Raw genomic sequence first — 57,671 nt, 5'->3', positions numbered from 1 at the left:
CGCCAAGATGTCGCTGACGTATCTGCGGGGCGAGGCGAACATCAAAAAGCGCTACGAAGACTGCGCGAACGCCTACCAGGTTTTCATGATGTGAGGGTTGGCTTGATGCGGGCCCTGTCCAACGAAGGGAGCGAGCACGTGATTGTTCGGTGCGGATTGCTTAAGAAGAACGACAAGTTCACCCAGGAATCGTTCTCGCATCATTGGCTGCATATCCACGGGCCGATTGCTGCGGGAATGAAGAACCTGCGAGTTTGCAACCAGAATCTCGTCATTGACAACGAGCATCGTCACCCGATTATGGGAGGCGTCATCGATATCGACGGGTATTCGGAGCTTCATTTCGATACGTACAGCGAAATGCTCGAAGGGGTTCAGTCGTTGGATGCCGAAACCGGTAACGCCCTTCTCGACGACGCCGAGGTCCTTTTGCAGAAGCGCTTGTGCGACATCCTGGTGTTTTCCCGCAACGTGGTGCGCGAGGTTCCTCCGTATCTGCGGGGAAAGAACCTGGTTCATCGCGTGTCGTTCTTGAATCGAGCGGAGGGGGTGAGCGTGGCCGAATTCCGTCGAGAGTGGTGTTATGCTCACGCGAAGCTGGTGGAGGCTGCTCCCGGCCATGCGGGCTACAATCAAAACCTCGTGATCGACCGATTCGTAGACGGGGCGAGCGTTTCCAGCGAGAAGCTTCCCTGCGATGGCATGGCCGAGTTCTATTTCGAGGACATGGATGCCTTCGAGTGCTTCTACGATTCCAAAGAATTCCAACGATTGACGGCTCATGGATCCGAGTTCATCGGCTCGGTTGACACCTACCTCGTCGAGACCCATCCCGTTGTGGCCGGGTCGGCACGCGGAGGGTACTGCCTATAGGCTGATAATGCGAGACGGATTGACAGCCCGCTTCCTCGGAGGCGGGCTGTAGGCTTTTGAGGCGAAGCTAGGGGCTTGTCTCGCCTCGCTCCCGTTTCGACCGCTCCCTCGCTCCGAGTTGTCCCCGAATGGCAAGCTATGACAAAGTTCGTTTTGGAGAACTTGGTTTTTAGCGAGTGGTGGAATTCGTGACCTGGCTGTATGCGGAGGCGTTTTCCGCATTGCCAGCTTGAACCGCTTTAATCCCTCTGTCGAAATTGTCATAGGTGCCGTTTTGCGCCCACGCGCACAAGTAGGAACCCGGTTGCGGGTTGCGACGCTTCCCTCTATACTGTAGTACACGTAATACGTCGATGGGAGGCACAATGGAGTCGGTTATGACCGTGCGGTTGAACGGCGATATGAAGGAGCGCGCTGCCGCGATCATGCGGCGTGAAGGCTACACGCCGTCCTCGGCCGTCAGGCGCCTGTTCGAATACACCGTGAAACACGACGGCCTTCCTTTCGAGAAGAGCGAGAAGCCCGATAGGGATGAGTTGCGCCGTCGCATCGAGGCGTTCGATCAGGTGCACACGAAGCGTCCTTTGACGATGTCCGACGAAGAGCTGCGGGAAGCGCGTTTGAAGGATCGCTATGGATTTGATGCTTGATACCAACATCATTCTCGACCATATCGGTCGACGCGAACCGTTTTATGAGCTGTCGCGCCGCGTATGCCTGCTGGGAGTGGTCCAGGAAGCGTCCACCTACATTAGCGTGAATATGCTGACCGACATCTACTATCTGCTGCGCAAGGACCACGGCAGCGATGCTGCCCAGGAGATGATCGAGCATAATCTGTCGTTCCTTCAGATCGTAGGGGTATCGCCGGAGGATGCAAGGCGGGCCCTCGGCTTGCGCTGGGCGGATTTCGAGGATTGCCTTGTCGCCCAATGCGCCGCGAAAATCAAAGCGGACTACATCGTCACGCGCAACGTCAAGGACTTCAAAGCGTCTCCTGTCGAAGCCGTCACCCCTGAAGAGCTGTTCGCCCGTCTGCGCGAGCAGGGCTTGGACTACGAAGAAGTGGAGTGGTAGCGCGTTCGAAAAGAAGCCCCGCGCGGTGGGAGGGAACCGGCGGGGCTTGGGATTCGATGCTCGGGATGCGCAGGGCGTCCCGAGCATCGAAAGGGAGGGCTACTTCGCCGAGGCCGTCACGGTGTTGACGCGGTCTTCCTCGGGCATCATGCCGCTGACGATCTCGAGATCGGCTATCTCCTTGTCGGCATCTCCTCCGGCGGCGTTGATGCCGGCGATGCGACCGAACGTCAGGCAGCGACCATGGTTCGTGCCGGGGCAGATGGTGGGGTAGTCGTTCGAGAAGTATTCGCCGCCTGCGGCACCGCACACGTACAGGCCTTCGATGGGGTTGTTCTCCTCGTCGAGGACGTGGCATTCCGTATCCTGGCGCAGCCCACCCGACGCTGCCAGCAGCGTGGACACCAGTTGGCCTGCGAAGTAGGGCGGCGTATCGATGGGCCACAGGATTTCCGGGCGCTTGCCGAAGTCGTCGTCGTTGCCCTTCGCGGCCAGCTCGTTGTAGCGTGCGACGGTGGCCTTGAGCCCCTCGGCGTCGATCCCCGCTTTTTCAGCCAGCTCGTCCAGCGTGTCGGCTTGGAACAGCAGACCCTGGTCGATCTTCGCCTGGCGCAGCTTCAGCTCTACGTCCATGTCGAACGGCACACCGAAGCGGCGGTACTGCTGATCGGACGAGATGCCGCCCGAGATGCCGTCGTTGCACGACTGGGCGAACGATTCCAGCGAGTTCGCATCGTAGATGGTGAACGCCTTGCCCTCGGGTTGGTACGACTTCACGCACGACTTCGACTGCGTGTTCACGTCCTCGTTCATGAAACGCTGGCCGTTCTTGTTGACGTGCAGGAAGTTGTAGCTTTGCGCACCGGACTCCAGATGGATGGTGGCGCAGTGCGGCTCGGACTCCTGCATGGCCCCGCCAATCCACATGGCCTGCTTGTGCAGATCGCCCGTGGAAATGCCGAAGGGGATGTACAGGCGGCTGTCGGCATGCCAAGTGAAGGGCTGGTAGCGCGTGCGCATCTCGTCGTCGTCCAGGTAGTCGCCGGTGGCGATGATCACGGACTTCGCGTTTATCTGCTTGTACGACCCTTCCTCGCCCACGATGGCGCCCGTCACGGGCCCGTTGCCTTCGCGCAGCAGGCGAGCGCATGGCGTTTCGTAACGGTACTCGACGCCCAGCTTCTCGCCCTGCTCGATGACGGCGGGGATGAGCACGGCCATGCCCAGGCCCTTCGACACGCCGTCGAGGTACACGAAGTCGGTGGTGTCGTCGTAGAAGAAGTGCGTGATGGGCTCCTCGGTGTAGTCGGGGCCCTTGTAGTAGCCGGCCCACAGTGTGGGCTTCAAGCCCGATTCGGCCACGAGGTCGACCAGCCAGTCCATGCACGCGCCCGATTTCTTGGCGAATTGCCACAGCAGCGGTTCTTTCACGCGGCCGGTAGCCCACTCGATCAGGCGCCGCACGATGTGCGCGTAGTCGGCCTCTTTGAACCAACCCTCATTCACGTATTGCTTCACGAGCTTCGATCCGTAGGCCGTGATGTGTCCGCCGCGTCCGGAGTACGTGTTGCACTTGTCGATGCACAGCGTTTTCGCGCCCTCCTGCGCTGCGGCGACCGAGGCGATGGCGCCGGCGAATCCGCAGCCCACTACGAGCACGTCCACGTCCTCGGTTCCCGTGATCTGGTCGGCGGGGATGTCGGCCGGCGGCGTCATGAACGACCATTCGACGGCCGCGTTGGCTCCCAAGGGGTTGCCGGCGAGGCTCGCGGAGTCGATTGCGCCGCTTGCGGTAGCTGTTTCGTCGGCGGCTTGCGTGCTGGGGGCGCAGCCGGCGAGGCCGGCTCCTGCGGCGCCAAGGCTTGCAAGTCCTGCTCCAATGAGGAACTGGCGACGAGAAACCCCTGTTGAAGTGCGTGCGGCGCGTTCATTCTTCGACATAATGGAACTCCCTCTCTCCCTGATGGTCGTCGGTCGCTCAAGATGGAAGCGACCGAGCTCTTGGCGTAGACCATACTGAAATTCCAACGCGTCCCGCCATCCCCCTTGCGTGGTAAATCGCCGGAAACCGAATCTACCCCCGGAAGGGGTAGAGGCGAGACACTGACGCATGCTTGCTCTGTGCTACCATGCAACCACGGAATCAAGCAGCTCGGGGAGGGGCGATGTTGACCGTGCCGAATGTACAGGATGGCCGCGGCGGGGAGGCCGCATCGCGCTGCGCTTTAACGGGGTGGCAAGAGCGTCATGGCATGCTGCGCTCGTTTCGCCGCGAGATGCGCGCGCATCCGCGGCTGTCGATGGGCTTCGGCCTGTTCTGGACATGGGTGTGGCTTGTGTTCCAAACCACGTTTTTCAACCCGCCGTTTCTCGCGGCGCTCGACTTTCCGCTGCCTGGATGGGTCGTGCCGCTGTCGGCGTACGCCTGTACGTTTTTGGTGTTGGGCGTGCTGCTGAAGGCGAGGAGGATTGTGCCGCAAGGGCGATGGTACCGCATTGCCGTGCCGGCCTCCATGTCGATCGGCGTGACTACGTGCGGCATCCTTTCCTTCTCGCCTTTGACCGTGGAGCTGGTGAACGTCGCGGCGGTGTGCCTGGGCGGTCTTCTCATGGGCGCGGGCACGGCGTGCCTTCATGTGGAATGGGGTCGCATCTTGGGCGATCTGGGACCGCGCACCACCATTCTGCACGGCGTGGTGGGAACCGTGGTGGCTGCCCTTCTTACCGTGTGCATCACGTTGTTGCCTGAGGCGGCGGTGTGGGCAGCGGCGCTCGTCATCCCCGCCGCAAGCATGGCGTTGCTCATGCGCGACGCTCCGGTGACACCCGATCTGCTAGCGCACGGTTTGGACGCTCCTCTTCATGTGCCGCGCAAGTTTCTGGCCACGGCGTTCGTCCAAGGACTGTCGTTCGGCATCGTGCAGGCAGTGCTGCTCATGGGCGGACACGACGAGCCGGTGGTCGCCCTGTCGGCAGCCAGCTTCGCGGTGTCTGCCCTCGTGCTGTTTACGTGTGCGCTGTTCTTCCGCATGGACTTCAACCAGCTGATCTACCAGGTGGGATTTCTCATCATGTCGCTGGGCTTCTTGTTCCTGGCCTTGGCGGGGCCCGATGCGCTGCCGGGATTGTTCGTGCAAGCGATGGGGTACCGCTTCGTTGATATCATGATGTGGGCGCTGTGCGCGCTGCTCATCAGCAAGCGCGGACTGCCCGCCAACTGGGTGTTTGCCATTACGACGTGCTTTTTGCTGTTGGGCCAGATCGCCGGCGCCCTAGTAGCGAGCGCGACGCTCTGGGTGCTTCCGCTGTCGGTCGAGACGGCGAGCGATCTGGCTACGGTGATGGTGTTCGTGCTGCTGGCAAGCTCGCTGGTGATGTGCGACCGCAAGAACCTGCAAACCGGCTGGGGCATGGTGCGTCCCGGCGACATGGAGGAGCTTCCTGATAGCTTCGAGCGCGGATGCGAGCTGGTGTGCCATCGCAACGATCTGACCGCGCGCGAGCAGGAGGTGTTCGCGCTCCTTGCGCGCGGATCCAGCCGTGCGGCCATTTGCGACGAGCTTACGCTGTCGAAGGAGACGGTGAAAACGCATGTGCGCAACATCTACCGCAAGATGGGCATTCACTCTCAGCAGGATCTGCTGGCAGCTGTGGTGGCCGAACAACGTGCGCTCGGCATGCAGGAGGAGGGCGAGCTTGCCGAGGAGGCGCTGTAAACTGCCCTTCGGGTTCGAAAACTTCTTGAAACATTTCGCCGTTAGTTTGATTACGGCGTATTGATCATGCGGTTTGACCTGCGGCCGTGCTATCGTATGCGGGTGGTTCATCCGCGCGCGTCGCGGGAGGCCGCGCACCGCCTTGAACGCAACGAGTAAGGAGCTCATTCTCATGGCGAAGGTTTCGGAAATCTACGGCTCGATGGTATTCAACGAGCATACGATGCAGGAGCGTCTGCCGTCTGCCACGTACAAGAGCCTGATCAAAACCATGAAAGAGGGCAAGCCCCTCGAGATCGAGGTAGCGAACGTCGTGGCCCACGCCATGAAGGAATGGGCCATCGAGAAGGGCGCCACCCACTTCACGCATTGGTTCCAGCCCCTGACCGGCATCACGTCGGAGAAGCACGACAGCTTCCTCGACCCCTGCAGCGACGGCCGCGCCATCATGAGCTTCTCCGGAAAAGAGCTGATCCAGGGCGAGCCCGATGCCTCCAGCTTCCCGTCCGGCGGCCTGCGCGCCACCTTCGAGGCCCGCGGCTACACCGCCTGGGACCCCACCTCCTACGCCTTCATCAAGGACGAGGTGCTGTGCATCCCGACGGCATTCTGCTCCTACACCGGCGAGGCCCTCGACAAGAAGACGCCGCTTTTGCGCTCGATGAGCGCGGTGGAGGAGCAGGCCAACCGCGTGCTGGCCCTGTTCGGCGAGCCGCGTCAGCGCATCGTGCCCACGCTGGGCGCCGAGCAGGAATACTTCCTCGTGTCCGAGAAGGCCTATGCCAAGCGCCAGGATCTCATCATGACGGGCCGCACCCTGTTCGGTTACGCCCCCTGCAAGGGCCAAGAGCTCGACGAGCATTACTTCGGCGCCATCCGTCCCACCGTCAACGAGTTCATGAAGGAACTGGACAACGAGCTGTGGGCGCTCGGCGTGCCGGCTCGCACGAAGCACAACGAGGTGGCTCCGGCGCAGCACGAGCTGGCTCCCATCTTCACGAACGTGAATCGCGGCGTGGACGAGAACCTTCTCACCATGGAGAAGATGCGCCTGCTGGCCAGCCATCACGGTCTCGTGTGCCTGCAGCACGAGAAGCCGTTCGAGGGCATCAACGGCTCGGGCAAGCACAACAACTGGTCGCTGTCGGCCGGCAAGAAGAACCTGTTCGACCCCGGCGAGAGCCCCATGGACAACCTGCGCTTCCTCGTGTTCCTCGCGGGCGTCATCCAGGCGGTGGACGACTATCAGGAGCTGCTGCGCATGTCGGTGGCGTCCGCGGGCAACGACCATCGCCTCGGTGCCGACGAGGCGCCGCCGGCCATCATCTCCATCTTCCTGGGCGACGAGCTAGACGCTATCGTGGACGCGCTCATCGACGACCACGAGTACACGAACGCCGAGAAAGTGGCCATGGACCTGGGCGTGGCCGTGCTGCCGAACTTCCTCAAGGACAACACCGACCGCAACCGCACCTCGCCGTTCGCGTTCACCGGCAACAAGTTCGAGTTCCGCATGCCCGGCTCGGGCGTGAACCTGTCGGATTGCAACATGATCCTGAACACGGCCATGGCGAAGAGCCTCAAGGACTTCGCCGACGCGATGGAGGGCAAGGCCGGCGAGGAATTCGAAGCCGCCGCCATCGATTACATCCGCGACGTGCTGACGGCGCACCAGCGCATCATCTTCAACGGCAACGGCTATTCGGAAGAATGGACGCGGGAGGCGGAGCGCCGCGGCCTGGCGAACCATCCTACGACGGCCGACGCCCTGCCGTGCTTCGTCGAACCGAAGAGCATCGCGCTGTTCGAGGAGTTCGGCGTGCTCACGGAAACCGAAGTGCGCAGCCGCTACGAGGTGAAGCTGGAGAAGTACAACAAGCTGCTGAACATCGAGGCGCGCACGATGAAGCGCATGGTGCGCCGCGCCTACCTGCCCGCCATCAACAGCTACGCCGCCGAGGTGGCCGGCCACATCAACGCCATCCGGTCGGCTTGCGCCGGTGCCGACACCGACCAGCAGGAAGAGCTGCTGCGCCGTTTGCTGCTGGGCATCAAGGAGATCGACACGCAGCTGCGCGCCCTGGGCAAGCTGCACCACGAGACGCTGGAGATCGAGAGCGAGCAGGAGAAGGCGAACACCTACGCGCACGAGGTCATCCCCGTCATGGACAGGCTGCGCGCCGCCGTCGACGGGCTCGAAGTCCTCGTCGATCGCGACCACTGGCCCGTTCCCACGTACAACGACATCCTGTTCTACGTGTAAGCGAAACGCTTCCAGCGGCCCCGGCTATGCCGGGGCCGCTCGCGTTGTTGGGGGCGGTTGGAATCGAGGCCTGCCGGCAAAAGCGAGGTTTGACGGCAAAAACGAAGCCTGGTAACTTTGAAGGCGCTCTGCTTCGCGCAAATGTAGTCGAATGTAAGGCAGGTCCGTTATTTCCCCAGGTGGGAAAGTATCGCCTGATATTCTACCTTTGCCATAGGATTACCAAACCGCCTCGCTTTTACCGTGCGGAAGCGTTTTCGGCGTCACGGATCGGTGGAAGCAGTTCGCGAGGGTGTATACTCGTTTTCGTTGCGCCATACGAGTGCAAAGCCTGATGAATCCTTCGATGTCTGACGGAGGTTGTATTGATGAAAGCCGAGGGACGGCTTTTCGAAGAAGCCCTTGCCTCTCTGCGGAAGTGGCGTTTTCTGGTGATCGGTGGCGCGTTGTGGTGGTGCTGCCATTTTCTCACTCTGTACCAAAACGATATCGTCTCTTTGGATCCGATTGTCGGTTTTCCCGACATTATTTGGCTTTCGTGCGTGCTTGCAACTCTCGTGGTGTTCGTGGTGCTTATGTTCTCTCCTCGGCTTCGTCGGGCATACGGAGGGACTCGAACCTATATTGCGGCATTCTTCTGCGTTATCGGCGGTCTAGCGTGCTTTCCTCTCGCCGCCACAGAATCTGCTTTGGCGTTCGCTGGCTCGCTTCTTTCGGGGACGGGTATCGGCATCGTGTTCGCCTTGTACGGATGCCTTCATGCCCGCTGCAGGCATCGAGACATTCTTTTGCTTTGCGCCGTGGAGCAAGGTATCGCGCTGCTCCTTTTTGCGGCGGTGAACATTCTTGAGATTCCTGCGATTCCGGTTGCCATGGTGTTCGGCACGTTGTCTTTGCTGTTAATGCATGCTTCGAGCCGCGTGGGTGCAGACGAGAATCGCGAACCGTCCGTTGCGCTCGATGCGAATGTGGGGCAGCTTGCATTTTTGGCCTTCTTGATAGGGCTTCCTTACGGTCTTGTGCGCAACATGGTCTCGCAAGTCGGGGAAGGTTGGGCAAGCGCGGCGTTGCCGCTCGTGCTGGCGGGCACCTTCGTCGCCGCGGCGCTCTTGTTGGCGGTTTACTTCTCGCGACAGCGTTGGGGTTTGGTGAAGCAGTTCGCGGTTGTGGTGGCTCCGTTGACTGCGGCGAGCATGGCGTTGTTGCCCCTTGCATCGTTGAACCAGGTAGTTCCAGCGATTGTGGGGAATGCGGGCTTCGTGTCTTTTCTTATGCTGCAGTACTACTACGCGGCGGTGCTCAGCGCTCCATCCGAAAAGCCCCAGTCGAAGCTGTTGTTCATCTTGGGTGTGTTTACGCTGGCTGACAATTCGGGGCAGCTAGTAGGGGCCCTGCTTCCTTCTGAGTTTGCGAGCGCTGCTTCATCGGTGATGATCTACATTATATTAGTATGTTGCATATTCCTATTCTCGCGCAGACGAGACGCGCCCTCGAAGCTTCATGCTGAATCTATCGCCGACGATTCCGTCAGGCTTTCGGAGCTTTCGCTCGACGATGCGGCGTTCGAGCGGTACGACCTCACTATGAGAGAGCGAGAGGTCCTTCTATTGCTGCTCAATCGGCTGACGTACGAGGAAATAGCGGAGCGGCTCTTCATAAGCACGAATACCGTCAAAACGCATGTGGGGAACGTATACAAGAAGACGGGCGTGTCTTCGCGCAAGGAGCTTGTTTCGAAGTTTTAAGCGAAGGCGCAGGATGCGGGGCGTTGAGATGGCAGTAGTACTTTTCCGGTGATCTGTTTGACATGCATCCAGCTCAGCTCATCGATTGCGATGATCACCCGCTTCCTCCGATGTAAACCTTCCGTCGGATCCGTACCCTTGGTCCTGCTTGCAGTCGGGCAAGCGAACGACCAAGGAGGGACGTATGGAATCAACGATGGATCGACGCTCGTTTCTGAAGGGGTCTGTGCTTGCAGGAGCTGTCGCTTCTACGGGCATGCTTCTTGGAGGTTGCGCGCCGAAAAAGGAAAGCGAATCGGCCGTCGAAAAAAACGGCAAGAGCGCTGGCGATGGAGGGGCTGTCGATTGGCTTGGCGCTCCTCAGACGATCGACGAAGGCGATATCGCCGAAACGTTGGAGTGCGATGTGCTTGTAATCGGCGGCGGGCTTTCCGGGCTATGCGCCTTGAATGCGGCTGTTGAGGAAGGCGCGAATGCCATCCTTATCGAAAAGCACAGCTGCTCGCGTTACGGCGGCATCTTCCATTCTGCAATCGGTTACGAAAAGCAGGTGGAGGCTGGAGTGACCCTCGACCCGGAAGAGGTGCTCAACAACGAGCTTGTTAAATACGGGCCGCTGTGCGACACGTCGTTTTGGGCAACCTGGGCGCACGAAAGCGGTGCGATCATGGATTGGCTTTTGGAGAAAGCCGAAGCGAACGGGGTTGTTATAGGCATGCCCTTCACGCAGTACCCCGAAGGCGTCGATCCAAGCAAGGAGCCCTACATCACGATCCCCGGCAGCTTCACCACGGGATGGGATCACTTCATCGAAGAGGGGAAGGAACGCGAAAAGTATCTTCTCGATGCGCTGACTTCCGAAGCGGTGAAGTCTGGAGCGCAGGTCAAGTACAACACGCCTGGTTTGTACCTGGAGCAAACGGATAACGGCGCGGTGGGTGGAGCCGTCGCGCAGGCCGAAGACGGGTCGTATCTGCGGATCAAGGCGGCAAAGGGCGTTATCGTGTGTACGGGGGACTTTGCAGGTAACGAAGACATGTGCACGGCGTTGCTGCCTGAAACGATCGCCAAGGATATGTACGACTGCAACGCATACACCTCCTACATGGAATCAGACGAGCAGCCGAAGGGTCGTTTGGATACGGGAGACGGCCATAAGATGTGCATCTGGGCAGGCGGTGTCATGGAGGACAATCCCGTCGCTACGATGGGGTGGCCCAGCGTAGCGGAGGCTGGGCTGCTGCCGTACATGGGCGTGAACTCCATCGGCGAGCGGTTCGCCAACGAGGCTAATGCGTTCATGATAATCGGCCGTATCGCATACGATCAGCCGTGCGCCGCAGAGAAGGGCGCTCATTTTTGGAAGATCGTCGATGCGAACTATGCTCAGCAGACTGCGGACATGAAGCCGATATGCATGTTCGGCGTCATGGAGAGCGGGCTGGACGAGGAGACGATGTCGAAGAGCCCGAACGTAAAGGCGGACACGATCGAGGAGCTCGCTTCCGAGATGGAGGTCGATCCAGAGGTGCTGAAGGCCTCGATCGACCGGTACAACGAAATGGTCGCCCAAGGGTTCGATTCCGACTTCGCCAAGCCTAGTCGCTACTTGTATCCGATCGAGACCGCGCCGTTTTACGCGATCAGGGCGCAGCAGTCGTTCATTCATACGATGAGCGGCGTGCTCTGCTCGCCTGATCTGGAGGTTTGCGGTTCGAACGGGGCGATTCCCGGACTCTACGCTGCGGGCAACGTGGTTGGACGACGCTTCGGCAACCATTATGAAGCATCGTTGCCGGGCATGTCGAACGCTTTTGCGATCGTTCACGGTTACCTGGCTGGGAAGCATTGCGCGGCGCGCAGGTAAAAGGAATCGGTTCCCAGTAGATGCAGCTCCCTATGCGGCGCAAGCCTCTCCGGCTTGTGCCGCATTTGCCGCCTGCGCACGCCGTGCGTTCCCTTAGGCTTATGCTCCTCATCGGACTATGCCATTGTGAGGGAGCTCAGATAACCAAGCGTCTCGTTGGAGCAGGCCCCTCTTGCAAGGCGCAAGATCATGAAAGAAGATTAAAGCTGCATGAAGCGTGCGAAAGCCGCAGCTATCTAGCGCTCTTGCGGGGCAAGGTCGTTGTCGGAGGCAGCGGCGGGTTCGCTCCCTGCATCCTTGATGCCCCTGAGCGGCACGTTCGAGCGCAGCAGAGCCACCCAGCCGGCGATGGCGACGCCCATCGAACCGACGATGATGGCGCCCACGCCCACCACGTAGTTCGGCCACGGCAGTACGGCGGCAAGCATGCCGACGCAGCCGATGGCGGTGTGCGCGAAGTTGATCAGCGACGATGCGGCTCCGGTATCGCCTTCCTGCTGCGACAGCAGGACGTTGGTGCTGTACGGCCGAACGGCAGCCTCCGTCAGCGCGAACGCAAGGAACGTGATGCAGAACAGCTGCGGGCTCGCTTGGCCCACGGCCAGCATGGCCGCGCCGGACGCCAGCGCGATGCCCAGCAGGATGCTGGTGAACCGCCGCGCGGACATGAACCGCGAGGCCGCAAGCCAGATGAACGGCCCCGCAGCCGTCAGCAGCGCGGCGAACGCGAAGTACATGCTGTACTCCAGCTCGGTCAGCCCGAAGAACGTGATGTACACGTACGAACCGACGGCGATGTACGCCATGAACGGCAGGTTGTACAGCCCGACGATGCCCAGGAACGCCGAGAACCCCTTGTTGCGCGCCACCGCGCCCAGCTGCTTCACGCTTCCCAGCACGGTGCCCTCGTAGCGTTCGCTGACGGGAAGCGTCTCGTCGAACAGCAGCGCCAGCCCGGCGCACAGAAGGCCGATGCCCGCCAGTACCCAGAACGTCATGCGCCAGTCGGCGACCTGCAGGATGAGCGCGCCCGCCACCGGCGCCAGCACGGGCCCTACCACGAACATCACCTGCACGACGGACAGCAGAGCCTCGCGCCGTTCGGGAACGACGGCGTCCTTCACCACCGCCGTGGACACCGCGCTCACCGCCCCGGCGCCCAAGGCTTGCAGGATGCGCATGGCGATGAGCATGACGATGTCCACTGACAGCGCGCATAAAGCGCTGGCCAGCGCATACGTGAGAATGCCCGCCAGCAGCACGGGTTTGCGTCCGTAGCGGTCGCTTGCGGGCCCGAACGCCAGCAGCCCGACGGCGAAGAACAGGAAGTAGCCCACCAGCGTGAGGTTCACCATGGTCTCCGACGTGTTGAAATGCTCGGTCATGTGCGGGACGGCCGGTGTGTACATGTCCAGCGAAAGCGGCGTGACCAACGACGTGATGACCAGCAGCACGATGAGCCCCAGCGGTCCCAACCGCCGTTGAGGCCGTGCGAGCCACGAGTGTAGTGCCATGTGCGTAGATCTCCTTGCGAAGCAGATGCGTTCAGGTTGGGCTTCCAGTATAGAAGACTTCGCCAGCGTCGTCAGGCGGGCAAGGTGGGCAGCGTGAGGGTGAACGTGGTGCCGCGCTCGTCGTCGCTGGCGGCAGCGAGGTTGCCGCCGTGCTCCTCGGCGATGGCGTGCGCGATGGCCAGCCCCAGGCCGTAGCCGCTTTCGTCGCGCGTGCGCGCCTTGTCGGCGCGGTAGAAGCGGTCGAACACGTGGGGGAGATCCTCGGGCGCGATGGCGAAGCCGGTGTTGTGCACCGCCAGCTCGATGCGGCGCACGCTTTGGCGCAGCGATACGTTCACGCTGCCGCCGTCGTCGGCGTACTTGCATGCGTTGTCCAGCAGCGTGCCCACCAGCTTGCGCAGCCTCATCGCATTGCCGCGCACCATGACGCTCTCGTCCAGCTGCGATTGCAAATCGACGGCGCGCTCGAACGCCACGGACTCGAACTGCAGCAGCTCGCCTTCCACCAGGTCGGTGAGGTCGAGCCGCTCCATGGGCGGCGGCGCGGCGCCCTCGTCGACCTGCGCGAGCAGCAACAGGTCGCCTACCAGGCCCTGCATCTGCTGCGCTTCGTGCTGGGTGCTCTCGATCCACTGGCTCTGGCTGGCGATGCTGCGCTCGGGATGCTCAAGCAGGATGGACGTGTTCGCGAGGATCACGGTGAGGGGCGTCTTCAAATCGTGCGAAGCGTCGGCTACGAACCGGCGCTGCTGGCGCCATGCGCGATCCACTGGCGCCAGCGCCCACCGCGAGAAGAACATGCTGATCACGAAGAACGCAGCCAACGCCGCCGCGCCCACGCCCGCCAGTGTGACGGCCAGGGTCTGCCAGCTGCTTGCGGCGTTCATGTCCGCGAACGCGAGGTACGCGGCGTCTCCCACGGTGCGCTTCTCGTAGAACAGCCCTAGGCCGTCCAGGCTGCCGGAGCCGTCGGGCTGATCGGCCAGCGCGGCCGCGGCCTGCGCCAGCACGTCGTCGGCGATGGACGCCGTAGTGCGCGTTTGAACAGCTGCCAGCGAGCCGTCGGCCTCCACCGAGAACACCGCTACGGGAATGGCGGGATCCGATCCGCCGCGCTTGCCGCCGATCTCGGGGGGCATTCCGTTTGCACGGGCGGCGTCCGCTGGCACCTGGGCGCCGGGCTGGGTGCCGCTCGACGGGCCGCCGCCCGCGTCGCCTGCGTGGGCAAGAGCAGCGTCGAGCGTCTCGTGCACGCGCGCGACGCTCTGCTGGTAGTCGATGACGCAGATGGCGGTGAACACCACGGCCAACACCACGGCAACGGTGGCCATGTTGAGCGCGATGAACTTGACGCGCAGCTTCTTCAGCATGGAAGGCCCGCGCTTTCCGAGGCGTCGTCGGGCGCGGCATCGGCCACGAACCGGTAGCCCGCGCGCCGCAGCGTCTCGATGCGCGCCGTCGATCCCAGGAACTTCATCTTCTTGCGCAGAAACGACACGTAGGCCTCCACGTTGTTGTCTTCGGCGCTCGACTCCACGCCCCACACCTTCGCGATGAGCATGTCCTTCGACACCACCTGCCCGGCGTTCGCCATGAGCACCTTGGCCAGCGAGAACTCCTTGTAGCTGAGGTGTATGGACTTCGACCCGCACGCCAGGTCGTAGCTTTCCAGGTTCAGCACGAGGTCGCCGGCGGCCAGCTTCTCGAACAGCACTTCGCCCTGGCGGCGCGTGAGCGCGCGCAGGTGAGCCAGCAGCTCGGCGGGCGCGAACGGCTTGGTCATGTAGTCGTCGGCGCCGCTGTCGAGGCCGGTGATCTTGTCGGGCACGGCGTCGCGCGCGGTGAGCAGCAGCACCGGCACGCTGATGCTTTTGCGGCGCAGCTGGGCCACCACGGCGAAGCCGTCCATCTTCGGCAGCATCACGTCGAGGATGATCACGTCGTAGTCGCCGCATTCGGCGTAGGCGAGGCCGGAGGCGCCGTCGTGCACGACGTCCGTCTGGTAGCCGTTCTCGGCGAGTATGTGCGCCAGCGCCTGCGCCAGGCGCACGTCGTCTTCAACGATGAGGACTTGCATGGCGACCTGCTTTCTTTCGCGCATCCTGGCTTCCATTGTACCGTCAGACCTGAAAAGCGTCTGAAAGAAACAGGCGAAGGTCCTCTTCGCGAGCGCGTTGCTTCTGCGCGAGCGCTCAGGCGGAGGCAGGCCCTTTCAGGGAACTTTCAGGCAGCGCGGCTAGGATGCGGTGTCTGATGGAAAGGACCGGTATCCCATGACAACGTTCACCGACGTATTCGAACGCAAGGAAGTGAAGTACCGCCTGGATGCGCGCCAGCACCGCGCGATGGCAGCCGCGTTACGCGGTCGCATGGCGCCCGACGCGTTCGGCCGGACGCGCATCGTCAGCCGCTACTTCGACACGCCCGAGCGCGCGCTCATCGAGCGGTCGTTGGACAAGCCGCTGTACAAGGAGAAGCTGCGCTTGCGCAGCTACGGGTCGCCGCAGGCTGGCGACCGCGTGTTCGTGGAGATCAAGAAGAAGTACAAGGGCATCGTGTACAAGCGACGGGTAGGCTGCTCGTTGGCTGCGGCCGAAGCCTATCTGGGCGGAGAGTCGTACGAGCAGGCTTGCATGCGATTCCCTCTTCCCGATCCGGCGATGGCCGCCGAGTCGCTGTCGCCGCGCAGCGCGCAGATCGCCCGCGAGATCGACGAGTTCGTTGCACGGTACCGGCCGCTGCGGCCTTCGATGCTCATCGAGTGCGAGCGCGTTGCGTACGCATCGATCGCGACGATCGCCGCGGCGGCAGGCGGCGGCGCAACCGGCTTGCGCGCGCTGGGCGATGTGCCGGACGACTTGCGCATCACCTTCGATACCGGCATCGCCTACGGCGATCTGTTCGCAAGGGATGCCGGAGCTGCAGCGCATCCGCTGCTGCCCGTCGGCGACGCGGTGATGGAGATCAAGTCGTCGGGCCCGTTTCCGCTGTGGCTCGTTCGCGCGCTCGATGCGTGCGAGGCCTACCCGACGTCGTTCTCGAAGTACGGGGAAGCGTACCGGGCCTGCATGGCCGCTTATCGCGGCGCGCCGTCGTTTGCGACAGCGCGCGCGTCCCAAGCGGCCGCCGAGCAGAAGGCCGAGCGGTTCGCCGCGGCGTTGCGCGGCCGCCGCCCTCGTCGCTTCCGTGCGCCGTCGCACACGCCTACGCGCTGCTGAGGTGCCTGACCGTTCGAAAATCCCTCCCTCTCTACCCGAAAGGAACCAACTGTGCTCGATACTGCATTGACCTCGATATTCGGATCGACGGAATCGCTCGTTGCGGGCGTGTCCACCGTCGATTTCCTGCTGTGCTGCCTCGCGTCCGTTGTGTTGGGCGCGGCGGTGGCGCTCATCTACATGTTCCGCCACACCTACTCGAAGAACTTCGTGGTGACGCTGGCGCTGCTGCCGCTCATCGTGCAGATGGTGATCACGCTGGTGAACGGCAACCTGGGCGCAGGCATCGCGGTGATGGGCGTGTTCAACCTCGTGCGCTTCCGCTCCATCCCCGGCAGCGCGAAGGACATCGGCAGCGTGTTTCTGGCCATGGCCATCGGCCTGGCCACGGGCATGGGCTTCATCATGCTGGCCGTGCTGTTCACCATCATCGTGGCTATCGTGAACGTGGGCTACGTGCTGTCGCCCTTCGGCAAGCAGAAAGAGCCGGAGAAGACGCTGAAAATCACCATCCCCGACGACTTGGAGTACGACGGCGTGTTCGACGACGTGCTGAAGTGCTATACCGACGAGCACGAGCTGACGATGGTGCAAACCACCAACATGGGAAGCCTGTTTCTACTGGAATATGCGGTGCGGATGAAGCAGCCGGGAACGGAGAAGCGCATGATCGACGAACTGCGCTGCCGTAACGGCAACTTGAAGATCACCTGCGGGCGCGCTGCTGCGAGTAAGGACGTGTTGTAATGGAGGGGGCGAAAGCAATCTTGTTGCGGCTTTTCCGGAGGGCGCGTGGGGCGATGCCCAGTCGCTCAGACAGTCCTCGCTGCGCTGTGGAACTCGCTTGGTGGGCATCGCCCCACGCGCCTGGTCGAAAGGCGGTCGCGGTTGCGCTTTCTTTCGTGTTGGTAGCGGGGGTTGGCTCCCTGGCGGGGTGTTCGTCGGATCTGGGGGGCGGGGAGTCGGCTGCTGGGGTGGCCGTTGATGGGGGTGAGGCGGACTCTTCCGGGTCTGCTTCCGACTCTGGCGAGGCTGCTTCGTTTGCCGAGGTTGCGGCGGCTTTCGACGCGTCGGCGCTCGATCTCGACTACAGCAAGCGCGATGCGGATGCTTCTTACGACGATGCTTCCGCCGTGCATATCGTGTTGGGCGGAGGCTCGGCGAGCGTAGAGGGCGATGGCGCGACAGTTGACGGCTCTACAGTGACCATCTCTACCGAAGGCGTCTACGTCGTGTCGGGTTCGCTCGACGACGGGCAGCTGGCGGTGGAAGCGCCTGAGGACGCGAAGGTGCAGATCGTCCTTGCGGGCGCGACCATCCACAACGAGGACGGGCCCGCCGTGTACGTGAAGCAGGCCGACAAGTGCTTCATCACGCTGGCCGACGGGACGCAGAACGCGCTCACCGACGGCGCGGAATACGTGCTCGAAGATGGCTCCGACGAGCCGTACGCCACGCTGTTCAGCCGTGCCGACCTCACGTTGAACGGAACGGGAGCCTTGACGGTGACCAGCGCGTACCGCCATGCGGTGTGCTCGAAGGACGACCTTGTGATCACGGGCGGCACCTATGTGGTGAACGCGGTGGAAGACGCGCTGCGCGGACGCGACTGCGTCAAGATCGCGGACGGCGACTTCACGCTGATCGCGGGCGGCGACGGCATCAAGTCGAACAAGGATACGAAAGCCACGAAGGGATTCGTGTCCATCGACGGCGGCACGTTCGTCATCGAGGCCGGCGACGACGGCATCCAGGCGCAAACCTACCTGCGTATCGCGGGTGGCGACATCTCCATCGCTGCGGTGGACGACGCGCTGCACTCCAACCTCGAGGGCCTGCTGGCGGGCGGCGCGCTCGATATCGAAGCAGGCGACGATGCCTTCCATGCCGAGACGAAGCTCGTCATCGACGACGGCACGGTGAACGTGAAGGCGTGCTACGAGGGCTACGAAGCCGAGAAGCTGTACATTAACGGCGGCGACACCCGTATCGTGGCCAGCGACGACGCTGTCAATGCGGCCGCTGCCGATCTCGGCGACGACGATGCCGACGAGGCGGCCGATGTGTCGGCCGAGGCGCCCGGCTTCGAGGGAGGGGCGCTGCCCGACGGCATGGAGGCACCTGAAGGCGCTCCCGACGGGATGACGCCTCCGGACGGGGTGAACGGCATGGATGGCGAGGCTCCCGAACTGCCCGAAGGCGTGGAGACTCCCGACGTGATGGGCGGCACGCCGCCGTCCGGCGCTCCGCAGCGAAACGGCGAGGGCGCCAACGAGCGCGAGCTCAACGGCGGCGCGCCCGACAATGTATTCGCCGAAGGCGGCGCGGGCGACATGGGCATGGGCGACGAGAACTGCCTCATCCAGATCAACGGCGGCTACACCGTGCTCGATGCTCAAGGGGACGGCGTGGACAGCAACGGCTCGGTGGAGATCACGGGCGGCGTGCTGCTGGTCTGCGGCCCCACGAGCAACGGCGACGGAGCGTTCGACTACGATCTGACGGCGACGGTGACCGGCGGAACGGTGCTCATGGTGGGCTCCAACGGCATGGCGCAGAACTTCACCAGCGGAGAGCAGCCTTTCGCGTTCGCCACGGTCAGCGGCTCGGCCGGCCAAAACGTGGCCGTCGTAGACTCCGACGGCACGGTGGTCGCCTCGTTCACGGCGGCCAAGCAGTTCGGCATGGTGCTGGCCACCAGCCCCGCGTTCGTCGAAGGCGGCACGTATTCGCTGGTCATCGGAGGCACCGTGACCGGCGCGAACGCCGACGGCTACACCGACTCCGGCACGGTGGAGGGCGGCTCCACCACCGAGATCGCCGCGTCAACCACCGCATCCGGCGGCATGGGCGGCCTCGGCGCAGGAGGCGGCGGTATGCCCGCCGGCCAAGGCGGCGACGTCCAGCGCGGCATGCGCGGCGGCGCGGGTAGCGGCTTCGGCGGCGGAGCGGCGGCGTAGCCAGCACCCGTTCCAGCGGCGGCCCCGACGGAGTGTTCGTCGAGGTCGCCGTTTTTGGCGCGAGGTCGTCGGTCTGCCTCCTCGATTCTGGCACGAATTTACGGGTATGGCACAGATTTTGCAGCAAGAGTAAGGCCGTGAATCGCAAGCAATAGCAAAACGCCTGGTCGCGAAAACGTCTCCGCCCAATTTCCCCAATCGCTTCTGCCCAACCCGTAAATTTGTGCCAGATTTTTCAAGGTCGAACCGTTGGTAGCCGATTGCATTTGTCGTTCGCAGGTGTGTGAAATTCAGGAACAGCTGGCTCTTTGTCTGCGTTATCGCATATCGCTGGCTCATCTCTAGTAGTGCGGGATTTCGGAAATCCCGTGGGTTAGCCTTCGAACATCATGGCTTCGCGCATATCTGTTGCGTGATCGATTCGATGTGGTTTCGGGCCACCACCAGCAAGGCGATTATCGCCGCCGTCGAAGATGCCATGAGCAAGACGTAGGCCTATTCCGCGATAATCTTACGATCGGAACCTGCAAGGGCGTCGAAGCGGGCTTGCAGGTTCCGACCATGCATCCGCATCCTGGGCTTCGCCTCATGGTTCCGATCTCCTTGCGGAAGCGTTATCGTCCGGGAAACAGCAGCCGGCGTTCTGCGGCCAGATCGTTCACCGTTTCTATCTGCTTGGCGGTCTGACGTTGGACGGCTTCGATGAAGCGCTCGTCAAGCTGGGCGTTGAGACTCAACACGTCAGCTATGTCATCGAGGAACCCGTCGAGTGAGGACGAATCGTACCACGACAGGTCCTCCACGAGCGCCAGCTGCTGAGAAGGATAGGGGCGAAACGGATGGGCCTCCCACAAGTAGCGCCCATGCTCCAGCTCGTCCGTGGTCGCGCGGCTGTAAAACCCGCATCCGTTGTCGAACAGGGGTGCCACCCGATACCGATCGAGGGTTTCCACCTCGCGCATCAAACCGAAATTGTGCGTATGGCGGTCGAAGTTCGCCATAAGATGGTCGGCAACGATCATCTTGCTCACGGCGCGTCCGAGGTTCGACACGCCCAGCGCTTGCCCGGCTTCAAGGTATCCGCGATGGAGGTCGCGCCCCTCCGTCACTCCGAAGGCGGTAAGCACGTCGGCTGCGGGGATGAGCTCGGTTTCGGACGTTACGAAGGTTGGGCACGTCGAGTAGGCGCGCCCGTGCCGTTCGGTCAGTGAGTAGGCAACGAAGTCTTCGTCGTCCAGGAGCCGTGCGAGCAGCTTGGTTGCCAACAGCTCGTTGTACGGCTCGCGGTTCTCGTTGCCCGTTCCGCTTTTCACCAGGAGGTTCGTTCCGTCGCGGTGAATCCATGTCTTCGACAGCATGCCAGGCGTGGCGGTGTCGGGCGAGTGGGTTATGCGGGCGGTCGAGGTTCCTGCAGGGGCAGAGCCGCCGAGCAAGGTTTCGCCCAGTGCTTCTTCGTAACCGTTTTCGAAGTAATTGACGTCATGCCAGTCCACGTCGATATCAACGGGCTTGAACCAATACTGATCGGACAGATTGAGTCCCCAGGAATCGAACATGAGGTCGATGCCATGTCGGGCTGCCAGCTCGCGCAACACGGGGGCGAGGTTCGGACGCATATCGGGAATGGAGCGTGAGGCGATCCATGCAGCTAAATCGTATCGGTTCGGCGTTCGCTCTCGAAGGCCGATGCCTAATGGCTTCCAGGCGATTCCTTCGCGCGGCACGATATCGGCCGTTTCGCGCGTGCGTCGGTTGTACACGAAATCGAGCACCGGATGGTTGCGATTCATCAGCGTGAACGGGGCGAGGTTGCGCTCGTTCTTCTCGTTCATCTTCGGGCGGCCTGCGGTTCTGCCCCGCTCGGCTCGCTCGTGGACGGAGCGCTCGTCAAGCATCCAAGATCGTCCGAACCGCTGGGCCTCGAGATCTCCAGACGCTATAAGCGCGTTCACGCGCCTCATGCTGATGCCCAAACGCTGCGCCGCTTCCTTGGTCGTGTACATGGCTCCTCCCATCCGTTCATTTCCTAAAATTATACCAAACAAGGAATAAATAATTCTCAGATGCTGTAGAAAAAATATTCCTTAATCGGAACATTTTCCGGAGGTGCCTGACGGTCGTATGGAACACTTGCGCGGTTTTGTCCCGAAGGATTTGCTCCTTTCGTCGAATCGGTGACCCTTCGCCGGAAAGCTTCGCGCGCTTTAGCCGATTGGAGTACAATGGGCGAACGAATAAGGAACGAACCCGCACGTCAGGCTGGGGCCGGGCGCCATGCAAGAAGGGATGCGAACATGGCAGACATCACCGAAGTGGATTACATCTGGAAGAACGGGGAGATGATCCCCTGGGCCGAGGCTACCACGCATGTCTTGTCCCACTCGCTGCATTACGGCTCCGGCGTGTTCGAGGGCATCCGCTGCTACCAGAATCCCGAGACGAAGAAGAGCTACGTCTTCCGTCTGCGCGACCATATGGAGCGCCTGCATCGCAGCTGCAAGATCTCTCTGATCGACCTGCCGTACTCGGTGGACGAACTGTGCGACGCGACGATCGAGCTTATCCGCAAGAACAACCTGCCGTCGTGCTACATCCGTCCGATCGTGTACCGCGGCTACGGCGTGATGGGCGTCGATCCCACCGGAGCCCCCACCGACGTGGCTATCGCCGTGTGGCCGTGGGATACCTACCTGGGAGACGGTGCACTCGACAACGGCGTGGCCGTGGGCGTGTCGTCGTGGCGCCAGCGTACGAACAACTCCATTCCGCCTGCGGTTAAAGCCACCGCTTCCTACATGAACTCTATCCTGGCTAAGCTCGAGGCGAAAGAGCACGGTTATGTCGAGGCCATCATGCTGAACGAGGCGGGGCTCGTGTGCGAGGGCACCGGCGAGAACCTCTTCGTCGTGCGCGACGGCATCTTGTCCACGCCGCCGCTGTCCGACGGACTGCTGGAGGGCATCACGCGCGACACGGTGCTGTGCCTGGCCGACGACCTGGAGATCCCCGCCATCGAGGAAAGCCTCACGCGCAGCGACCTCTACATCGCCGACGAGGTGTTCATGACCGGCTCCGCCGCCGAGCTCACGCCCATCGGCAGCGTCGACGGCCGTGTGGTGGGCAAGCCGGGCGAGATCACTCGCTTGCTGCAGGATCGTTTCTTCGCCGTGTGCTATGGCAACATCGAAGAGTACTCGGAATGGCTGACTGAGATCTAAGTCATAGGTTGGTATGTCGCGAAGCCCCCACCGTCCGCTGCTTGCGGCCGGCCGGAGGGCTTCGCTTTTTGAGCGAAGGAGCGCCTCTGTGAATCGAATCCTCACGTATGACAGCACGCTGCGAGACGGAGAGCAGTGCGAGGGCATCACGTTGTCGCTTGAGGACAAGCTGCGCATTGTCGAGCGCTTGGACGCGTTCGGCGTCGATTTCATCGAGGGCGGGTTTCCGGCATCGAACCCGAAAGACATCGCGTTCTTCCAGCGCGTGCAGGAGATGCCGCTTAAACATGCGCGCATCGCGGCGTTCGGCTCAACGTGCAAGAAGGACGTCGCCGCCGAGGACGACCGCGGGCTGGCCGACCTCGTGGCCAGCGGCGCCCCGGTGGTCACCATCGTGGGCAAAACGTGGGACGAGCAGGTCACGCGCGCGCTGCTGACCACGCTCGACGAGAACCTGCGCATGATCCGCGATTCCGTGACCTACCTCAAGGCGCAGGGTCTCACGGTGGTGTTCGACGCCGAGCACTTCTTCGACGGATACAAGGCGAACGCCGACTACGCGATGGCCTGCGTGCGCGCGGCAAGCGAGGCGGGCGCCGACTCCATCGACCTATGCGAGACGAACGGCGGCGCGCTGCCTCACGAGGTGGAGGCCGTCGTGGCCGCGGTCGCGCGCGAGCTGCCCGGCCAGCAGCTGGGCATTCACTGCCACAACGATTCGGGCTGCGCTGTGGCGAACTCGCTTGCCGCTGTGCGTGCCGGCGCAACTCAGGTGCAGGGCACGGTGAACGGGTTCGGCGAACGCGTGGGCAATACCGACCTGCTCACCGTCGTCGCCGATCTCGAGCTGAAGATGGGCTGTACCTGCGTGGGCGAGGAGCGGCTGCGCGATCTGACCAGCGTGGCGCAGTTCGTGGCCGAGACATGCAACCTGTCGGTGCCGAACCATCATCCCTACACGGGCGCGTCGGCGTTCGCGCACAAGGGCGGCCTGCACGCCAGCGCCATCGCGCGCTTCCCCGAGGCCTACGAGCACACGCGCCCCGAGGCGGTGGGCAACACGCAGCGCATGCTGGTCAGCGAGCTGGCCGGCAAGGCATCGCTCATCGCGAAGGCGAAGAACTTGGGCATCGATCTGGCCCAGCACCCCGACAAGACGCAGGAGATCCTCGACGACATCAAGCGCCGCGAAGCGGTGGGCTACTCCTACGAGGTGGCCGACGGGTCGCTTGCGCTGCTGCTGCAATGGCATCTCGGCGCGTACCGGCCGCACTTCACGCTGGAGAGCTTCCGCGTCATCGTGGACGACCACGAGGACACCGGCGCGCTGGCGAAGGACGCCATGTCGGAAGCCACCATCAAGATCCACGTGGACGACCAGCGCTTCGTGGCCACGGGCGAGGGCGCGGGTCCTGTCGGCGCGCTGGACAACGCGCTGCGCATGGCCATCGTGGCGTTCTATCCTGAGGTGGCCGACATCGAACTGGTGGACTACAAGGTGCGCATCCTCGACGAGAACGTGGGCACCGACGCCATCACGCGAGTCGTCATCACCACGCGTGACAAGCGCGGCAGCTGGGGCACGGTGGGCGTGTCGGAGAACATCATCGAAGCATCATGGAATGCGCTGGTCGACTCGATCGAGTACGGCCTGATGCGGATTGGGGAGTAGCATGAGCGATCTCAGAACGCCCGAAGTCGAAGACCTCCTGCGCGTGTTCGCGGCGCTTGACGACGAAGACGTGATCTTCTCCCTGCTGGAGGACTTGTTCACCATTCGCGAGATCAAGGAAACGTCCCAGCGCCTGGCCGTTGCGCGCCAGTTGGATGCCGGCAAGTCCTACTCCGCCATCGAAGAGGCCACCGGCGCGTCGGCCACCACCATCGCCCGCGTGTCGAAGTGTCTGAGCTACGGTGCCGGCGGCTACAACGCCGCCCTGAACGCCCTGGACGACGCCGAGAAGAAGCGCCGCTAGCGCATCGGTTCGCAGCCCGAAGAGCTCCGCTGCGGCTGCATACGGGACGGCGGGCTCCTCTGGTTTCTTACGCGAACGGCGTCTCCTGCTCGGCTTCGCGCAGCAGGGCGGCTCGGGCTTCCACCAGGTCGAGCAGTTCTTGCTGGGTGTGCACGCCCAGCTTGTGGTAGATGCTCGACGTGTGGCTTTTCACCGTCTCCTCCGACACCACCAGCTCCTCGCTGATGTGTTTGCGGTTGCGACCGCGCGCCAGCAGCGCGAGCGTGTCCGCTTCACGCGGCGTGATGCCGCTCTCGACCACGATCACCTGCACGGCGGCATCCAGGCTATCGTCCGAACGCGCGGTTCCGCCCGGTTGCGCGATGCCCCAGCCGGTGGTCAGGTTGAGGTTGCTCATCATCAGCAGCGCTGCCATCAACAGCACGAACGAGACCACCGTCGCCATCACCTGCATCCAGTAGCCGGCCTGCTCTTGTTGGACGAGTATGCTCGCGGTCGATCCTCCGATCAGCTGTCCCAGCATGAGGCAGCCTGTGGGCAGCGCCACCACCCAGGTGGCGGGCAGGTTGAACGTCTTGGTCAGGTAAGCGCACAGGCCCCACATGATGAGGTGCACGTAGCAGAACCCGACGAACTGCACCGACTGCCCAAGCGCCGGGATGGCGCCAAACAGCGCGATGAACAGCGCGCCGGTTGCCATGATGCCGAATCCCACCTGGTAGATCAGGTGGTTGAAGTCCATCTTCACGAACACGGCTGTCAGCAACAGCAGCAAGGCGGCCACGACGAAACTCAGCGCGTTCAGCAGCACGGTGTTCGACCCGTCCGCCTGCACCACGGCGCTGCCCAGCAGCACGCCCAGCGCGAGGCCGTGCAGCAGCGCCGTGACCAGGAACTTGTACGGGGTTCTCAGGGTGGCGTTCATGCCGTGGTCGAACAGCGTTTTGCGCGGGAAGCTGCGCATGGCCCGATACCAGCAGACGGAGAGCGGCACCGGGATCGCAACGAACAGCACCTGCCCGAACGCAAGCGGCAGAAACGACAGCAGGCAGATGAGCAACGCCGAAAGCAGCATGGCCACGATGCCGTGGAACAGCACCTCGCGCGGCCCCAGGTAGCCGAACACGCGCCCCCATTCGATGAGCAGGCACGCCGTGCCCAGTCCGATGCCGAGCGATCCCAGCGCGTACAGCGCGGCGCCCGTCGCCTGCGCGAGCGAGGCGTCGCACAGCTCGATCCACAGGTACGACAGCAGCGCCCCGCACGCCATGACGGCCGCGATGGCGCCGATGTACCAGCGTTGCCGGAACACGACGTTCGTTCGCTTGAACCACGCGCCCAGCGTGAAGTACGCGACGGCACTCACGCCGACCGGCCCGATCCACGAGGGGAACAGCAGCCCGGACTCCAAAGCGACGGAGGGGAAGAACAACGGCCCCTGGAAGGCCATGTTTACCCACGTCCAGTACAGCGTGAGCGCCGCCAGCAAGAACGGCCTCGCCGCGATGCTTTCCGCAAGCCGATGCAGCACGAGCGAGCGCTCGCGCTGTTCGTTGATGAGCGCATGGTGATTCATGACCGAGTCCCTCCCCTTGATCAAGCGCGTCTCACGGTACGCTTCGGTAGAACATCCGTCCTCCCCCGAGCCGGGGGAAACCGTCGTTTCGAGCCGCTTCCCCCGCTGACGGGGTGGCGTTCGCGTCGTTTCGCTCGCACACTGGCCCTTGACGGATCGCTTGCGAGCGTAGGCAACACAGCATAGCGCAAGGGGGGCTGATCCGCGCCGCTCGATGCGAGGGAACAAGGCGGCGAAGGGACGAATCATCAAGGAAGGGAGTTCGATATGTTCAAGAACACTGCGGGCGAGGGCGTGCGGATCGATATGTCGCGCCGTTCGTTTCTGACGGGCGTGGCCGGGGTGGGCGCCATCGCGGCGCTCGGCGGTTTGGCGGGATGCGCGCCGTCCCAGGAGAAGGCCGACACGTCCAACGCGAAGGCGGATGCGGCATCCGGCCCGAAGACCTACGACAAGGTGGACAAGACCTACGACACCGATCTGCTCATCGTGGGCGGCGGCGGCAGCGGCCTGGCCTGCGCGGTGCAGGCGGCGCTCAACAAGACGAACTTCATCCTCATCGAGAAAGGCTCCGAGCTGGGCGGCAACGCCAGCTTCGTCGAGGGCATGTTCGCCATCGAGTCGAAGATGGCCGAGGAGCAGGGCATCCACGTGACGCCGTCCGAGATCATCGAAGCCGAGCTCGAACGCGGCCAGCATCGTCAGAACGGCGCGCTGTGGATGGACCTCTGCACGAAGTCGGCCGAGAACATCGAGTGGTGCCTGGAGCAGGGCGTCATGTACAGCGGCGTCATCGACGAGTACAACGGCGGCCTGTACCCCACGTTCCACTGGTTCAAGGACGGCAAGTGCAAGATCGGCTACGTCGACCCCATGATCAAGCGCGTGGACGAGCTGGGCATCGAGGTGCACCTCAACACGGCGGCCACGTCGCTCATCCAGCAGGACGGCGCCATCGTGGGCGCGTATGCGGAAGGCGACGATGGCGTGGTGCAGTACAACTGCAAGGCGGTCGTGTTCGCCACCGGCGGCTTCGGCGGCAATCCCGAGCTCATCAAACAGCAGGGCTGGGACATCGAGAACCTGTTCGTGGTGGGTTCGTCCAACGCGGCGGGCGACGCGTACCGCATGGCGCTGGAGGTGGGCGCGAAGGACTTCATGAACGACTCCGCGCAGAGCATCCTGTACAACATCCCCGCGCTGCCGCCCATCGACTTCCACAAGGACGCGCTCAACCCTGTGAACGGCTACTTCGGCATCGCGGCGGGCGGGCCCGTGCTGTGGGTGAACGAGGACGGCGACCGCTACACGCGCGAGAACCTCACCGACGACAACCTCGTGCTGCAGTGCATTCCCGGCAAGGGCAACTTGGCGAACTACGCGGTGTTCGACCAGGGCATCTTCGACACGTTCTTCGGCACCACCGACGATGGCCGCGCCATGTTCGAGGACGCGGTGGCCGGCGACAAGACCGAGACGCTGTTCAAGGCCGACAGCATCAAGGGGTTGGCCGATGCGTGCGGCCTCGATGCCGACGCCCTGGCGAAGACGGTCGAGCGCTACAACGAGCTGGCGAAGAAGGGCAACGACGACGACTTCGGCAAGCCGGCCGAGAAGATGGTCGCCATCGAGAACGGGCCGTTCTACCTGGCCAAGCTGGGATACAGCTTCTTCTTCGAGGTGGGAGGCATCGCCACCGACAAGCAGCGCCGCGTGCTGGACGTCGACTCGAAGCCCATTCCCGGCCTGTACGCCATCGGCAACGACGGCAACATGTTGTACCGCCACGTGTACACCATCAACATGCCCGGCACCGCGTTCGGCAACCAGGTGAACTCGGGCCGCGAGGCTGCGAACAACGTTGCGGAGTTCCTGAAGGCGTAAATCCACTCTTTTCCGAAGCTGGGGCGCGGAATCTCTCCCTCCTCGCCGTCGTCCCGGCTTCGGAATTCTGCGTCTGGGCGCAAACGGGCACCCATGACAATTATGCGAGCAGAAAAGAGCCCCAGGCGGCGGAAGGATTTTCTGTCACCTGGGGTTTCTCTAGTTGCTCTGCGAGGGCGGCTGCCGTTTCGCCCTCCCGGATTGTCATGGGTGCCCGTTTGCGCCCACGACATGGGATTGCTGCGTCGGATTGTCATGGGTGCCGTTTTGCGTCCATGACATGGAACCTTGCGGCGCGCGGAATGGCTCGCGTCACCCGGCGACGGGCGCCGCGTCCTCGTCCGGCCTTGCGGGCGGTTTCGCGGCGCGTCCGTCGCTCGACCCGCTCGCCGGCAGCGCCACGGGATCGCCGTACTCGTCGATCGTCCCGTTCGCACGGCCCTCGATGTAGGCTGTGCGCGCCTTGCCGCGCCTAAACGTCACGGGCGCCTTCCCCGAGCTCAGCTGGTAGCAGTACCAGAACACGAACGGGATGCCGATGATGCCGTTCGCCATGCCCCACCAGTACATCACGTCGGGGCTGAACCATGCAGCCGAGTTCATGATGGTGGGGAACAGCAGCGGGAAGCAGCTGCGCAGCAAGAGGTGCGCGCCCAGCGTGTAGATGCGCCCGGTGATGTACAGCTCGGGACGGCGCATGATGATGGGGTACAGCTCGGCCGCAGCCAGGATGCAGCAGGTGGACGCGAAGAACTCGTGTCCTTCGGCGTACACGAAGCACGCGTTCCACGTGGTGTACAGGAAGTTCCACATGGGGACAGTGTAGGACAGGATCTCGCCGTGGCTGGACGTGTCGTACTTCCAGTACTTGTCGCCGAACGGCATGGTGACGCACAGGATGAAGCCGGCCAGCGCGTTCATCATGTTGCCCATCTGCATGTCGCGCAGCGTGGCCTCGGCAATGTTGCAGAACACGATGCCGTACAGCGTCCAGCGCACCCAGCGTTTACGCATGAGCCGCCAGAACGGCGTGTCCTTCTGCTGCACGGCGGCGATGCGGCCCAGACCTGCGAAGATGAGCGGCAGGATGACGGAGAGGTTTTTCGCCCACCGGAACCAATCGTCTCCGGGGATGTTGATGATCCATAGCGGAATGGTGACGAGCGACACCACCCACACCCACATGGACGTTCGATAGTGCCGTCGCATGAACTCGGTCAGCAGCATGAGCAGCACGGTGTACACGACCATCGATATGGGAGTGATCCAGACGGGCACGGTCATGAGAAACCCCTTTCCCCAGGTAGCGCTATTATTGTCAGTCTATCATCGGGGGTGGTGCCGCTTCTTTCACAAACGACCTCTTGATGTGAAAGACTTCCACGCCCGAGCTTCGTATACTCGCTTCAAGGCGCTGTGCGTCGTCGATGGGACGAGGGCCATGTGTCCGAACTGCCGCCAGGCAACGGCGGGAAACGAGGGAGCGAAGGGGGCTTCATCATGGGTATTCTGTACCAAGCGGCCGACCCGCTGTACTGGGTCATTTGGCTGTTCATTTTGTTCGCGCTTATGGCGTTCAACGAGTTGGGACGCACGTCGCTGTGGGCAGGCATCGCGCTGTTCGCGGTTGTTCCCATCGTGCTGACCGTCTTCGTGTGGCCCATCACGGCGGCTCCCGGCAACGAGTACGGCACGGGCACGTGGTTCAACTGGGTGAAGACATATTCGGCACTTGCCGGCTGCTTGGGCTTCATGGCGCTGCGCTTCGTGAAGTGGCGCGGCGCGGACGGCACGACGCACCACCTGTACGAGAAGCGCTGGGCGCTGTGCTTTCCGCCGCTCATCCTGGCCGTCAACATCGCCGAGGCCGTCGTTCGCGACTTTCAGGTGTTCAGCTTCGGCCTGTGGCAAGGCGGCGTGGTCGAGAACCTGTGGACTATGTCGGGTCCCTGGAACATCATGAACGGCATTGCCGGTATCCTCAACATCGTCACCATCTGCGGCTGGTTCGGCATCTTCATCTCGAAGGATTCGTCGAAGGACATGATCTGGCCCGACATGATCTGGGCGTGGATCATCGCCTACGACCTGTGGAACTTCGCCTATACGTACAACTGCATCTCCGACCACTCGGCCTACGCCGGCCTCGCGCTGCTGCTGGCGTGCACTATCCCCACGTTCTTCATCAAGAAGGGCGCCTGGTTGCAGCATCGCGCGCAGACGCTGGCGCTGTGGATCATGTTCGTGATGACCGTTCCGCAGTTCGCCGATGTGCTGGCGCCCATTCCCACCACGCACAACCCTACGGCGTTCTTCGCGGTCAGCTTCCTGGCGCTTGCGTCGAACGTGGCGTTGGCGGCGTACCAGTTCCGTAAGATCCGCAAGCTCAAGTTGAACCCGCTCAAGGACGAGCTGTACGCCGACACGAAGTCGTATCAGGAGCTCGAAGAGGCAAACCGCTAGAGAACCCCGTATAATGGACGCCAAGCGTAATCGTTGCGCGCGGCGTCCATGCGCGCCTGAACGCAGGAGGGCGCGATGCGGCTCGACAAAGAGAATCAGGGAATCCGCCCGCCGGGGCGCGAGCGTTCTGCGGTCGAAAGCAGGAGGCTCGGCGGCCCGGCGGGCGAGATCATGCTGGCGGCGCGCACGTTGTTCGAACGGCGCGGGGTGGGGAAGACCACGGTGAAGGACATCGCCGCCGAGGCGAACGTCACGCGCGAGCTGGTGTACTACTACTTCGAGAACAAGCAAGCCGTCATCGATGCGGTCATCGACGATTATGTGGAGGACCTCGTGGAAAGCGTGCTCGTGTGGAACGAGTCGCGCGTGTTCGGCGACACGGCAGGGTCGCTGCGGTCGTGCATCGCGGCGTTTCGCCGTGCACTGTACGACGCGAACGGGCTTCGGCCCATGATTCGCGTGTTGGAGGAGCTGGGCGTGCGCGACGCCTTCGACGTGCGCGCGGTGCGCGAGACGGTGGATTGCCTGAGCGGTCGGGTGCTGGTCGAATACGCCGAGTACCATCAGGTCGAGATCGAATTCGTATACGAGATGTTCTGCGTGGTGATCTTCGGGCTGGTAGGCCTCGTGAAGATCGACCCCGACATCAGCGACGAGGCTCTCATGAAGGTGGTGGAGCAGACGCTGCACCTCGACATGGAGCCGCTTGCGCTGGATGTCTCGGCCAAGCGGCAGGACAGCGCATCGGTTTAGGCACCTCCCCTGTTCTTTTAGATGACGCCAAAATCGTGTATTCATCTGCGACTACGTTCAGCGCGTGGAGATCGCGTGACCGTTACCCGGTCGTGCTATAGTTGTTGCGAATTCGTTGTTCGCTGCGGTGCCGAATCGTCAAAATACGAGCATGAGAGTCAAGCATGAGGCATACGCGGCGGATTCGAGGAGGTTTTGCATGACTGATTTCACGCGCGGCCTCGATCGCCGCACGTTTATATTTGGCGCGGCTGCCCTGGGTGCGGCCACGCTGTTGCGGCCGACGCTCGCTTTTGCCGAGCCCACGTCCGCAGACAAGTTCGCCGAGGCCGATTCCGTTCGCGCTCGCATCAACGAGATGCAGGAGCAGCTGACCATCGCCGGTGAGAACTATTACAAAGCGCTCGACGAGCACGAAGCGGCCGTCCAAGCCGTTGCCGACGCCCAGGCGCGCATCGACGAAGCGAACGCCCAGATCGCCGAGTTGCAGGACAAGCTGAGCAAGCGGGCGCGCAGTATGTATCGCAGCGGCCAGACCACGGCGCTCGACGTCATCTTGGGAGCCACGACGTTCGAGGAATTCGCCACAAGCTGGGATTTGCTGAACGATATCAACGACAACGATGCCGCGATGGTGCAGCAGACGAAAGACCTGCGCGCCGAGGTGGAGGCGGCGAAGATCGAACTCGAAAAGCAAGAGCGTATCGCTGCCGAAAAAGCCGAAGAGGCGGCGCGCATCAAAGCTGAGGCAGAGCAGACCATCCAAACGCTGGAAGCCACGCTGCAACAGCTTGACGCCGAGGCTCAGGCGCTGCTGGTCCAGGAACAGGAAGCGGCACGTGCTGCCGAAGCTGCCGCTGCGGCAGCCGAGGTCAAGCGCACGTACGCCTACAGCACGCCGAGCGCGTCCATCCCGTCCCAGGGCTCGGTGGTGGACTACGCGCTGTCGCGCATCGGCTGCCCCTACGTGTGGGGTGCCGCCGGTCCGAACGAATTCGACTGCTCCGGATTGGTGACGTGGGCATACGCTCAAGTGGGTATTTCGGTGCCCCATCAGACCGAGTCGATGTACTATGCCGCCGCCGCGCGTTTGCCGGTCTCCGAAGCGCAACCCGGCGATGTGCTGTGGATCAGCTACGGCGACGGGTACAACGGACATGCTGGCATCGCCTGCAATGCCGGGGGCACGCACTACGTTCACGCCCCCACGTTTGGCGCGCGCGTGCGCGATACCGATCCGCTGAGCTGGGCCGGGTTTACGCATGCGCTCCGATTCGCATAAGAAGGAGAACCAAGTGACCACGCTGTTTGTGAACGCGTGCATGCGCGGCGAGGCATCGCGCACGCTCGCGCTGTGCCGCGAATACCTGGAGCGCTTCGACGACGTCGTGGAGGTTGACGTTGCGGCGCTCGATCTCAAGCCGTTCGACGCCGATCGTGTGGCGTACCGTACGGAGAAGCAGAGGGCAGGGGAGTGGGACGATCCCATTTTCAGCCTATCGCGCCAGTTCGCGGAAGCCGACGACATCGTCATCGGTGTGCCGTACTGGGATCTTTCGTTTCCGGCTGCGTTTAAAACGTACCTTGAACATGTCAGCGTGTGCGAGTTGACGTTCCATTACACCGAGGACGCGCGCTGCGAGGGCATCTGCAAAGCGAAGCGCATCACGTACATCACCACGTGCGGCGGCTTCGTAGAGGGTGCAAACTTCGGTTACGAGTACATCGTTGGCATCGCCAAGATGTTCGGCATTCCCGAAGTCCGCTTCGTGGCGGCCGAGGGGCTGGACATCGTGGGCATCGACGTCCAGGAGCAGATGGACAAGGCTCGCGCCCAGATGGCGAAACTCGATTGAGCGAGTCCGGCAAAACCTATGCAGGGGGACCGACGGTTTCTCGTCGGTCCCGATTTTCGCATCCAGAGGGGTTCGATGACGGCTTGTCCATCATCGCGGTATCCATTATGGTGCAGCGCGCTCTCAACTGCGTGGATCCTCGACTTGTCGACCACGGGTTGCGGGTGGCCGCGGTGCTCGATGCCATGCTGGAAGCGAAGGGCGTGACCGATCCAACGCAGCGCCGCGCAGCGTACCTCGTGGCGTTGCTGCACGATGTAGGCGCCTATCGCACGGAGGAAATCGACCGTATGGTGGCGTTTGAAACGGAAAGCGTGTGGGAGCACTCGTTTTACGGATATCTGTTCTTCAAAGAGCTTACGCCGCTCGGCGCCTATGCGGACGTGATCCTGTACCACCACCTGCCTTACGATCGGTTCACCGACCAAGATCCGTACGTAAAATTCCTGGCCGGGGCCGTGCATGTGGCCGACCGGGTGGACGTGTTGCTGCTGGAGCGTCCTCAAGCGGATGTCGTCGAGGTAGAGCGTCTGCTGGCTGCATCGCGACCTGGCGCGTTCTCGCCCGAGGCGGTCGCCCTGTTTTTCGAGGCGCAGCGGCGTTTCGACGTGCTCGCTCGTCTGAGGAGCGGTGTGAAACAGCCTGACCGCTCGCATATCGTGGACGATCCGGACGGTACCGGTTCGGCGTCTTCGTTCCTCGACATGCTCGTGCATGTCATCGATTTTCGCAGCCGGCATACCGTCACCCACACGGTGACCACGGCATGGGTTGCCTATGAGTTGGCGTTGCGCCTGATCGGCGACCAGCGCGCGGCTGCTCGCGTGTACACGAGCGCGCTTGTGCACGATGTGGGCAAAATCGGCATTCCGCTGTCCATTTTGGAGAAGCCGGGGAAGCTCGATGACGAGGAAATGAAGGTCATGCGGACGCACGTGGAGCTGACCGAGGATATTCTCGAGGGTTGCATAGAGCCCGTGCTGTTGCAGGCGGCTGCCCGCCATCACGAGAAACTCGACGGATCGGGATATCCGCGCGGTCTTCATGCGGCTGAATTGTCCATGCCCGACCGCATCATAGCCGTGGCCGACATCGTGAGCGCGCTCGTGGGCACGCGTAGCTACAAGAAGGCGTATCCTAAGGAGAAGGTGCTCGAGCTGCTGGCCTGGCACGTCGAGACCGGCAAGATCGATTGCATCGTGGTCGAGACCATGACGCGCGACTACGATGCCATCATGTTGTCGGTCGCCGCAGCGTGCCAGCCAGTGGCTGCCGCGTATGAGCGCGTGCAGAGCGCTTATGCGCTGATGCTGGGAAAACTGAAAAGGTGGCAAGCTGAAAACGAGGGGAGAAGCGCATGAAGCGCCTGTTGATCGTAGTGGACTATCAGAACGATTTCGTGGACGGATCGCTGGGCTTTCCCGGTGCCGAGCTTCTGGAGGAGCCCATAGCCGCGAAAATCGAAGAGTACCGCAGCGCGGCCGACGTGATCGCGTTCACGTTCGACACGCATCGTTGCGACTATTTGGAAACCCAGGAAGGGCGCAACCTGCCGGTGGAGCACTGCATCGAGGGCGCGCCCGGACACGCGCTGTACGGGCGCATCGCCGAGCTCATCCGTCCGACGGACGAGGTGTTCGAGAAGCCTTCGTTCGGTTCGGCAGACTTGTTCGAATGGTTGCGCGCAGCGCAGCCGCCGTTCAAGAGCATCGAGCTGGTGGGCCTCGTGTCCAACATCTGCGTGATCTCGAACGCCGTGCTGGCGAAAGCGGCCTGCCCCGAGGTGCCCGTCATCGTGGACGCCGCCTGCACCGCTTCGTTCGACGACTCCCTCAACGAGAAGGCCCTCGACGTGCTGGAGGGCCTGCAGGTCCAAGTGACCAACCGCTAACCGAGGCTGCGGCGGCCGTCGGGCCGCCACAGCTGTCGGACTTTCGTTTACGCCAACGCCTCCACGTCGGCTTCCGTGACGGGGCTCTTGGATTCCAGCTTGCCGCCGGTGGCTGCCTGGATGCCGCAGATGCGCCCGGTCATGATGCAGTGCCCGGCCGACATGCCGCCCTGGTACATCGACCAGTCGGGGCTGCCGCACAGCTGGCCGGCGCTGAACCCGGTCACCCAGAGGTTCGGGATGACTTCGCCGTCCGTGCGAAGCGCCTGGTAGTTCTCGTTCACGGTGACGCCGGCGCACAGCGCGGACACGCGCACGTGCTTATGGATGCCCCAGAACGGCGCCTTCTCGATCTTCTTGAGGTACTTCGCCTGCTTGCCGAAGTCCGCATCGAACCCGGCGTCGACCATCTCGTTATAGCGCGCGACGGACTTCTTGAGCGCATCGGCGGGGATCTCCAGCTTCGCCGCAAGCTCGTCCAAGGTGTCGCAGCAATACGTGCCGATGAGGCTTTCGATGACGTTCGCGCCGCTTTCGGCCGAGCGGTCCATCTTCACGTCGGGCATGTACACCTGGATCTTTTCCTTGTCGGTGGGCTTGCCGCCCCACTCCGTGACCTGCTCGACGTAATCGTCGTCGAAGATCTGGGAATACCAACCCGGTTTCGGCTGGTTGCGCAGCACGCAGTTCACTTCCTCGAACACGCAGTCCTCGTTCATGAAGCGTTCGCCGTCCTCGTTCACGAACAGGAACGGCTCGTCGAACATGGGGCCGGAGTCGAAGTCGTGCATCATGTGGGAGTGGCCCACGGGCACGAACCCGGCGCCCACGGCCATGGACATGAGGATGCCGTCGCCGGTCTTGTTGCTCTGCTTGCGGTCGAACTCCTTCACGTCGGGGCAATAACGCTCCACGAGGCTCTGGTTGTTCTGGTAGTCGCCGGTGGACAGGATGACGCCCTTCGTGGCGTTGAACTTGATGTAGGAGCTGCCGCTTTTGCCGATCACGCCGGTCACGGTTCCTGATTCGTCGGTGACCAGCTGCACGCCCGGCGTCGAGTAGAAGAACTCCACGCCCTTGCTGGCGGCCAGCTCGGCCAAATGCTCCACCATCGTGCCGTTGTTGTACGGCTTCGGGCCGAACATGATGCTGCGGCGCGCGCATTTGCTGCCGTCCTCGTATTCGGTCACGGCCGTGGGACGCACCGTGTAAGGCGGGAAGCCCGCTTCGGCCGTGCGCACCTGCGTCCAGCGGATGGCCTCGCCCGAGTACTTGCAGTACGTCTCTGCCAGCTTGCGGTCGGCGCGCCAGCGGCAGTCCTCGAGGTAACCTTGCAGGTAGTTCATCACGCCCTGCTCGTCGCTTTGGTCGAGCAGCACGCCCGAGCAGGTGCCGCCCTGGGCGATGGGCTTCGACTCCTTCTGCAGCACGGCGACGGTCGCGCCCTCCTCGAGGGCGCTCAGCGCGGCGGGCACGCCGCCCGTTCCCGCGCCTACCACCACGACGTCGAACGTCTTCTCTTCGGCGATGTCGGTGATGGGCTCGACGATGACGGGCGATTCCTCGAAGTCGCTCGCCTGGAGCCCTTCGGGAAAGCTCGATGCCGCCTCTTCGACTTTGGCGTCGGAAGCGGCAGGCGCGCAGCCTGCAAGCCCTGCGCCCGTGGCGACGATGCCGGTTGCGAGCGCCCCCTTCAGAAAGTCTCGACGATTCAGTTCCATTGCTCCCTCTCCTTTCCTTGATGCTCGTGCGCGCTTGGATGCGGGCTTTGCGCCGCATGGGAGGGATGGGCGGCCCTCGGCCTGCATCCAAGCTTGTTCGAAGCTACCAAGCGAGGGCGGGTTTTTCCTCCTACAAACGGTATGAAGTTGCAGGCGGGGAGGCATCTCATCCTGGTTTTCTGATATAAACGTAGGCAGGGAGGAAGGGGTCTTATGGGTTCGATTCGTTCTCTTTTCGCGCGAACGCCCGGAATCGGCTGGGCGGTCGTCGGGTTGGCATGCGCGCTCATGGTGCTGGAAGTCCAGCGCATGCCCGTCGCCCGGTTCGTGAGCTTTTCCATGTTCGCGCCGCTTCCGTACGCCGTCGAGGCTGCGGCGATGCTGGCCATCGTCGTTCTGTACCGGGTGCGCGGCGCGCTGCGCGTGAGCGACCTTCGCGCGGTGCGGGTTACGGTCGCCCTCTTGTCGGCGGCGGCTACCTGGCTTCTTCTGTATTCCCCCTTGGCCGACGACGGCTTGGCGCTGGCCGCGCTCGTGTTGTACCGGGTGGCGACGGGGCTGCTGCTGGTCCTCTGGGGCGAGCGGCTCGTGCCGTTGGGCGCGCGTCGCACCGCCTGCGCATTCGCGGCCGCCTGCTTGCTGTCCGGGCTGCTGACCATGGTTCTCGCGCTGTTCTCGGGCGAGGTGGCGCGCGTGCTGCTGGGAGCGTTGCCGGTGGCGGCCGGCGGGCTGTTCGTGCTGTACCGGCCGCTGGTGGGCAAACGTCGGGCGAACGACGAGCTCGATCAGCCGCTTCCCCGCTTCGCCTGCTCGACTTTGAAAGACCGCGTCGTCGCGGTCAGCCTGGTCGCGCTGCCGCTTCTGTGCCGGGGCCCGATGGTCACGTCGCAGTCGTCGTGGATGGGGTTGCAGGGCGATGCCGTCATGGCGGCGTTCATCCAGGTGGCCATCGGGTGCGGCATCGTCGCTGCGGGGCTTATCGCCCTGCTCGTCGTGAAGCGCGTTTGGAACCGCAGCTTCATCCTGGTGTACGAGCTGTTCGTGCTTCCCGTGACGTTCGTGTCGTTCTACACGTCGCAGGCCCCGGGGGATCTGTGGTTCTTGCACATGCTCATCGTGGATTCCACGTACAAGGTGACGTTGTTCTACGTCATGATGACGCCGTTTCTGTTCCCGAAGGGCGCGCGTAAGGGGAACTCGTCCACGCCTTTGCTGTGCTCGTTCGCCTTCATGATAGCCATCAGGGCCTTGTTCGTCGGGCTTCATGCGTCCCTGTCCGCGTCGCTGTACGCGAGCTTGACGGTGGTGGTCGTGCTGGCGACGTTCGCGGCGGGAGGGGCTTTGTCGTTTTTGATCATGCAGCGGCAGGCGACGCGGCGGGAAGCGGGCGAGGCCGCCGCGGCCGAAGCGGTTCGCGCGGGGCTCGAAGAGCGTTGCGCCGCCGTCGCCGCCCGCTTCGACCTGACGCCGCGCGAGCGCGAGATACTCGTGCTGCTGGCGCAGAACTACCGTGCGCCCTACATCGCCGAGAAGCTGGTGGTGAGCCAGTCCACGGTGAAGACGCACATGCGCAACCTGTACGGCAAGCTGGACGTCCACTCGCAAGCCGAGCTGCTTCTCGGGCTGGACAAGGAAGCCCAGAGCATCACGACCGACTAGCGTCGGCGGGCGAAGGCTTCCAGCACGAGTTGGGCGCGGGTGCCGATGGGGGTTTCGTTCTCCGCGAGGAAACGGGGGACGTCGGCGATGGGCAGCAAGAACGGCTCGATGAACTCCGCCGGCTCAGGCTGCGCGTCGGCCACCTTCTCCACCTGGGCGAACACGACGTGCACGGTTTCGTCGGTGAGACCGGTGGACGAGTAGCCCGCTTGCGGCAGCGGGTCGAGCGCGGGCGCGTCGGCATCGGCGCGCAGGGCGTAGCCCGTTTCCTCGCGGAGTTCGCGGTCGACGCAGGTTGCGAGGTCCTCGCCCGGCTCCATGAGGCCGGCCGGGAACGCGATGCACCAGCTGTTCAGCGGATAGCGAAACTCGCGGATGAGCAGCAGCTCTCCCGTCGCGGTTTGTGGCACGATGCACACGGCGTCGGCCGCGCACGCCCGACCTGCGGCATTGCCTTCCAGCTCGGCGCGGTAGGCTTCGAGGCTCTTGCGCGACGCGCTTTCGTACTCGTACGTCGAGCCGTCGGGCATAGTGTAGGCCAGCACGTACTTCTTGATCCATCCGTCGGAAACCTGGCGGATGTTGGAAAGCTGGGGAACGGCTTGCATGGGAAAGCTCCTGTTCTTGGGTGCGGTTGTGTTACGGCATGGTTCTGGCTGCCGTGCGTTCGGATCGAGCGCACATCTCAAGCGCGCGTCATGCCTTGCGTTTCATGATACTGCCAGTTGCTGTTGTTGTCGGAAGAGGATACGTCTTCTTCTGACGTTGGTGGAGGTTGAGAAGCCCAAAGGAAAAGCTTCTCGGGAGGAAGTCGCTGAACTTGCCATCCGGGCGTTTTCGCGATGCTCAAAGAATGGGACCGAGCGCGAAGCCTCATTGCCGACCGTCGGTCGAATCTATTCAGCATTTGAGGCTGTTGGTGAGGGGGGCAACCATCGAACGGTTATTTTAAGGATGCTACACTGTGCTTCATATCGTTCCGCGACAAAGGGGAGTGTCATGGACATTGAAATTCTAAAAGAGTTCGTTTTCCTATCGAAGGGGCTTAACGTTACGAAGGCTTCTCGCGAGCTCAATATGGCGCAGTCGACTTTGAGCAGCCATATCATAAAGCTTGAAAGGGACCTAGGATGTTCTTTGGTGGAAAGGGATGGCAGTCCTCGCTTGACGCTTGCGGGTCGTGAGTTCTTGGAAGTGGCCTCCGAGATCGTGTGCCTCTACGACGGTTTCAAGGAGAGGGGCGTGGTGCAAAGGGGTCGGGAAGATGCCGTGATCACGGTATGGGCTCCGCAGCGCAGAGAAGGTTTCGTTATAGCATTGTTGGATGCGGTTATAGGGTTTAAGGGGAAGTATCCGCAGGCGATAGTTGACGTGCAGGATACGCATGGAGGAGATACGCTTGACGAGCTGAGGAAGGGTGTTCTCGACTGCGGGTATTATTGCAATGCGGTTGCAGATCCTAGCTTGGAAGAGGATTTTCAGCTGGTTCCATTGCTGGATGAAGAGTTCATCATATGGATGGATAAGGATTCGCCGCTTCGCGATTGTGATTCGCTGACTCCGTGCGATTTGGAAGGCTACCAGCTTCCAGTTCCGGTCGGTATGGGGACCCACAGCGTTCATTTGCAAACGATGTACGAAGAACTGTTCTCTCTTTATGGGGCAAAGGCAAATGTAAAACCTCGTTATTGCCGCTCTGTAGATGATTTTTTCCTTTCGAAGATCAACAGGGACGATTTGATCATCCTCAATCGCGGGTCGCAGATCATTGAAGCGATGAATGAGGCGAACGGGAAAGTTATGGGCCGATTCAATCCTCCTATCTACTCTACGGGATATCTGGTCTTTCGGAGCGAAGACAACAGCGATATGGTCGAGTGTTTTAAAAGCCACGTGCTCGCCTTTTACGAAGAGGCCAAGATTTCTTCTCTGTCAAATGAGGCGTTCAAGGATTAGCAGGCATTTTGTCGTCTTGGAGCTAGATAGCTATCCAGGTGGAATAGGTACTACAACCTGCAATGGCGGGTATCGTAAAATGCGATTGCATCGGACGTGTTTCTTGCGAAAAGCAACCTGAAAACCTCGTTTTTACCATTGAGCTTCAACCAGGTATTCTCGATATGCAGGAGGAAGGCCTGCTTACGTCAAGGAAGGTGTCAGGTGCGTTTTGCGCCTTTCGCTTCCGGAAAGCGAGGGGATCATGGAGCTAGATCGTCGTAGTTTTTTGAAAGGTGCAGCCATAACAGGCGGTGCCGCAGCTTTGTTTGGGGTGGCAGGGTGCGGTCCTGTGGCTACGGAAGCCGTCGACTCGAACGGCGAAGCGCGGAGTGAAGCCGATCCTATCCTGCCGCTGGATCCGCCGGCTTCATGGGATCGCGAAGTGGATCTGGTTGTGGTGGGAACGGGCGGTGGTGGCCTTGCCGCAACTACTTTGGCGGCCGAAAGCGGCTCGAGCGTGATCGCAGTCGAAAAGGAGGGAACAGTCGGCGGTGCCACGCGTCATGCGTTGGGCTATGTGATTTTTGCCGGAGGATCGAAGCTTCAAAACGAATTGGGAGCCGCTTGGCCTGGGCCGGAATTTGATCCCGTTGCATCCGTAAACGAGCTCGGGCCTTATTATCAGTACTCCCTCAACGTTCCTATGTATGCGAATGTCCTTGTAGCAGGAGCTGAGTGCATTGATTGGATGATGGAGCATAAAGACGTTCCGTTAGTTGGGGTTCCTCGCGTGTATTTCGATAAAGAGGTTGCCGAGGGTAGGCAAAATGCCGTCTTGGGCATGAACGGTACCGTTAACGCTATGGAAGCGGCCGCTCTGGCCGCTGGTGCAGAAATTATGCTCAATACCAAATGCGAAACTTTGGTCGTTGAGGATGGCGTCGTTGTGGGCATCATGGCAAAGGACGTCGATGGAAACGAGATCTACGCCAAAGGTGCGAAAGGCGTTGTGCTGTGCGGGGGCGGCTTTGGCATGAACAGGGATCTTTTGAAACGCTATATTCCGTCTTGCTATGAGCAAGCGCTGCAGGGCGGTCCCATGCCGTTCCATACGGGAGATACATTCCGCATGGGGTTGGGTGCGGGGGCCGATTATGCGGGATTGAATTCGTTTAGCTGCTGGGAAGGGGGATTGGATGAGTACTACGGAGATGGAGACGGTTCCTACTGGCATTATTTCTGGAATGGGCCTCGCCAATTGTTGACCAACCCCTGGCTCATGTTGGATAAGCAGTGCAACCGCGCGCCATACTTCGGAGGCTATGACTTCCAGGAAGAATATATCAATCAAGGTTTCAGCAACGGTGAAGTGACGAATGCTTCGGCGTGGATGTCCCTTGTGGGACATGGAGCCTATGCCGTTCTTGATGATAACTATGAAGAGACTCTCAAGATCATTTGCAACAAAAAGGCGACCGATAAGTCTAGGGTTCCTATCGAAAAGGATGGAACGCTTATAGAGAACAACCTTGTGTCGGACGACTGGAGGCAGGAGGTTCTTGATGCGATCGATCGCGGGGCTATTAAGAAAGCTGATACGCTCGAAGAACTTGCTGAGAAGGTCGGACTGGATCCCGACAGGTTCGTAGCGGCGGTTAAGCGATGGAATGAGGTTTGCGAAACGGGGGAGGATACCGACCTTGCCGTTCCTTACAATTCCGAGTGGCTTGTTCCTTTGAAAAAGCCGCCTTATTATTGTGCGAAGATCGGAGCCATGATCGGGAAAACGCTATGCGGATTGCGTGTCGACGAGAACATGCATGTTCTCGATGCCGACGGAAATCAGATCCCAGGCCTCTATGCAAACTTTCTTACCGCTGGCGGTATCGCGGGCGAAAATAGCTATGGTTCCCAGTGGACCAACACCAGTCTTATGGGAGCAAATGGTTTGAGCTGGTGCAGCGGTTATCTTGCTGCCAAATCTGCCCTTGCGGGTAAATAGATTCTTGGGATGGTGGCCAAGCGATGTTGTTTCGCTTGGCCACCACTATGGTCGGGACAAATGAGGATGAGCGTTTTACCGAAGAGACTGCTGGCTTTGCGAACGAGGAGGTTCCGTCATGGAGTTTCGGAACGATTGCGACGTGTATCGAGACCGATCTGTGCGTGCTTCCTGGAAGGTTCCAGCGTTTTGCTGTAACGATTGGGGCGCTCTGAAGCTTTTGGAGATATGCTCGGCTTTTGGCTTCGAGCGACCTTTTGATCTCGTGTACGGGGCTCCCCATTGTTCTTGGTCTGGTGGGCGCCCTTCGGCAGTGAGGTCTCCTTTGGACGGAGGTCTGATAGACGCGTATTTCTCCGCTTATGCCCAATTCGGTGTACGATGCGCCTTGACTTTTTCAAAATTAGCTGTGGATGAGAAAGATTACGATAACGAGTACAATAACATGCTTCTCGATTACGTTGAAAAGTACGATGGCCAGGTCATCCTTTTCGATGATGGCCTTGCTCGCTACATAAAGCGCTCGCGACCTCGCATTGCGATTGTCGCGTCGCTCAATAAAGCGATGTGCAATTTACAAGATAGCCGTGAATCGGAGTCGGATTACTACAGAGATCTTTTTCGCCTTTACGATGAAGTTGTGGTTAGAAGCGAGTATGTGCTTCGCGATGGCTGGCTGGACGATCTGCGCGATAGACGCGATTCGGTAGAAATTATTGTGAACCAGTTTTGCGTTCCTGATTGCAAACATGCTTTCAGTCATATCAGCGAGCTCGAGGAGTGGAGTCATCGAGGTTGTTGTGGCGAGGGGCGCCCTTGCTATCATTTGGAAACCGCATCCTGCATCGAGAGTCGTCTTTCCGAGAATCTTTTCATTTCCAATAGGAGGATTTCTGAATTATGCTCTGCCGGCTTTACGCATATGAAAATCGCAGGGCGAAATTCTCCTCTGCCGCTCTTCCTGGACACTCTGGCAGAGTATATTTTTGAACCGACGGGTGTTATTTCTCATATTAAACGGGCTATCGTTCGCGATTTCAAGAAGGAATCCATGATGGGTTTCGAGGCTCTCTTTCCCTTCAGCATTCCAAAAAGCGTCCTGAAAGGCTTATGATCGGAGGTCTTGTTTTTTTTGGGGTATCGCGATGATGGCCAACGAACTCCTTTGCTGCCGCCGGCTGAGGCAAGAGGCAGGGCGCTTTGCATGCATTTAAGGTGCTGTTCGCGAACGAATTGATGCGTGATAGCGCGCGAGCGCTTAGAAGCCGAAGACCTCGCCGACGTTGGCGGCGATGCAGAGGTCGGCTTGGCGGTCGCGCGGGGTGGGGGTGCGGTTGACGATGACGAGGCGGCGCCCTGTGAAGAAGTCGATGAGGCCGGCCGCCGGGTACACGGCCAGCGACGTTCCCGCCACCACCAGCAGGTCGGCCTGCGCGATGGCATTCACGGCGCCGTGCACCGTGCGTTCGTTCAGGGGCTCCTCGTACAGCACGACGTCGGGTTTGACGATGCCGCCGCAGGCGGGGCATCGCGGCACGCTGTCGTCGGACTGCGCGCGAAGGGCCAGCAGGTTGTCTACCGAGTAGGCTGCGCCGCACGCCATGCAGAAGTTGCGCAGCACGCTGCCGTGCAGTTCGAGCACGTTCTTGCTGCCCGCTTTTTGATGGAGGCCGTCGATGTTCTGCGTCACCACGGCGGCCAGCGTGCCCGCTTGCTCGAGTTCGGCCAGCTTGCGATGCGTGCGGTTCGGCTGCGCGTCGAGCGCCAGCATGCGGTCGCAGTAGAAGTCGAAGAACGCGCTGGGGTTGGCGTCGAAGAAGCTGCGGCTGACCATCTGCTCGGGAGGATAGGGGTACTTCTGCGCGTACAGGCCGTCCGGGCTGCGGAAATCGGGGATGCCGCTCTCGGTGGACACGCCTGCGCCGCCGAAGAACACCAGGCCGCCCGGCGGCGTGTCGGCCACCCAGCTGCGGAACGTTTCGATAGCGCGCACGGTTTCGTCCATAGCTCCTCCTGTCGGTTTCGACCCATGATACCACGCTTCTTGCGTCCGGATGTTTCACGTGAAACATGCGTTCTGATCGGCCTGTTTTGCTCTTGAACGCCTGTCATCCCGAGCGCAGACGACGAAGCGTGCCTTTGGGTGAAAACAAGGAAGGCGGCCACGGTGGCCGCCTTCCGGTGCGCTTGCGTTTCGCGAAGGATTAACCCTCGATGGAGATGGTCTTCTTCTCCTCGAGCTTGGGCTGCTCCTGCTTCTTCGGCACGGCGATCTTCAGCACGCCGTCCTCGAACTTCGCCTTGATGTCGTCTTCCTCGATGTCGTCGCCCACGTAGAACGTGCGGCTGCACTTGCCGCTGAAGCGCTCCTTGCGGACGTACGTGCCCTCTTCGTCCTTGTCCTCGGACTCGGACTGGGTCTGCGCCGTGATGGTGAGGTAGCCGTCCTTCAGCTCGGCCTGGACGTCGTCCTTCTTGAAGCCCGGCAGGTCGATGGTCAGCTCGAATCCTGCGTCGGTCTCCTTGATGTCGGTGCGCATGAGCGTGGGCGACATCTTCTGCATGGGAGCCGAGGCGGCGTTGAAGAACGCGTCGAAGGGGTCGGTCATCAGCTCGCTCAACAGGTTGCGGTTCCTGCGCATGGGTACCATCATTGCCATGTTCGATCATCTCCTCTAGTCGTGCGGGGAGGCGGTGGTTCCGGGTGCGCCGAAACGCCGCCTTGCTTGGTATGCCTGGTATTCTACGACGCGTTTTAGCACTCTACAACCGAGAGTGCTAAATGGTTACTTTTTCGTTATGTAGGAGCGGGGGCTTGCCGCGCGGCCGTCCTCTTCGGTGGCGCCTAAGACGAGGTCCATCATCTCCTGACGATTGCCGATGCCGAGTTTCGCGTAGATGTGGGCGATGTGCGTTTTCACCGTGTTCTCGGCAAGCACCAGTTCTTCCTGGATGAGGGTTCGCGTTCTTCCCTGAGCGAGGAGGATGAATATCTCCGTTTCGCGGGGCGAAAGCTTGTTCGCGACTGCGATGTCTTCGCATCGAACCGCGATGGCGCGTGATACGTGCTCTCCCGTGAGATCGCCGCTTGAAGGGTGCGCAGTCGTGGGTTCGGGATTGCCCGCTGCGCTTTCCTTCTCCGTCGACTCCAGGCGCCTTGCCCCGATCCATTCGCTGAGAATGGCGGCGATCGTGAGGGAGTACGCGGCGCCCAGCATGATCATGCTGCTGAAAGCCACTCCGCTGCCCAGCAAGGCGACCCACAGCACGGAGCTGAGCGCGTAGACGGCTGCTGCAACGCCCATCACTCGGTACGAGGGCATGGTAAGCGCATCGATGGCGGTGACCACGACGATCCAGAACAGCACGTGCGCACACGAGTCGTCCAGCCGCATAAGGGCGTCCAGCAGAGCGGCGGGTATCCCAGGGGCGGCGTTTTGGGACACCACGAGAAACAGACCGCCGATGACGATGATGAACGCTGGCTGAAACCTCAAATCGAGGCGCCATCCGGTTGTCTTCACCAGCGTGGCGAGTGCGAAGAGGGCAAGAAACGCTGTTGAGACGAGGGAGAAGACGACCTCTGCCGCGATCCCTTGCGCTGCGACGGCCTCGCTGCCCCATAATCCGATCGAACTGAACGACCGTACGGTCGCAAGTAGCAGCGCAGCTGCAGCGATAAGCACCAGCAGGCTTCTTCGACCCTCTCTTCCCGCCGGCAGCACGGCGCGCCGAGGTTGAGCCGCGAGCGCTTCCATCCTTGCTCCGGGGAGGTCGGCGCGCCGGGTTATATTCTGGGCGGATTCGGTAGGCGCAGAGCTCCGGGCGGCTTTGAATAGCGCGGCGGAAACGAGCGGCAGCGCGATGGTGACGGCGATCTGCCAGACGGGAGGCACCGCATAGCGGGCGATGGGAAGCACGAGCGTTTCCATACCCAATGCCGCCACGATGCACCAAGCGGTGCAGGCGAAAGTCTGCGTTCTGGCTAGCAGCAAATAGAATCGCGAGGCGATCCAGAAATAGCCCGCGCCGAACATGATCAGGCCGGCGATGGCAAGGAAAATAGGGTCGAAGAGGCTTTGATTGGAGGCGAGGGCGAAACTCGCGGTGCCTATCGAGGATGCAAGCGGTAGAACGTAGGAGAAAGGTTGGTCGCGTTCGCGGAGCCATCGGGGGCCTACTGCGAACGCAACTCCCACGATGAGTATGCCCAGCAGGAAGAAGATACGCGGATTGACGGCGGGATCGAGGTCGTGCAGGGAGGAGGGGAACCCTCCGGTATGCCCGGCCAGCGTGCACCAGAGCAGGTTCGTGCTTAGTCCCAAGGAGGCAAGAACTGCGCTGCGGTTGACGCGCACGCCGGCGGGTGTTTCCATGATCGATCCCCCTGTTTCTCTTCCCGGCGCGGTTGCGAGCAGATATTCGAAAGTCCTCTGAACAGCTGGCCATTATATACGATTCTCACGATAGGCGAAAACCCGGCGCGCCTCTATCAACCAAACCGGGGGATACCCGTTCGAGCCCTTCGTCATATTCACCCGGATACGTCGATGGCGGTGGACATCCCGTGCTTCTACCATCTTCCGGGTGTGCGGCGTGCGCGCCTGTTCCAGGTTGGAAGGAGGGGCAAGCGATAAGGCGGAACTGCCGCACGCACGACAAGAGAGGATGGAGGAGAGATCATGAGAAACATGCGACTGAAGGCCGCGCTTGGAATGGCGGGGGTGTTGGCGATGACTGCAGCTTGTTGCGTGGTCGGTCCGGCGCTTGCGGCCGATTCTGCGTCGACTGCAGACGAAATAGTGCGCGGAGGGGAGCCGGACGGCGATGTTCAGTATCCCGGCAAAGAGTATATCGTCGAGAATTACGACAAGTGGGACAAGATCGCCGAGGAGTACGCGCCCGAGATCATCCGATATTCGAATGGGCAGCTGGTTCAGCGTACCCCGACCGAGTACGAGTGCCCCCATTGGATGCAGCAAAGCTGGACCATTTCGTACAACACGTACTACCTCGACGCGGACAACCGAGGGTGCAATTCGTGCCATGCTGATATGAATGCGATGATCGAGAACATGGAGTACAAGCATGCCACGATCGACAACAAAGCGCTCGAGACGTACAGCGACGTGAACCAGTGCATCTCGTGCCATCGTGACAACGGCGACGATTTCGGCCGTCTCATACATGCCATCCACTACAACGAGCGCAGCGGGAACAAGTTCGCCGAGGGCTCGAACGGCACGTGTCAATCGTGTCACGACGCGACTGCGGATGGCAACGGCATGCAGCTGTGGGACAACGTGAAGCATGAGGCGCTGCAAGGCATCAACAAGGTTGAAAACGTGCAGGGCGAGTTCGCATCCACCCAGGACAAGGTGCAGACGCAAGACGAGCTGTACAGCTACGACTTCGTTCACGGCTATTACGACCATATGCGTTACGCATGCGGGCCTAACGGGCTTGACATCGACCTGCCCCAGAGCATGTTCGACGAGTGGGAGTTCACGGTCGACGGGAACGTGAACGCGCCCTACACGAAGAAGCTGCCCGAGCTGGTGGCCGAAGCTGAAGCCGCTGGCGTGGTGGTCACGAAGCCCTCGAAGATGGTGTGCGAGCTGAATCCGATCGGCGGCGGCGGAATCGGCCAGGCCGAGATCACCGGTATCCCGGTCAGCTGGCTCATCGAGAAGGCTGGCGGCTACACCGAAGACACCAACAGCGTGCGCGTCATTCGCGCAGACGGGTCTTCGCGCAGCGGGTTCGACCTCTCGGTCTTGGACAAAGGGTATCTGGTGTACAAGATCGATGGCGAATACCTCAGCGCACGTCACGGCTTCCCGGTCATGCATTGGCAGGAGACCTACGATGCCCAGATCTTCTCGAAGCAGATCAACGGCTACCACGTGTCGTCCGATGTCATGAAAGAGCGTGTGTGCGGCCAGGTCAACCAAGAGGATGCCCATGTGAACCGTCCCAACGTGACGGTGTGCGGCGTGCCCGAAGGTCTCATCATCCAGAACGGCAAGCCGTTCACGTTCAACGGTTATGCCGACGCGTTCGACCATCCCATGAAGACGGTGGAGTTCTCCATGGACGGCGGCGAGACGTGGACGTCGTTCGACGTGGGAGACGTCGATCCGGCGAAGTGGCTGTGGTGGAGCTTCACGTTCACGCCCGAGAAAGAAGGAGCGTACGTGCTGAGCGTGCGCGGCACGGACGTCGACGGCGAAGTGAGCTACCGCAACCACGAGGTGCTGGTGAACGCGAAGGACGAGATGCCGTCCGAAGACGAGATCACCGAGATAGGGAAGATCGTCGATCCGGCCATGGCCGACGGCGATGCTTCCGGCGATCAGCAGTAAGCGAGGATGATAGACATGACGCAACGAAATACCCGAATGTTCGCCGGTGTTGCCGGAGCTGCGCTGCTGCTCACCGGGTCGGGCTTGGCGCTGAACGCTTTGAATCCGAACAGTGCCGATGCATCCGATGCGGCGAGCGGGACGACGCACTCGTTCAACGAGAACGTGGTTGAGGCTTCGTGGGTGAATGTCGACGACGGCTCGTACGTACGGGTGCCGAACGTGCAGGGAAGCTTTGTATTCAACCAATTGGGAACGACCCCGAACGACGAGCTGTTCAACGTATTCGGTGCTGCTTTGACCTCGATGTGCTCTAAACCTGCGGTCGAGTTCGAAGCGCAGACGGGCGGCGTGGCCAATTTCTACGTGAACGTAGGGGGTCATATCAAGAAGAACTTCACGGTGGATGTAAGCGAGTTGTCCGAAGATGCCAGCGAGGAGGCGCTCATGGCGTGCTCGTGCGCTACCGGCTCTCCGTTCGGACAGGCTGCGGTGCTCGGCGTGCCGCTGGCGTCCATCGTGGAAATGGCCGATTTGGAGGAAGGCGTGAACACCGTGACGGCGTACGGCGCCGACGGGTTCGGCCAGCCTTTGCCGCTGCGCTACGCTTTGGAGCATGATGCGATGCTCGTCTACCAGGTGAACGGCCAGGAGCTTGCGTCGGCGACGGACGGTTCCAGCATGCAGCTGTGGATGCCCGAGACGGTAGCGCGGTACTTCACGCGCAACATCACCGACATCGAGCTGACGCGCGAAGACGCCGAACCCGATGTGCAGCAGGTTGATCCGTGCTACCGCAACAAGATCAACATCATGAACTACGCCGACGGATGCACGTTCGTCGCAGGCGACGAGATCACGTTCGAGGGCGTTGCCGACGATCTGGGAAGCCCGATCGAGGCTATCGAGTTTTCGTTCGACGGCGGCGCTACTTGGACGTCGTGCGCGACCGAGGGAGCAACCGCGGACAAATGGGTGAATTGGCAGTTCTCCACTTCGTTCGAGGATGCAGGAGACTATCGTATGACGGTGCGTGCCAAAACTGCAGACGGCATGGTTTCGCCGCTTGCGGCGACGCTGTTGTTCCAGGTCTCGTAAGAGGGCTTATCGGAGGGCGCGCAATCCGGGCGCGCCCTCTTTTTCGGGCGTCCGCTTGCAGTTTGGCAATGGTTTAATGGGTCGCGTGAAGGCCGGCGTATGATCTATACTTGCCATTCGATCGGTTGATGCAAAGAAGGAGCTCGTCATGACCGTTATCGGCCTCATATCCGACACGCATGGACAGTTGCCCGACGAGGCGCTCGCGGCCATGGCGGACGTCGACCATATCATCCATGCGGGCGACATCGGCGGCCCCGAGATTCTGCATGCGCTCGAGGCGTTGGCGCCGACCACGGCGGTGCTGGGCAACAACGACTTCGACGAGTACGGCTCGCGCGTGAGCCGTTTCGCGCATCCGGTGATCGACGGCGTGCGCTTCCTCGTGGCGCACTATCCGCGCGACGTGCAGATCGGGTTCAACGGCTGCGCGGGTCTGGCGGCGGGCGATCCCATCCCGCAGGTGTGCGTCCACGGGCACACGCATGTGCCCGAGCTGGTGTACGGACCCGAGGCGCGTCCGGCATCGTACGTCGTCTGCCCCGGCGCGCCGTTCCGGCCTCGCGGCGGGTTTCCGAAGTGCACGGGCCGCATGCTAGTGGACGACGGGCGCGTGCTGGGCGTGCGCATCGCGTCGTTGGACGGGCAGACCGTGTTCGAAGCGGGCGAGGGCGCGTAAGGCGAAAGCCCGGTGCATTCCATGCGCATTGTCGCCCGAAGGCCTCGTTTTCAGGCGCGATTCCGCGGCTTTCGGGCGACAATGCGTGCAGGGGCGCGCAAGGCGACCGAAGCGGCGTGCTTGGCGGTGTCGCTTTGCATGAGGGCTTGGGGCTGTTGGTTCCCTTGGCCGTCGAAGCGTTCGTCACGGCGACGAAGCGGCTGGTGCGCGCGCTGCCGGTGGACCTGTTGTGCATCGCGGGAGCTGCAAGAGGTCATGTCCACCGAGGCCCAGGCCGAGCGCGAGAAGAACGCCCGCAGGTGCTGGCCGAGGTGGAGAAGGACGTCTCGTCCATGCGTCGTGGACGCGGCGCACGTGTACGAGCAGAACGAGGTGGCCCTGCGCCTGCGCACGATGCACCTCTTGTACGAGAGCGTGAAGGGTTCCGGCGGCACCGTGGTCATCCCGAGCGCCTAAAGCGAAGGCTTCAGCGACGCCGCCCTGAAGAACATGGCCGACTCCCTGAAAACCCCGAAGGGGTAGCGAAGGCCGAAGTTCGCGGGCCCAGAAAAGCAAATGACGGTCAAATGAAAAGCAAGGACGACGGTGAGTCTGGACGACGTCGCCTGCTTAGCAGATCACCGAAAGCTCACCGGTGTCGGAGTCCATGATGAATCCGATCACGCGCACGTGGGGCGGCATGACGGGGTGGTTCGCCACCATGTCGACGCTTTTGCGCACGGCTTCCTCGGTGTCGCCGAAGCCGGCCAGCCATTTGTCGAAGTCGATGCCGCAGTGCCGCGCGAACTCGATGCGCTCGGCCGATACGCCGAGGCGCTCCATGTTCGCTACCATCTCCTTGCCGCTCATGTGCTGTGCGCCGCAGTTCGTGTGCGCCACGATCATGATGTCCTCCACGCCCAGCTCGCATACTGCGATCAGCAGCGAGCGCATGACGCTGCCGAAGGGGTGGGCCACCTCGGCGCCGGCCACCTTGATGATTTTCGCGTCGCCGTTCTTCAACCCCAGCGCCGCCAGCAGCAGCGCGGTGAGGCGCGTGTCCATGCACGAGACGATGGCCAGCTTCTTGTCGGGGTACTTGTCGGTGGTGTAACGTTCGAAGTCGCGGCGCTCCACGAACGCGCGGTTGTGCGCGAGGATGCCGTCGATGGTGGGGGAGATGGTCGCCTGCTGCTGATCCATAAGAGCCTTCTTTCGTCCGAAGCCCTTATGATAGCGCAACCTGCTCCCGCGCAATGTGCGAACGAATGTTTCACGTGAAACATTCGGTGAAGATGCAGGTCGCAGACGTGGAAACGGCCGCCCGAGGGCGGCCGTTTCTGGCAGATGGAAAAGCTGGGTGCGACGGTTTAGAACGCGCGGAAGGAGGCCTTCGGGCAGAAGCAGATGGGGCACTTCTCGAAGTTCTCGCCCTTGTGGATGTAACCGCAGATGGGGCACAGGTAGAACTTGTCGTCGTCGGGAGCGTCGATGTCGTTGTACGCCGCCAGGTAGCGCTCGGCGTGCACGGACTCGGCCAGCTTGGCGCGGGTGAACACCTGCACGGCCTTCGTGTTGCCCTCTTCCTGAGCCTTCTTGATGAAGGCCGGGTACATGTCGGACGTCTCGAAGATCTCGCCCTGAGCGCCCATGATGAGGTTCAGGTCGGTCTGGATGCCCTCGGCCTCAGGGGCGGCCGGCTTCTCGAAGCCCGGCTCCATCTCGGCGACGAGCGCGTACTCGAGGCCGATGTGGATCTGCTCGGCAGCGGACGTTGCCTCGAACAGGCGAGCGATCTGCTCGTAGCCCTGCTCCTTGGCAGCCTGGGCGAACGCGGCGTACTTGGCGGAAGCGCCGGTCTCGCCGCCGATGGCGGCCTTCAGGTTCTCGAGCGTGGTGCCGACTTCGCAGGTGCCGAAGCCGTCCATGTTCGTGGTGTTCTCGGCGGTGGGGATCTCGGAACGTACCTTCATGGGTGATACTCCTTCTCGTCTTACGTTTTCGTCTGTGCACTCTTATTGAGAATTAATCTCAATAAGTAGAATACTCCGAAGCCGAACGAGACGCAAGGGGGTAATCGATGGCCGTCGGGTATTTCGCGAAACGTCCACAAAAGCGTCCGCGGCAAGCGAGAGGGGCGATGGAAGACGCCGCCCCTCTCGTCTTGGCGAGGAAAAGAGGCGCTCTTGCAAAACAGGAGCGCCTCTTCGGTTTGCTCGGGCTTGTGCGGTGCAGCTTCGCTTACTCGCTTCTCAGCGCTTCCACCGGGTCTTTCCTGCTGGCGGCGCTGGAGGGGATGAGGCCGGCCAGGAACGTGAGGAACACGCTGATGGCCACCAGGATGACGGCGGCCTGCCACGGCAGCGAGGCCACGTTCGCCACGTCGAACAGCGAGTAGACGATGGCGTTGGCGGGTATGCAGGCCAGCATGGTCAGGCCGATGCCGATGACGCCGGCCGTGAAGCCCACGATGATGGTCTCGGCGTTGAACACGCGGCTGATGTCGCCCTTGCTGGCGCCGATGGAGCGCAGGATGCCGATCTCCTTCTTGCGTTCCAGCACCGAAATGTAGGTGATGACGCCGATCATGATGGACGACACCACCAGCGAGATGGCCACGAACGCCACCAGCACGTAGCTGATCATGTTCACGATGTCGGTGACCGAGGCCATGAGCGTGCCCACGAAGTCGGTGTAGGTGATCACCTTGTCGTCTTCGCCGTCGGCGGTCATGCGGTCGTTGTAGGCGTCGAGGATGCCGATGACCTTCTCTTTGCTCTCGAAGTCGATGGGGTAGATGTCGATGCCGCTCGGCTTGTTGAAGTCGGCGTAGCCCAGCTTCTTCAGGTTGTTGTCGTAGGAGGCGTCCTCCTTGCCCATCATCGACATCATGAGCTCGGTGAGGTCGTTCTCGTCCATGTTCATCTGGAACGCGTTGGCGAAGGCCGACTCATCGATGCTCATGGCGTTAGACATGTTCGCGGCGATCTGGTTCATGGACTGCTGCATGGCAGCGGACACCTGCGTTTCCAGCGCGGTCTGCATCTGCTGCATGTACGCGCCCAGCACGTTTTGCATGTACGAGCTCATGGCCGTGGTGATGGACGCCTGCAGCTGGCTCTCAAGCGCCTGCGCCATGGCGGGGACGGCTTGCTGCATCTTTGCCGACAGCTGCTGCTGCAGCTGGGTTTGCAGGGCTTCGGTGGCCTGCTTCATGTCGATGGATCCCATGATGGCATCGGCGATCTTCTTCTGGACCTCCTCGCTTTCGAGGTAGGCTTTCGCTCCGTCTTCCATGGTGGGAACCTTACCTTGCGCGACCTGTTCCTGCGCCCAGTTCGCGTACCACGGGTTGAACCCTGCCATGATGTCTTCCATGGCCGCCTGCATCTTCGCCGAATCCATGGTCGGCTGCACATCGCCCAGGTCCAGCTTGATGTCGCTGAAATCGACCAGGTTGCTCATGTCGATGCTGCTGGGATCGATGGCGATGGACGAGCCGTCGAACGCCGGCAACGATCCCATGTCCAGCGACAGCCCCGACAGGTCCAGCGACATGCCTGACAATCCGCTGGTCAGCGCGCTCTCGTCGAACTTGAACGCCGCCTGGATGGCATCGCCGTCGATGGTGAACAGCGACTGCATATCGAAGCCCTCGCCGTCGTCTTCCTCGCCGAACGGCTTGTCGGTGAACACGTTGGTGTCGGGATGGGCCAGCTGGTCCTTCACGATGGTGCTGCTGGCGGCCTGCTCGATCACGTAGTCGGTCAGCGTGGAGGGGTAGTTGATGCCCGAGCTCAGCATGGTGGCGGTGGCGTCTTCGCGCGGCTGCACGATGCCGACGATCTTCACGTCCTCGCCGTTGTTCACCAGGTTGCGCATGTAGTCGGTGTCGTCCGTCTTGTCTTTCCACACGTTGAACTCGTCGTCGTGCACGTAGTAGTCCGTGGCCTGCACCAGCTTGAACGTGATGCCCAGGATGTCGTCGTAGGTGGGCTGCTCGATGTTGTCGGGCGCGGTCACCTCTTCTTCGGCCGCGAACTTCTTAACCATGTCGTCGAACTCGTTGGCGTCGCGCAGACCCAGCGTGTACAGCATGAAATCGCTGATGTTGCCGTTGCCTGTGAGCACGAGCACCACCTCGTTGTGGTTCTCGGGCCAGTGTCCTGCTTTCACGTCGTACTGGCTCTCGTACAGGTTCGGGTCGCTGGGCATCTCGTAGAACACGTCGGTGCTCATCGACATGGACATGAGGCTGTTCGAGGATGCCGTTGAGCCCAGGCCCAGCGCGGACAGCGACTTGTCGGGGTTCACCTGGCGAAGCTTATCGGTGTTGGAGCTGTATATCTGCGGAGCCACGTTGTAGGTGTATTCGATGGCGTTCGTGTACTGGTCGATGTCGCTCTGACCGCTGTCCAGGTACTCCTTCAGCGACGCCAGATCGTTCGAGCCGATGCTGGAGAACATGTTGGTGACCATCTCGGTGACGCCTACTTTGTCCTGGTCGCCGTCGCCTTCGGCTTCCCCCGTGTTGCCGCCTGCCCCGGTGGCCGCGCCCAGCATCATGGAGGTCATGTCGAAGCCGGTGCTCTGGATTTGCAGCGGGTACTCCGATAGCGTCTCCTCTTCGACGGACTTGATATAGTTGTTCACGCCGTTGGCCAACGACAGGATGGCGGCGATGCCGATGATGCCGATAGAGCCCGCGAACGCCGTCATCAGCGTGCGGCCCTTCTTCGTCATGAGGTTCTTGAACGACAGCGAAAGCGCCGTGAGGAACGACATCTTCGTGCGGCGCGCGGGCTTCTCGCTCACGCGCATGTCCTCGGCGGTGGGCTCGTAGGGGTCGGTGTCGGAGCGGATGACGCCGTCGGTGAGCGTGACGATGCGCGTTGCGTAGTCTTCGGCCAGCTCGGGGTTGTGCGTGACCATGATGACCAGGCGGTCGTTCGCGATCTCGGTGAGCAGGTCCATGATCTGGACACTGGTTTTGGAGTCGAGGGCGCCGGTGGGCTCGTCGGCCAGCAGGATCTCGGGATCGTTGATCAGGGCGCGCGCGATGGCGACGCGCTGCATCTGGCCGCCGGACAGCTGGCTGGGCTTCTTGTTCACGTGATCGCCCAGGCCCACCTTCTGCAGCGCGGCCACCGCGCGGTCGTGGCGTTCGGCGCGCGACACGCCCGACAGCGTCAGCGCCAGCTCCACGTTGGACAGCACCGTCTGGTGGGGGATGAGGTTGTAGCTTTGGAACACGAAGCCGATGCGGTTGTTGCGGTAGGCGTCCCAGTCCTTGTCTTTATACTGTTCGGTGGAGATGCCATCGATGATGAGGTTCCCCGAGTCGTAGTGGTCGAGGCCGCCCACGATGTTGAGCAGCGTGGTCTTGCCCGAGCCGGAGGGCCCCAGGATGGCCACGAACTCGTTGTCGCGGAACGACACCGACACGTTGTCGAGCGCGGTCTGGGTGAAGTCGGCCGTCGTGTACGACTTGCAGATGTTGAGCAGTTGCAGCATGGGGTGCCTTTCGGTGCGTTCCTCGCGAGGAGGCGAAACGCAGGTGTTACGCAATGGTTGATGCTTCGTTAATCATGGTTGATTTTCCTGCTTTCCCTTCTTGGGAAAGAGCAATCTTCACCGAGTTTACCGAACGGTTACTTTTGGGTTCGCGCCCGCTTGCTTACGATTTGCGGGAGATTGCGCTTTCGGGGTTTCGCTGGCGCTGGGCTTGGCGATAATGGGGCGGAATAAGAAAACGGCGGCGAAAGGACGCATGACATGGAACGCGACGTGGCATGGAAGAAATACGACGAAGCCGACCTCGAGGCGCTGGAGCATCTGGCTGCCGAGTACATCGACTTCATCTCGGACAACAAGACCGAGCGCGAGTGCGCGGCTTCGGCCGTCGCGCTGGCGGAAGAGCACGGCTACCTGCCGCTTGACCAGGCGGTGCGCGAAGGGCGCACGCTCAAGGCCGGCGACAAGGTGTGGGCGCAGGCGCACGGCAAGGCGCTCATCCTGGCGCATCTCGGGCAGAAGCCGTTGGAGCAGGGGCTCAACATCCTGGGCGCGCACATCGACAGCCCGCGCCTCGACCTCAAGCAGAACCCGCTGTACGAGTCGAACGGGTTCACGCTGTTCGATACGCATTATTACGGCGGCATCAAGAACTACCAGTGGGTCACGCTGCCGCTGGCGCTGCACGGCGTGATCGCGAAGAAAGACGGCACCGTGGTGGACGTCCAGGTGGGCGACGACCCGGACGATCCGGTGTTCTGCGTCACCGACCTGCTGGTCCACCTGGCCGGCAAGCAGATGGCGAAGAAGGCCAACGAGGTGGTGGAGGGCGAGGACCTGGACATCCTCATGGGCAACCGCCCTTTGACCTGCGGAGGCGGGAGCCTCGACGGCACCCAGTCGCTCGGCAGTCCTGGCTCGCACGGACGGTCCGCTGGACTGTCCGGCTCGTGCGGAACTCGCTTGGTGGGCGCCGCCGAGGCTCCCGGGGAATCTGCAGTGGACGGCGATCCGACCGAGGATGTCCAGGCTCCTGCTGGTAAAGAAGAAGAGAAGGAGCCCGTCAAGGCGTTCGCGCTTAAGCTGCTGGCTGAGAAGTACGGCATCGAGGAAGAGGACTTCCTGTCGGCCGAGATCGAGGTCGTGCCCGCTGGACGCGCCCGCGACCTGGGATTCGACCGCAGCATGGTGATCGGCTACGGGCAGGACGACCGCGTGTGCGCCTACACGTCGCTCGTGGCGCAACTTGCGCTCGCTGAGGCACCGGAGAAGACGGCCGTGTGCGTGCTGGTGGACAAGGAGGAGATCGGCAGCGTGGGCGCCACCGGCATGGCATCGCAGTTCTTCGAGAACACCATGGCCGAGATCATGGAGCTTGCCGGCGAGGGCGGCCCGCTGCCGCTGCGCCGCGCGCTAGCGGCGTCAAGCATGCTGTCGTCCGACGTGTCCGCCGGCTTCGACCCCGCCTACGCCAGCGCGTTCGAGGCGAAGAACTCCGCGTTTTTGGGGCGCGGCCTGGTGTTCAACAAGTACACGGGCAGCCGCGGCAAGAGCGGCTCCAACGATGCGAACGCCGAGTACGTGGCGCGCATCCGCCGCGTCATGGATGACGCCGGCGTGTCGTTCCAGACCGCTGAGCTGGGCAAGGTCGACGTGGGAGGCGGCGGGACCATCGCCTATATTCCTGCCAAGTACGGTATGGACGTCATCGACTCGGGCGTGGCCGTGCTGTCGATGCACTCCCCGTGGGAGGTCGCCAGCAAAGCCGACATCTACGAGGCCTTCAAAGGCTACGAAGCGTTCCTGAAAAACGCGTAGGGACGCCCTGCGGGCAACGAAGCATCAGAATCGCGAACGGGGGCGGGG

General features: G+C 61.9%; 44 protein-coding genes and 1 pseudogene (1 of these 45 cut by a window edge). 30 read left to right on the top strand and 15 right to left on the bottom strand.

The window, feature by feature from the left end; genetic code table 11:
• From GT613_RS09390 to GT613_RS09375, 4 genes are all read left to right on the top strand, one after another.
• Nucleotides 1-94, top strand: the final stretch of a protein-coding gene (locus GT613_RS09390; protein WP_009305959.1) for a nuclear transport factor 2 family protein. 398 nt of this gene lie to the left of the window's left edge; the window shows 94 of its 492 coding nt (coding positions 399-492); the start codon falls outside the window, past its left edge; it ends in the stop codon at nucleotides 92-94.
• A gap of 44 nt (nucleotides 95-138) precedes the next feature.
• Nucleotides 139-873, top strand: a complete 735-nt coding sequence (locus GT613_RS09385; RefSeq protein WP_009305960.1) for an EthD domain-containing protein — start codon at nucleotides 139-141, stop codon at nucleotides 871-873.
• 377 nt (nucleotides 874-1,250) lie between these two features.
• Nucleotides 1,251-1,523 carry a type II toxin-antitoxin system RelB/DinJ family antitoxin gene (locus tag GT613_RS09380; protein ID WP_009608106.1) on the top strand — a complete coding sequence of 91 codons (273 nt, stop codon included), beginning with the start codon at nucleotides 1,251-1,253 and terminating at the stop codon, nucleotides 1,521-1,523.
• The gene (locus GT613_RS09375; RefSeq protein ID WP_009305962.1) at nucleotides 1,507-1,950 is read left to right on the top strand and encodes a PIN domain-containing protein; all 444 of its coding nucleotides are present in this window, start codon (nucleotides 1,507-1,509) and stop codon (nucleotides 1,948-1,950) included. Before GT613_RS09380 ends, GT613_RS09375 begins: the two co-directional genes overlap by 17 nt.
• Before the next feature lie 99 nt (nucleotides 1,951-2,049).
• Here GT613_RS09375 and GT613_RS09370 read toward each other — a convergent pair whose 3' ends face one another.
• Complete coding sequence (locus GT613_RS09370; RefSeq protein ID WP_009607954.1) at nucleotides 2,050-3,891, bottom strand: FAD-binding protein; 1,842 nt, start codon at nucleotides 3,889-3,891, stop codon at nucleotides 2,050-2,052.
• 311 nt (nucleotides 3,892-4,202) lie between these two features.
• On the opposite strand from GT613_RS09370, the gene GT613_RS09365 reads away from it, so the two are divergent.
• The 4 genes from GT613_RS09365 (at nucleotide 4,203) to GT613_RS09350 (ending at nucleotide 11,541) form a co-directional block, all read left to right on the top strand.
• A complete protein-coding gene (locus GT613_RS09365) occupies nucleotides 4,203-5,666 on the top strand; it encodes a helix-turn-helix transcriptional regulator (RefSeq protein WP_009305964.1) in 1,464 nt (487 codons plus the stop codon).
• A gap of 172 nt (nucleotides 5,667-5,838) precedes the next feature.
• Nucleotides 5,839-7,929, top strand: coding sequence for a glutamine synthetase III (locus GT613_RS09360; RefSeq protein WP_009305965.1), 2,091 nt, complete (start codon nucleotides 5,839-5,841; stop codon nucleotides 7,927-7,929).
• Between the two features lie 368 nt (nucleotides 7,930-8,297).
• Nucleotides 8,298-9,674, top strand: coding sequence for a helix-turn-helix transcriptional regulator (locus tag GT613_RS15705; RefSeq protein ID WP_009305966.1), 1,377 nt, complete (start codon nucleotides 8,298-8,300; stop codon nucleotides 9,672-9,674).
• A 184-nt stretch (nucleotides 9,675-9,858) separates the two neighbouring features.
• Nucleotides 9,859-11,541: an FAD-dependent oxidoreductase gene (locus GT613_RS09350; RefSeq protein WP_009305967.1), complete on the top strand. Its 1,683-nt coding sequence runs from the start codon at nucleotides 9,859-9,861 to the stop codon at nucleotides 11,539-11,541.
• Nucleotides 11,542-11,777: 236 nt separating this feature from the next.
• On the opposite strand, the gene GT613_RS09345 is transcribed toward GT613_RS09350, so the two are convergent.
• From GT613_RS09345 to GT613_RS09335, 3 genes are all read right to left on the bottom strand, one after another.
• Complete coding sequence (locus GT613_RS09345) at nucleotides 11,778-13,055, bottom strand: MFS transporter (protein WP_009608159.1); 1,278 nt, start codon at nucleotides 13,053-13,055, stop codon at nucleotides 11,778-11,780.
• Between the two features lie 71 nt (nucleotides 13,056-13,126).
• On the bottom strand, nucleotides 13,127-14,425 hold the full coding sequence (locus GT613_RS09340) for a cell wall metabolism sensor histidine kinase WalK (protein ID WP_009608084.1): 1,299 nt from the start codon (nucleotides 14,423-14,425) through the stop codon (nucleotides 13,127-13,129).
• Nucleotides 14,419-15,132, bottom strand: a complete 714-nt coding sequence (locus GT613_RS09335) for a response regulator transcription factor (RefSeq protein WP_009305970.1) — start codon at nucleotides 15,130-15,132, stop codon at nucleotides 14,419-14,421. Before GT613_RS09335 ends, GT613_RS09340 begins: the two co-directional genes overlap by 7 nt.
• Before the next feature lie 196 nt (nucleotides 15,133-15,328).
• Between GT613_RS09335 and GT613_RS09330 the strand changes: the two genes are divergently transcribed.
• From GT613_RS09330 to GT613_RS15655, 3 genes are all read left to right on the top strand, one after another.
• Complete coding sequence (locus tag GT613_RS09330; protein WP_009608155.1) at nucleotides 15,329-16,273, top strand: polyphosphate polymerase domain-containing protein; 945 nt, start codon at nucleotides 15,329-15,331, stop codon at nucleotides 16,271-16,273.
• Between the two features lie 51 nt (nucleotides 16,274-16,324).
• On the top strand, nucleotides 16,325-17,020 hold the full coding sequence (locus tag GT613_RS09325; protein ID WP_009608126.1) for a DUF4956 domain-containing protein: 696 nt from the start codon (nucleotides 16,325-16,327) through the stop codon (nucleotides 17,018-17,020).
• Nucleotides 17,021-17,247: 227 nt separating this feature from the next.
• Nucleotides 17,248-19,233, top strand: coding sequence for a carbohydrate-binding domain-containing protein (locus GT613_RS15655; protein ID WP_009608051.1), 1,986 nt, complete (start codon nucleotides 17,248-17,250; stop codon nucleotides 19,231-19,233).
• A gap of 614 nt (nucleotides 19,234-19,847) precedes the next feature.
• Here the strand turns inward: GT613_RS15655 and GT613_RS09315 are convergent.
• On the bottom strand, nucleotides 19,848-21,236 hold the full coding sequence (locus GT613_RS09315; protein WP_158539333.1) for a helix-turn-helix domain-containing protein: 1,389 nt from the start codon (nucleotides 21,234-21,236) through the stop codon (nucleotides 19,848-19,850).
• Between the two features lie 291 nt (nucleotides 21,237-21,527).
• On the opposite strand from GT613_RS09315, the gene GT613_RS09310 reads away from it, so the two are divergent.
• The 3 genes from GT613_RS09310 to GT613_RS09300 all read left to right on the top strand — a co-directional run bounded on the left by GT613_RS09310 (nucleotide 21,528) and on the right by GT613_RS09300 (nucleotide 24,427).
• A complete protein-coding gene (locus tag GT613_RS09310) occupies nucleotides 21,528-22,451 on the top strand; it encodes a branched-chain amino acid transaminase (RefSeq protein WP_009305975.1) in 924 nt (307 codons plus the stop codon).
• A gap of 88 nt (nucleotides 22,452-22,539) precedes the next feature.
• The gene (gene cimA / locus GT613_RS09305; protein WP_009608166.1) at nucleotides 22,540-24,123 is read left to right on the top strand and encodes a citramalate synthase; all 1,584 of its coding nucleotides are present in this window, start codon (nucleotides 22,540-22,542) and stop codon (nucleotides 24,121-24,123) included.
• Between the two features lies 1 nt (nucleotide 24,124).
• Nucleotides 24,125-24,427, top strand: a complete 303-nt coding sequence (locus GT613_RS09300; RefSeq protein ID WP_009607988.1) for a YerC/YecD family TrpR-related protein — start codon at nucleotides 24,125-24,127, stop codon at nucleotides 24,425-24,427.
• Between the two features lie 67 nt (nucleotides 24,428-24,494).
• On the opposite strand, the gene GT613_RS09295 is transcribed toward GT613_RS09300, so the two are convergent.
• Nucleotides 24,495-26,003: a response regulator transcription factor gene (locus GT613_RS09295; RefSeq protein ID WP_009305978.1), complete on the bottom strand. Its 1,509-nt coding sequence runs from the start codon at nucleotides 26,001-26,003 to the stop codon at nucleotides 24,495-24,497.
• Nucleotides 26,004-26,270: 267 nt separating this feature from the next.
• Here GT613_RS09295 and GT613_RS09290 point away from each other — a divergent pair, with 267 nt between their 5' ends.
• Nucleotides 26,271-27,887 (top strand): FAD-dependent oxidoreductase, encoded by a 1,617-nt coding sequence (locus tag GT613_RS09290; RefSeq protein WP_009305979.1) that lies wholly within the window; start codon nucleotides 26,271-26,273, stop codon nucleotides 27,885-27,887.
• 312 nt (nucleotides 27,888-28,199) lie between these two features.
• Here GT613_RS09290 and GT613_RS09285 read toward each other — a convergent pair whose 3' ends face one another.
• Entirely contained in the window at nucleotides 28,200-29,171 is a 972-nt protein-coding gene (locus GT613_RS09285; protein WP_161172600.1) for a hypothetical protein, read from the bottom strand.
• A 216-nt stretch (nucleotides 29,172-29,387) separates the two neighbouring features.
• On the opposite strand from GT613_RS09285, the gene GT613_RS09280 reads away from it, so the two are divergent.
• The 6 genes from GT613_RS09280 (at nucleotide 29,388) to GT613_RS09255 (ending at nucleotide 34,850) form a co-directional block, all read left to right on the top strand.
• A complete protein-coding gene (locus GT613_RS09280) occupies nucleotides 29,388-30,350 on the top strand; it encodes a DUF5692 family protein (RefSeq protein WP_009305981.1) in 963 nt (320 codons plus the stop codon).
• 75 nt (nucleotides 30,351-30,425) lie between these two features.
• Nucleotides 30,426-31,103, top strand: a complete 678-nt coding sequence (locus GT613_RS09275; RefSeq protein WP_009305982.1) for a TetR/AcrR family transcriptional regulator — start codon at nucleotides 30,426-30,428, stop codon at nucleotides 31,101-31,103.
• Nucleotides 31,104-31,302: 199 nt separating this feature from the next.
• On the top strand, nucleotides 31,303-32,385 hold the full coding sequence (locus GT613_RS09270; protein ID WP_009305983.1) for a C40 family peptidase: 1,083 nt from the start codon (nucleotides 31,303-31,305) through the stop codon (nucleotides 32,383-32,385).
• Nucleotides 32,386-32,398: 13 nt separating this feature from the next.
• Entirely contained in the window at nucleotides 32,399-32,959 is a 561-nt protein-coding gene (locus tag GT613_RS09265) for an NAD(P)H-dependent oxidoreductase (protein WP_009305984.1), read from the top strand.
• A gap of 83 nt (nucleotides 32,960-33,042) precedes the next feature.
• Nucleotides 33,043-34,320, top strand: a complete 1,278-nt coding sequence (locus GT613_RS09260; protein WP_009608177.1) for an HD-GYP domain-containing protein — start codon at nucleotides 33,043-33,045, stop codon at nucleotides 34,318-34,320.
• Nucleotides 34,317-34,850 carry a cysteine hydrolase family protein gene (locus tag GT613_RS09255; protein ID WP_009305986.1) on the top strand — a complete coding sequence of 178 codons (534 nt, stop codon included), beginning with the start codon at nucleotides 34,317-34,319 and terminating at the stop codon, nucleotides 34,848-34,850. Before GT613_RS09260 ends, GT613_RS09255 begins: the two co-directional genes overlap by 4 nt.
• A gap of 47 nt (nucleotides 34,851-34,897) precedes the next feature.
• Here GT613_RS09255 and GT613_RS09250 read toward each other — a convergent pair whose 3' ends face one another.
• Nucleotides 34,898-36,571: an FAD-dependent oxidoreductase gene (locus GT613_RS09250; protein WP_009305987.1), complete on the bottom strand. Its 1,674-nt coding sequence runs from the start codon at nucleotides 36,569-36,571 to the stop codon at nucleotides 34,898-34,900.
• 213 nt (nucleotides 36,572-36,784) lie between these two features.
• On the opposite strand from GT613_RS09250, the gene GT613_RS09245 reads away from it, so the two are divergent.
• Nucleotides 36,785-38,230: a helix-turn-helix transcriptional regulator gene (locus GT613_RS09245; RefSeq protein WP_161172599.1), complete on the top strand. Its 1,446-nt coding sequence runs from the start codon at nucleotides 36,785-36,787 to the stop codon at nucleotides 38,228-38,230.
• On the opposite strand, the gene GT613_RS09240 is transcribed toward GT613_RS09245, so the two are convergent.
• Nucleotides 38,227-38,838: an NUDIX hydrolase gene (locus GT613_RS09240; RefSeq protein WP_009305989.1), complete on the bottom strand. Its 612-nt coding sequence runs from the start codon at nucleotides 38,836-38,838 to the stop codon at nucleotides 38,227-38,229. The two genes, GT613_RS09245 and GT613_RS09240, sit on opposite strands and share 4 nt — an antisense overlap.
• Before the next feature lie 391 nt (nucleotides 38,839-39,229).
• Between GT613_RS09240 and GT613_RS09235 the strand changes: the two genes are divergently transcribed.
• From GT613_RS09235 to GT613_RS09225, 3 genes are all read left to right on the top strand, one after another.
• Nucleotides 39,230-40,186 (top strand): LysR family transcriptional regulator, encoded by a 957-nt coding sequence (locus tag GT613_RS09235; protein ID WP_009305990.1) that lies wholly within the window; start codon nucleotides 39,230-39,232, stop codon nucleotides 40,184-40,186.
• A gap of 244 nt (nucleotides 40,187-40,430) precedes the next feature.
• Nucleotides 40,431-42,170 carry an FAD-binding protein gene (locus tag GT613_RS09230; RefSeq protein ID WP_240132880.1) on the top strand — a complete coding sequence of 580 codons (1,740 nt, stop codon included), beginning with the start codon at nucleotides 40,431-40,433 and terminating at the stop codon, nucleotides 42,168-42,170.
• A gap of 118 nt (nucleotides 42,171-42,288) precedes the next feature.
• The gene (locus tag GT613_RS09225; RefSeq protein ID WP_139019513.1) at nucleotides 42,289-43,284 is read left to right on the top strand and encodes a hypothetical protein; all 996 of its coding nucleotides are present in this window, start codon (nucleotides 42,289-42,291) and stop codon (nucleotides 43,282-43,284) included.
• Nucleotides 43,285-43,428: 144 nt separating this feature from the next.
• On the opposite strand, the gene GT613_RS09220 is transcribed toward GT613_RS09225, so the two are convergent.
• The 3 genes from GT613_RS09220 to GT613_RS09210 form a co-directional block, all read right to left on the bottom strand.
• Nucleotides 43,429-44,175, bottom strand: a complete 747-nt coding sequence (locus tag GT613_RS09220; protein WP_009305993.1) for an NAD-dependent protein deacylase — start codon at nucleotides 44,173-44,175, stop codon at nucleotides 43,429-43,431.
• Nucleotides 44,176-44,374: 199 nt separating this feature from the next.
• Nucleotides 44,375-44,830 (bottom strand): Hsp20/alpha crystallin family protein, encoded by a 456-nt coding sequence (locus tag GT613_RS09215; RefSeq protein ID WP_009305994.1) that lies wholly within the window; start codon nucleotides 44,828-44,830, stop codon nucleotides 44,375-44,377.
• A 126-nt stretch (nucleotides 44,831-44,956) separates the two neighbouring features.
• Nucleotides 44,957-46,546: a helix-turn-helix transcriptional regulator gene (locus GT613_RS09210; RefSeq protein WP_035584210.1), complete on the bottom strand. Its 1,590-nt coding sequence runs from the start codon at nucleotides 46,544-46,546 to the stop codon at nucleotides 44,957-44,959.
• Nucleotides 46,547-46,852: 306 nt separating this feature from the next.
• Between GT613_RS09210 and GT613_RS09205 the strand changes: the two genes are divergently transcribed.
• From GT613_RS09205 to GT613_RS09185, 4 genes and pseudogenes are all read left to right on the top strand, one after another.
• Nucleotides 46,853-48,535, top strand: a complete 1,683-nt coding sequence (locus GT613_RS09205; RefSeq protein ID WP_114513313.1) for a molybdopterin-dependent oxidoreductase — start codon at nucleotides 46,853-46,855, stop codon at nucleotides 48,533-48,535.
• A 15-nt stretch (nucleotides 48,536-48,550) separates the two neighbouring features.
• Nucleotides 48,551-49,633, top strand: coding sequence for a molybdopterin-dependent oxidoreductase (locus GT613_RS09200; RefSeq protein ID WP_114513314.1), 1,083 nt, complete (start codon nucleotides 48,551-48,553; stop codon nucleotides 49,631-49,633).
• Nucleotides 49,634-49,781: 148 nt separating this feature from the next.
• Nucleotides 49,782-50,312, top strand: coding sequence for a metallophosphoesterase family protein (locus GT613_RS09195; RefSeq protein WP_015759961.1), 531 nt, complete (start codon nucleotides 49,782-49,784; stop codon nucleotides 50,310-50,312).
• A gap of 237 nt (nucleotides 50,313-50,549) precedes the next feature.
• Nucleotides 50,550-50,834: pseudogene (locus tag GT613_RS09185) on the top strand (slipin family protein); the annotation flags it as partial.
• 87 nt (nucleotides 50,835-50,921) lie between these two features.
• Here GT613_RS09185 and GT613_RS09180 read toward each other — a convergent pair.
• The 3 genes from GT613_RS09180 to GT613_RS09170 all read right to left on the bottom strand — a co-directional run bounded on the left by GT613_RS09180 (nucleotide 50,922) and on the right by GT613_RS09170 (nucleotide 55,805).
• Nucleotides 50,922-51,494: a carbonic anhydrase gene (locus tag GT613_RS09180; protein WP_015759962.1), complete on the bottom strand. Its 573-nt coding sequence runs from the start codon at nucleotides 51,492-51,494 to the stop codon at nucleotides 50,922-50,924.
• Between the two features lie 167 nt (nucleotides 51,495-51,661).
• Nucleotides 51,662-52,264 carry a nigerythrin gene (gene ngr / locus GT613_RS09175; protein ID WP_009306007.1) on the bottom strand — a complete coding sequence of 201 codons (603 nt, stop codon included), beginning with the start codon at nucleotides 52,262-52,264 and terminating at the stop codon, nucleotides 51,662-51,664.
• Nucleotides 52,265-52,532: 268 nt separating this feature from the next.
• Nucleotides 52,533-55,805, bottom strand: coding sequence for an ABC transporter ATP-binding protein/permease (locus GT613_RS09170; RefSeq protein WP_009306008.1), 3,273 nt, complete (start codon nucleotides 55,803-55,805; stop codon nucleotides 52,533-52,535).
• Between the two features lie 261 nt (nucleotides 55,806-56,066).
• Here GT613_RS09170 and GT613_RS09165 point away from each other — a divergent pair, with 261 nt between their 5' ends.
• Entirely contained in the window at nucleotides 56,067-57,623 is a 1,557-nt protein-coding gene (locus GT613_RS09165; RefSeq protein ID WP_086415001.1) for an aminopeptidase 1, read from the top strand.
• The last annotated feature ends 48 nt before the right edge of the window (nucleotides 57,624-57,671 follow it).

Origin of the sequence: Eggerthella sp. BIOML-A4, assembly GCF_009875575.1 — a bacterium.
GTDB classification, from domain to species: Bacteria; Actinomycetota; Coriobacteriia; order Coriobacteriales; family Eggerthellaceae; genus Eggerthella; species Eggerthella lenta.
This window is presented reverse-complemented; position numbering and strand designations above follow the sequence as displayed.

Bases quoted from the DNA above. Each gene is read 5' to 3' on its own strand.
- GT613_RS09225 (WP_139019513.1), top strand. From the start codon at position 42,289: ATGGAGTTTCGGAACGATTGCGACGTGTATCGAGACCGATCTGTGCGT.
- GT613_RS09255 (WP_009305986.1), top strand. From the start codon at position 34,317: ATGAAGCGCCTGTTGATCGTAGTGGACTATCAGAACGATTTCGTGGAC.
- GT613_RS09375 (WP_009305962.1), top strand. From the start codon at position 1,507: ATGGATTTGATGCTTGATACCAACATCATTCTCGACCATATCGGTCGA.
- GT613_RS09330 (WP_009608155.1), top strand. From the start codon at position 15,329: ATGACAACGTTCACCGACGTATTCGAACGCAAGGAAGTGAAGTACCGC.
- GT613_RS09350 (WP_009305967.1), top strand. From the start codon at position 9,859: ATGGAATCAACGATGGATCGACGCTCGTTTCTGAAGGGGTCTGTGCTT.
- GT613_RS09210 (WP_035584210.1), bottom strand. From the start codon at position 46,546: ATGGAAACACCCGCCGGCGTGCGCGTCAACCGCAGCGCAGTTCTTGCC.
- GT613_RS09275 (WP_009305982.1), top strand. From the start codon at position 30,426: ATGCGGCTCGACAAAGAGAATCAGGGAATCCGCCCGCCGGGGCGCGAG.
- GT613_RS09235 (WP_009305990.1), top strand. From the start codon at position 39,230: ATGGACATTGAAATTCTAAAAGAGTTCGTTTTCCTATCGAAGGGGCTT.
- GT613_RS09180 (WP_015759962.1), bottom strand. From the start codon at position 51,494: ATGGATCAGCAGCAGGCGACCATCTCCCCCACCATCGACGGCATCCTC.
- GT613_RS09360 (WP_009305965.1), top strand. From the start codon at position 5,839: ATGGCGAAGGTTTCGGAAATCTACGGCTCGATGGTATTCAACGAGCAT.
- GT613_RS09290 (WP_009305979.1), top strand. From the start codon at position 26,271: ATGTTCAAGAACACTGCGGGCGAGGGCGTGCGGATCGATATGTCGCGC.
- GT613_RS09315 (WP_158539333.1), bottom strand. From the start codon at position 21,236: ATGTACACGACCAAGGAAGCGGCGCAGCGTTTGGGCATCAGCATGAGG.
- GT613_RS09295 (WP_009305978.1), bottom strand. From the start codon at position 26,003: ATGAATCACCATGCGCTCATCAACGAACAGCGCGAGCGCTCGCTCGTG.
- GT613_RS09195 (WP_015759961.1), top strand. From the start codon at position 49,782: ATGACCGTTATCGGCCTCATATCCGACACGCATGGACAGTTGCCCGAC.
- GT613_RS09230 (WP_240132880.1), top strand. From the start codon at position 40,431: ATGGAGCTAGATCGTCGTAGTTTTTTGAAAGGTGCAGCCATAACAGGC.
- ngr (WP_009306007.1), bottom strand. From the start codon at position 52,264: ATGAAGGTACGTTCCGAGATCCCCACCGCCGAGAACACCACGAACATG.
- GT613_RS09285 (WP_161172600.1), bottom strand. From the start codon at position 29,171: ATGACCGTGCCCGTCTGGATCACTCCCATATCGATGGTCGTGTACACC.
- GT613_RS09245 (WP_161172599.1), top strand. From the start codon at position 36,785: ATGGGTTCGATTCGTTCTCTTTTCGCGCGAACGCCCGGAATCGGCTGG.
- GT613_RS09380 (WP_009608106.1), top strand. From the start codon at position 1,251: ATGACCGTGCGGTTGAACGGCGATATGAAGGAGCGCGCTGCCGCGATC.
- GT613_RS09280 (WP_009305981.1), top strand. From the start codon at position 29,388: ATGGGTATTCTGTACCAAGCGGCCGACCCGCTGTACTGGGTCATTTGG.
- GT613_RS09165 (WP_086415001.1), top strand. From the start codon at position 56,067: ATGGAACGCGACGTGGCATGGAAGAAATACGACGAAGCCGACCTCGAG.
- GT613_RS09220 (WP_009305993.1), bottom strand. From the start codon at position 44,175: ATGGACGAAACCGTGCGCGCTATCGAAACGTTCCGCAGCTGGGTGGCC.
- GT613_RS09200 (WP_114513314.1), top strand. From the start codon at position 48,551: ATGACGCAACGAAATACCCGAATGTTCGCCGGTGTTGCCGGAGCTGCG.
- GT613_RS09250 (WP_009305987.1), bottom strand. From the start codon at position 36,571: ATGGAACTGAATCGTCGAGACTTTCTGAAGGGGGCGCTCGCAACCGGC.
- GT613_RS09335 (WP_009305970.1), bottom strand. From the start codon at position 15,132: ATGCAAGTCCTCATCGTTGAAGACGACGTGCGCCTGGCGCAGGCGCTG.
- GT613_RS09205 (WP_114513313.1), top strand. From the start codon at position 46,853: ATGAGAAACATGCGACTGAAGGCCGCGCTTGGAATGGCGGGGGTGTTG.
- GT613_RS09170 (WP_009306008.1), bottom strand. From the start codon at position 55,805: ATGCTGCAACTGCTCAACATCTGCAAGTCGTACACGACGGCCGACTTC.
- GT613_RS15705 (WP_009305966.1), top strand. From the start codon at position 8,298: ATGAAAGCCGAGGGACGGCTTTTCGAAGAAGCCCTTGCCTCTCTGCGG.
- GT613_RS09270 (WP_009305983.1), top strand. From the start codon at position 31,303: ATGACTGATTTCACGCGCGGCCTCGATCGCCGCACGTTTATATTTGGC.
- GT613_RS09215 (WP_009305994.1), bottom strand. From the start codon at position 44,830: ATGGCAATGATGGTACCCATGCGCAGGAACCGCAACCTGTTGAGCGAG.
- GT613_RS09240 (WP_009305989.1), bottom strand. From the start codon at position 38,838: ATGCAAGCCGTTCCCCAGCTTTCCAACATCCGCCAGGTTTCCGACGGA.
- GT613_RS09310 (WP_009305975.1), top strand. From the start codon at position 21,528: ATGGCAGACATCACCGAAGTGGATTACATCTGGAAGAACGGGGAGATG.
- GT613_RS09300 (WP_009607988.1), top strand. From the start codon at position 24,125: ATGAGCGATCTCAGAACGCCCGAAGTCGAAGACCTCCTGCGCGTGTTC.
- GT613_RS09345 (WP_009608159.1), bottom strand. From the start codon at position 13,055: ATGGCACTACACTCGTGGCTCGCACGGCCTCAACGGCGGTTGGGACCG.
- GT613_RS09340 (WP_009608084.1), bottom strand. From the start codon at position 14,425: ATGCTGAAGAAGCTGCGCGTCAAGTTCATCGCGCTCAACATGGCCACC.
- GT613_RS09370 (WP_009607954.1), bottom strand. From the start codon at position 3,891: ATGTCGAAGAATGAACGCGCCGCACGCACTTCAACAGGGGTTTCTCGT.
- GT613_RS09365 (WP_009305964.1), top strand. From the start codon at position 4,203: ATGCTGCGCTCGTTTCGCCGCGAGATGCGCGCGCATCCGCGGCTGTCG.